General features: G+C 60.6%; 53 protein-coding genes. 34 read left to right on the top strand and 19 right to left on the bottom strand.

Annotated features, from left to right (window positions below; genetic code table 11):
• The first annotated feature begins 2,549 nt into the window (after positions 1-2,549).
• The 3 genes from M6D32_RS03760 (at position 2,550) to M6D32_RS03750 (ending at position 5,468) form a co-directional block, all read left to right on the top strand.
• Complete coding sequence (locus tag M6D32_RS03760) at positions 2,550-4,109, top strand: SUMF1/EgtB/PvdO family nonheme iron enzyme (protein WP_298253503.1); 1,560 nt, start codon at positions 2,550-2,552, stop codon at positions 4,107-4,109.
• A gap of 23 nt (positions 4,110-4,132) precedes the next feature.
• Positions 4,133-4,558, top strand: coding sequence for a DUF4399 domain-containing protein (locus tag M6D32_RS03755; protein WP_298253501.1), 426 nt, complete (start codon positions 4,133-4,135; stop codon positions 4,556-4,558).
• Between the two features lie 433 nt (positions 4,559-4,991).
• Entirely contained in the window at positions 4,992-5,468 is a 477-nt protein-coding gene (locus tag M6D32_RS03750; protein WP_298253499.1) for a hypothetical protein, read from the top strand.
• A gap of 375 nt (positions 5,469-5,843) precedes the next feature.
• On the opposite strand, the gene M6D32_RS03745 is transcribed toward M6D32_RS03750, so the two are convergent.
• The 3 genes from M6D32_RS03745 to M6D32_RS03735 all read right to left on the bottom strand — a co-directional run bounded on the left by M6D32_RS03745 (position 5,844) and on the right by M6D32_RS03735 (position 9,786).
• A complete protein-coding gene (locus M6D32_RS03745) occupies positions 5,844-6,965 on the bottom strand; it encodes a DUF2336 domain-containing protein (RefSeq protein WP_298253498.1) in 1,122 nt (373 codons plus the stop codon).
• 619 nt (positions 6,966-7,584) lie between these two features.
• Positions 7,585-7,848, bottom strand: a complete 264-nt coding sequence (locus M6D32_RS03740; RefSeq protein ID WP_298253496.1) for a hypothetical protein — start codon at positions 7,846-7,848, stop codon at positions 7,585-7,587.
• Positions 7,849-8,676: 828 nt separating this feature from the next.
• On the bottom strand, positions 8,677-9,786 hold the full coding sequence (locus M6D32_RS03735; RefSeq protein ID WP_298253494.1) for a DUF2336 domain-containing protein: 1,110 nt from the start codon (positions 9,784-9,786) through the stop codon (positions 8,677-8,679).
• Positions 9,787-10,195: 409 nt separating this feature from the next.
• On the opposite strand from M6D32_RS03735, the gene M6D32_RS03730 reads away from it, so the two are divergent.
• Entirely contained in the window at positions 10,196-10,672 is a 477-nt protein-coding gene (locus M6D32_RS03730; protein ID WP_298253492.1) for a hypothetical protein, read from the top strand.
• A 685-nt stretch (positions 10,673-11,357) separates the two neighbouring features.
• Here the strand turns inward: M6D32_RS03730 and M6D32_RS03725 are convergent.
• The gene (locus M6D32_RS03725; RefSeq protein ID WP_298253490.1) at positions 11,358-11,699 is read right to left on the bottom strand and encodes a hypothetical protein; all 342 of its coding nucleotides are present in this window, start codon (positions 11,697-11,699) and stop codon (positions 11,358-11,360) included.
• 171 nt (positions 11,700-11,870) lie between these two features.
• On the opposite strand from M6D32_RS03725, the gene M6D32_RS03720 reads away from it, so the two are divergent.
• On the top strand, positions 11,871-12,041 hold the full coding sequence (locus tag M6D32_RS03720; RefSeq protein ID WP_298253488.1) for a hypothetical protein: 171 nt from the start codon (positions 11,871-11,873) through the stop codon (positions 12,039-12,041).
• A 310-nt stretch (positions 12,042-12,351) separates the two neighbouring features.
• Here M6D32_RS03720 and M6D32_RS03715 read toward each other — a convergent pair whose 3' ends face one another.
• The 7 genes from M6D32_RS03715 to M6D32_RS03685 form a co-directional block, all read right to left on the bottom strand.
• Positions 12,352-12,531 carry a hypothetical protein gene (locus tag M6D32_RS03715; protein WP_298253486.1) on the bottom strand — a complete coding sequence of 60 codons (180 nt, stop codon included), beginning with the start codon at positions 12,529-12,531 and terminating at the stop codon, positions 12,352-12,354.
• A gap of 1,691 nt (positions 12,532-14,222) precedes the next feature.
• Positions 14,223-15,098, bottom strand: a complete 876-nt coding sequence (locus tag M6D32_RS03710) for an SMP-30/gluconolactonase/LRE family protein (protein WP_298253484.1) — start codon at positions 15,096-15,098, stop codon at positions 14,223-14,225.
• 16 nt (positions 15,099-15,114) lie between these two features.
• The gene (locus tag M6D32_RS03705; RefSeq protein ID WP_298253482.1) at positions 15,115-15,924 is read right to left on the bottom strand and encodes a VOC family protein; all 810 of its coding nucleotides are present in this window, start codon (positions 15,922-15,924) and stop codon (positions 15,115-15,117) included.
• Positions 15,921-16,823 carry an SMP-30/gluconolactonase/LRE family protein gene (locus tag M6D32_RS03700; protein ID WP_298253480.1) on the bottom strand — a complete coding sequence of 301 codons (903 nt, stop codon included), beginning with the start codon at positions 16,821-16,823 and terminating at the stop codon, positions 15,921-15,923. Before M6D32_RS03700 ends, M6D32_RS03705 begins: the two co-directional genes overlap by 4 nt.
• A gap of 6 nt (positions 16,824-16,829) precedes the next feature.
• Positions 16,830-17,276, bottom strand: coding sequence for a cupin domain-containing protein (locus M6D32_RS03695; RefSeq protein WP_298253478.1), 447 nt, complete (start codon positions 17,274-17,276; stop codon positions 16,830-16,832).
• Complete coding sequence (locus M6D32_RS03690) at positions 17,273-17,746, bottom strand: DoxX family membrane protein (RefSeq protein WP_298253476.1); 474 nt, start codon at positions 17,744-17,746, stop codon at positions 17,273-17,275. The genes M6D32_RS03695 and M6D32_RS03690 overlap by 4 nt, the downstream gene beginning before the upstream one ends.
• The gene (locus M6D32_RS03685) at positions 17,743-19,308 is read right to left on the bottom strand and encodes a GMC family oxidoreductase (RefSeq protein ID WP_298253474.1); all 1,566 of its coding nucleotides are present in this window, start codon (positions 19,306-19,308) and stop codon (positions 17,743-17,745) included. Before M6D32_RS03685 ends, M6D32_RS03690 begins: the two co-directional genes overlap by 4 nt.
• Before the next feature lie 483 nt (positions 19,309-19,791).
• Here M6D32_RS03685 and M6D32_RS03680 point away from each other — a divergent pair, with 483 nt between their 5' ends.
• The 3 genes from M6D32_RS03680 (at position 19,792) to M6D32_RS03670 (ending at position 23,987) form a co-directional block, all read left to right on the top strand.
• Positions 19,792-21,633, top strand: a complete 1,842-nt coding sequence (locus M6D32_RS03680; protein ID WP_298253472.1) for a glycoside hydrolase family 15 protein — start codon at positions 19,792-19,794, stop codon at positions 21,631-21,633.
• Entirely contained in the window at positions 21,626-22,498 is an 873-nt protein-coding gene (locus tag M6D32_RS03675) for a glucose 1-dehydrogenase (protein WP_298253470.1), read from the top strand. Before M6D32_RS03680 ends, M6D32_RS03675 begins: the two co-directional genes overlap by 8 nt.
• 217 nt (positions 22,499-22,715) lie before the next feature.
• On the top strand, positions 22,716-23,987 hold the full coding sequence (locus M6D32_RS03670) for an MFS transporter (RefSeq protein ID WP_298253468.1): 1,272 nt from the start codon (positions 22,716-22,718) through the stop codon (positions 23,985-23,987).
• A gap of 189 nt (positions 23,988-24,176) precedes the next feature.
• On the opposite strand, the gene M6D32_RS03665 is transcribed toward M6D32_RS03670, so the two are convergent.
• From M6D32_RS03665 to M6D32_RS03650, 4 genes are read right to left on the bottom strand one after another with little or no spacing between them, the layout of a single operon-like run.
• Positions 24,177-24,842, bottom strand: coding sequence for a trimeric intracellular cation channel family protein (locus tag M6D32_RS03665; protein WP_298253466.1), 666 nt, complete (start codon positions 24,840-24,842; stop codon positions 24,177-24,179).
• Positions 24,843-24,859: 17 nt separating this feature from the next.
• Entirely contained in the window at positions 24,860-26,128 is a 1,269-nt protein-coding gene (locus M6D32_RS03660; RefSeq protein ID WP_298253464.1) for a M20 family metallopeptidase, read from the bottom strand.
• A gap of 3 nt (positions 26,129-26,131) precedes the next feature.
• On the bottom strand, positions 26,132-26,281 hold the full coding sequence (locus M6D32_RS03655) for a hypothetical protein (protein ID WP_298253463.1): 150 nt from the start codon (positions 26,279-26,281) through the stop codon (positions 26,132-26,134).
• Between the two features lie 22 nt (positions 26,282-26,303).
• Positions 26,304-26,552 (bottom strand): CDGSH iron-sulfur domain-containing protein, encoded by a 249-nt coding sequence (locus tag M6D32_RS03650; RefSeq protein WP_298253461.1) that lies wholly within the window; start codon positions 26,550-26,552, stop codon positions 26,304-26,306.
• Between the two features lie 167 nt (positions 26,553-26,719).
• Between M6D32_RS03650 and M6D32_RS03645 the strand changes: the two genes are divergently transcribed.
• The 21 genes from M6D32_RS03645 to dusA all read left to right on the top strand — a co-directional run bounded on the left by M6D32_RS03645 (position 26,720) and on the right by dusA (position 50,260).
• Positions 26,720-27,970, top strand: coding sequence for an ABC transporter substrate-binding protein (locus M6D32_RS03645; protein WP_298253459.1), 1,251 nt, complete (start codon positions 26,720-26,722; stop codon positions 27,968-27,970).
• Positions 27,971-28,217: 247 nt separating this feature from the next.
• Positions 28,218-29,042 carry an AraC family transcriptional regulator gene (locus M6D32_RS03640; RefSeq protein WP_298253457.1) on the top strand — a complete coding sequence of 275 codons (825 nt, stop codon included), beginning with the start codon at positions 28,218-28,220 and terminating at the stop codon, positions 29,040-29,042.
• A 197-nt stretch (positions 29,043-29,239) separates the two neighbouring features.
• Entirely contained in the window at positions 29,240-30,250 is a 1,011-nt protein-coding gene (locus tag M6D32_RS03635; RefSeq protein ID WP_298253455.1) for a branched-chain amino acid ABC transporter permease, read from the top strand.
• 1 nt (position 30,251) lies between these two features.
• Positions 30,252-31,340, top strand: a complete 1,089-nt coding sequence (locus tag M6D32_RS03630; RefSeq protein ID WP_298253453.1) for a branched-chain amino acid ABC transporter permease — start codon at positions 30,252-30,254, stop codon at positions 31,338-31,340.
• Positions 31,333-32,115: an ABC transporter ATP-binding protein gene (locus M6D32_RS03625; protein ID WP_298253451.1), complete on the top strand. Its 783-nt coding sequence runs from the start codon at positions 31,333-31,335 to the stop codon at positions 32,113-32,115. Before M6D32_RS03630 ends, M6D32_RS03625 begins: the two co-directional genes overlap by 8 nt.
• Positions 32,108-34,324 carry an ABC transporter permease gene (locus tag M6D32_RS03620; protein WP_298253449.1) on the top strand — a complete coding sequence of 739 codons (2,217 nt, stop codon included), beginning with the start codon at positions 32,108-32,110 and terminating at the stop codon, positions 34,322-34,324. The genes M6D32_RS03625 and M6D32_RS03620 overlap by 8 nt, the downstream gene beginning before the upstream one ends.
• Before the next feature lie 3 nt (positions 34,325-34,327).
• The gene (locus M6D32_RS03615) at positions 34,328-35,161 is read left to right on the top strand and encodes a phosphoenolpyruvate hydrolase family protein (RefSeq protein WP_298253446.1); all 834 of its coding nucleotides are present in this window, start codon (positions 34,328-34,330) and stop codon (positions 35,159-35,161) included.
• A 25-nt stretch (positions 35,162-35,186) separates the two neighbouring features.
• Positions 35,187-38,087: a flotillin family protein gene (locus M6D32_RS03610; RefSeq protein ID WP_298253444.1), complete on the top strand. Its 2,901-nt coding sequence runs from the start codon at positions 35,187-35,189 to the stop codon at positions 38,085-38,087.
• 9 nt (positions 38,088-38,096) lie between these two features.
• On the top strand, positions 38,097-38,534 hold the full coding sequence (locus tag M6D32_RS03605) for an SRPBCC family protein (protein WP_298253442.1): 438 nt from the start codon (positions 38,097-38,099) through the stop codon (positions 38,532-38,534).
• Between the two features lie 3 nt (positions 38,535-38,537).
• The gene (locus tag M6D32_RS03600) at positions 38,538-38,981 is read left to right on the top strand and encodes an SRPBCC family protein (RefSeq protein ID WP_298253440.1); all 444 of its coding nucleotides are present in this window, start codon (positions 38,538-38,540) and stop codon (positions 38,979-38,981) included.
• Positions 38,982-38,997: 16 nt separating this feature from the next.
• The gene (locus tag M6D32_RS03595; RefSeq protein ID WP_298253438.1) at positions 38,998-39,816 is read left to right on the top strand and encodes an FAD binding domain-containing protein; all 819 of its coding nucleotides are present in this window, start codon (positions 38,998-39,000) and stop codon (positions 39,814-39,816) included.
• 7 nt (positions 39,817-39,823) lie between these two features.
• Positions 39,824-40,300 carry a (2Fe-2S)-binding protein gene (locus M6D32_RS03590; RefSeq protein ID WP_298253436.1) on the top strand — a complete coding sequence of 159 codons (477 nt, stop codon included), beginning with the start codon at positions 39,824-39,826 and terminating at the stop codon, positions 40,298-40,300.
• A gap of 11 nt (positions 40,301-40,311) precedes the next feature.
• Positions 40,312-41,895: a xanthine dehydrogenase family protein molybdopterin-binding subunit gene (locus M6D32_RS03585; RefSeq protein ID WP_298253434.1), complete on the top strand. Its 1,584-nt coding sequence runs from the start codon at positions 40,312-40,314 to the stop codon at positions 41,893-41,895.
• A gap of 2 nt (positions 41,896-41,897) precedes the next feature.
• Positions 41,898-42,920: a molybdopterin cofactor-binding domain-containing protein gene (locus M6D32_RS03580; RefSeq protein WP_298253432.1), complete on the top strand. Its 1,023-nt coding sequence runs from the start codon at positions 41,898-41,900 to the stop codon at positions 42,918-42,920.
• A gap of 10 nt (positions 42,921-42,930) precedes the next feature.
• Positions 42,931-43,812 carry a MoxR family ATPase gene (locus M6D32_RS03575; RefSeq protein ID WP_298253430.1) on the top strand — a complete coding sequence of 294 codons (882 nt, stop codon included), beginning with the start codon at positions 42,931-42,933 and terminating at the stop codon, positions 43,810-43,812.
• Complete coding sequence (locus M6D32_RS03570) at positions 43,809-44,924, top strand: VWA domain-containing protein (protein ID WP_298253428.1); 1,116 nt, start codon at positions 43,809-43,811, stop codon at positions 44,922-44,924. The genes M6D32_RS03575 and M6D32_RS03570 overlap by 4 nt, the downstream gene beginning before the upstream one ends.
• On the top strand, positions 44,921-45,811 hold the full coding sequence (locus tag M6D32_RS03565; protein ID WP_298253426.1) for an amidohydrolase family protein: 891 nt from the start codon (positions 44,921-44,923) through the stop codon (positions 45,809-45,811). The genes M6D32_RS03570 and M6D32_RS03565 overlap by 4 nt, the downstream gene beginning before the upstream one ends.
• 21 nt (positions 45,812-45,832) lie before the next feature.
• On the top strand, positions 45,833-46,681 hold the full coding sequence (locus tag M6D32_RS03560) for an MBL fold metallo-hydrolase (RefSeq protein WP_298253424.1): 849 nt from the start codon (positions 45,833-45,835) through the stop codon (positions 46,679-46,681).
• A gap of 17 nt (positions 46,682-46,698) precedes the next feature.
• On the top strand, positions 46,699-48,270 hold the full coding sequence (locus tag M6D32_RS03555) for an isochorismatase family protein (RefSeq protein ID WP_298253422.1): 1,572 nt from the start codon (positions 46,699-46,701) through the stop codon (positions 48,268-48,270).
• A gap of 15 nt (positions 48,271-48,285) precedes the next feature.
• A complete protein-coding gene (locus M6D32_RS03550) occupies positions 48,286-48,912 on the top strand; it encodes an NAD(P)H-dependent oxidoreductase (RefSeq protein ID WP_298253420.1) in 627 nt (208 codons plus the stop codon).
• 358 nt (positions 48,913-49,270) lie between these two features.
• Positions 49,271-50,260, top strand: a complete 990-nt coding sequence (gene dusA, locus M6D32_RS03545; protein WP_298253418.1) for a tRNA dihydrouridine(20/20a) synthase DusA — start codon at positions 49,271-49,273, stop codon at positions 50,258-50,260.
• Positions 50,261-50,322: 62 nt separating this feature from the next.
• Here dusA and M6D32_RS03540 read toward each other — a convergent pair whose 3' ends face one another.
• The 3 genes from M6D32_RS03540 to M6D32_RS03530 are packed head-to-tail and all read right to left on the bottom strand — an operon-like array spanning position 50,323 to position 52,720.
• Positions 50,323-50,844: a TIGR02281 family clan AA aspartic protease gene (locus M6D32_RS03540; protein WP_298253416.1), complete on the bottom strand. Its 522-nt coding sequence runs from the start codon at positions 50,842-50,844 to the stop codon at positions 50,323-50,325.
• Between the two features lie 19 nt (positions 50,845-50,863).
• The gene (locus tag M6D32_RS03535) at positions 50,864-51,073 is read right to left on the bottom strand and encodes a DUF1289 domain-containing protein (RefSeq protein ID WP_298253414.1); all 210 of its coding nucleotides are present in this window, start codon (positions 51,071-51,073) and stop codon (positions 50,864-50,866) included.
• Between the two features lie 42 nt (positions 51,074-51,115).
• Positions 51,116-52,720, bottom strand: coding sequence for a HAMP domain-containing sensor histidine kinase (locus M6D32_RS03530; protein ID WP_298253413.1), 1,605 nt, complete (start codon positions 52,718-52,720; stop codon positions 51,116-51,118).
• A gap of 315 nt (positions 52,721-53,035) precedes the next feature.
• Here M6D32_RS03530 and M6D32_RS03525 point away from each other — a divergent pair, with 315 nt between their 5' ends.
• Both M6D32_RS03525 and M6D32_RS03520 read left to right on the top strand, forming a co-directional pair.
• Positions 53,036-53,272 carry a hypothetical protein gene (locus M6D32_RS03525; protein WP_298253411.1) on the top strand — a complete coding sequence of 79 codons (237 nt, stop codon included), beginning with the start codon at positions 53,036-53,038 and terminating at the stop codon, positions 53,270-53,272.
• A gap of 48 nt (positions 53,273-53,320) precedes the next feature.
• Positions 53,321-53,560 (top strand): hypothetical protein, encoded by a 240-nt coding sequence (locus M6D32_RS03520; protein ID WP_298253409.1) that lies wholly within the window; start codon positions 53,321-53,323, stop codon positions 53,558-53,560.
• Between the two features lie 153 nt (positions 53,561-53,713).
• Here the strand turns inward: M6D32_RS03520 and M6D32_RS03515 are convergent, their stop codons facing one another.
• Positions 53,714-54,583, bottom strand: coding sequence for an NAD(P)-dependent oxidoreductase (locus M6D32_RS03515; protein WP_298253407.1), 870 nt, complete (start codon positions 54,581-54,583; stop codon positions 53,714-53,716).
• A 152-nt stretch (positions 54,584-54,735) separates the two neighbouring features.
• On the opposite strand from M6D32_RS03515, the gene M6D32_RS03510 reads away from it, so the two are divergent.
• The 3 genes from M6D32_RS03510 to dctP form a co-directional block, all read left to right on the top strand.
• A complete protein-coding gene (locus tag M6D32_RS03510) occupies positions 54,736-55,173 on the top strand; it encodes a VOC family protein (RefSeq protein ID WP_298253405.1) in 438 nt (145 codons plus the stop codon).
• Positions 55,174-55,228: 55 nt separating this feature from the next.
• Positions 55,229-56,359 (top strand): Mrp/NBP35 family ATP-binding protein, encoded by a 1,131-nt coding sequence (locus tag M6D32_RS03505; RefSeq protein WP_298253403.1) that lies wholly within the window; start codon positions 55,229-55,231, stop codon positions 56,357-56,359.
• A gap of 332 nt (positions 56,360-56,691) precedes the next feature.
• The coding region (dctP, locus tag M6D32_RS03500) for a TRAP transporter substrate-binding protein DctP (RefSeq protein WP_298253401.1) at positions 56,692-57,671 on the top strand (980 nt) is incomplete at its 3' end.

The raw sequence follows: 57,671 nt of genomic DNA, 5'->3' as shown, positions 1-57,671 counted from the left end.
ATCCCCTCTCAGCGGCCACTTTTGCGAATGTTAGAATCAAAGGACCACTAGCAAATATATGTTTCTAGTGGAGTTTGGGATTTGACATTCGCCCTGCGAATTCGCGGCCGATGGGTAGCGAATGTCAAATCCACTCCACTAGTCTAGGCTGCTTGCAAAACCCTCAGAGATCCTGGGACACATCGGTCGGATGGTTGATTCAGGCGCACAATGCGCAGTGCTGATAGGCTGCGTTGCATAGCCATTCGCATCTGCGAACCACAATCTTCCCATATTCGCCTTTGAAAGTCTGTCGACGACGCGAATCGGGGATTCTTTAAGTGGGGGGCGCACCAATGTTGGTGGCCATTGAAGTGAACGTTGCTCTATGGGGCATGATCTTTTGCGCGATGCGGGCTGTTCAGCAGCTCATTTAGCCCAAGACCCGGCGGGCTATTCCCTACCGGGTCGCCAACTGGGAGCCCGTGGCCTAGCTCACAATTGTGTTGGCCGGCGTCTATCGTTCGGTTCTGCTCGGTCGCTAGTCGGCGTGCCATACCGGTGGGCCGCAAGCTCGGCCTGCGCAACCTTTTCTCGTAGCGAAATCACCTCCGACATTTGCCGCTCCAGACGACTTTGCGGAGTGATTCTCGGTTTCGAGCTGCTACGTTTTTTCTGCTTTGATGTCATGTGACCACGCAAAATCTTTCTCACGGTTGCGCGACGATCTGCGCAGTAGTGCACCTCCGGTCAGCATGTTCCCTAACGTAGTATATCTACAGCTATAGCGAAAGGACACGGTCGGGTATGATGATGCCTTGGGGACGTTCCGGTTGCCATCGGCGCGGATTTCTACGCGATCAGCACGCGACGGTCTGTGATCTGGTTCACAGGTTGTGGTTCTTGAGCACGTCGACCATCTTCGGTGTTGCCGGTCAAAGGATCCTATCTACAAGATCTATGCCGACCGACGTGAGCAACCAGATCCATCCCAGCATGGCTGTCGCAATCGCAAGGACGTAGACGCTTTCGGCGATCGTTTTTCGTCGACGTCGCGAGATCGAGGCGACCGCACGTGGCGAGATGAAAAATCGCATCGCGAACCCATTATCGTCTGCGGGTGCTCATAGTTAAGAGAGCCGGGGAGAAACACGCTTGTTTCTCCAACAAGTGTTGGCCAGAGCAATAAGACCTTGGGAGTATCACAAGCTCGATATCGACAAAGAGAAGCCGCCCGGCTTGGAGCGAGCCACAAAATCGATCGTTGTGTCGTAGAGGCGCTTCAACGTTCCGTGAAGACATTGCTCGGTTCATCCTCATGCGTGCCGGGCGCAAAATCAACGCCGCCGCGGTGTTTGTCCGGGGGGCAGAAAACGCAGCGCCAAGAACTTAAGCCCGCCAACGACCCTCTCAAGAATTGGCGAATGCCGGGAGCTGATCGGCTAAGTGATCCAATGTGCTGACGTGCCGCGATTCGCGTCGCGCTTGTGGGGGTCTTCTTGCGTGAAACAATCCCCCATGACGGCAACGAACCCGCGGGCAACGTCAGGCGGAAGATCGACCGGTTTGCCAGAGCCCACGTTAACCTTAGTTCTTTCTTTCGATTGTCGGTCAAATTTTATCAGTTAGGCTGACCTCAATTGGTGAGCGCCTGAATCTATTCTTTTCCAACATCAAAGTTCACTCGCGATCTATCCGGTTGCAAGGCGTTTCAATTTGAAGAACGCTTGATGGTTATTGCGTACTGCCTAATTGCGGCCGGCGGATCGCTTTCGCTGCTCGGCTTCGTCGCGATCGCGCTTGACAGAAATGCCTTACGTGACGCGTCGATCTGATTGGCGCAAAAAGCAGAGTGCGAACTACGACCTTCACCATTCGTTGGATTCTCAAATCATGTCGAGGGATCCATGGTTGTTTTATGGCTCGATAGTCTGGGCGCTTGCGTTCGTTGGCGTCCTGACCATCATGATCGTCGCTCCCTAGCGGCCTGAACTGAGCGCTAAATATTGCGATGAGATCGCGCGTTGATCTGTTGATGGCACTGTCAACTGAGCCATCGGACTTGCGGTACGGTTCCAGCTGTTGCCCTTAGCCGGCATACGTCTGAGCGATCATGACGTTCGCTCACGTTGCGGAAACACTCGCTGATCTTTTGGCGTTATGAGATGGAGGCGGAATATGCGGCTGGCGTGTGCCTTGGCATACGGAAACGACCCTGACCCAGCGATAGATTGGGCATCTTATGTCCCATTGAGACATCCGGTCCTGGAGCTCCAATTCCGAAGTTCGCAAGCTATTGCGGCCCCTCCGATGCGAGCTTCGGAATCAAAGGAACTCTAGCTAGCAACCTATTGATTTGAGTAGCGGCTTTGAATTTGAAGTTCCTATAACGAACCCGCGGCGAAACTGATAGGAACCTCGAATTCGCCGCCCTAGTGACACCCCGGCAAAATGAGCGTAATTGATGTTCGAAAGCAGGCCGAAAAACGACGGCATGCTTAAGCATTCTCATGGATTTTAGTTGAGGTTCCGACGCGGCGTTCTGCAGTGCAAGGAGACCGGTGTAGGCCGTGGCTGACATTCGAAATATCAGATCGGGTACCCGTGGTGGTGAGCCGCCGCGGCGATTGATGCCGCGCCGTCTTGCCGCGATCGTCGCCGGCGATATCGCTGGCTACAGCCGTCTAATGGAAATCGATGAAGATGGAACGCACGGCCGTGTGAAAAGGATCGTACGCGACCTCATAGAGCCCAGCATCGTCGAGCACGATGGCAAGCTCGTCAAAACCACTGGAGATGGCTTTCTCGCGATTTTCGACAGCCCGGTCGAAGCCGTGCGATGCGGAATCGTGATCCAACAAAACATGGTTGGACGTAATGCGTCGCTGCCGAAAAATCATTGGATCGAATATCGGATCGGCGTCAATCTGGGTGACATCATCATTGAGGCAGACGACATATATGGTGACGGCGTCAATATTGCCACGCGCCTTGAGGGTATTGCAGAGCCTGGTGAGGTTTACATCTCCGGCGGCATCTATGAGCAAATAAAGCACAAGCTGGTTTGCGGATATGAGTCGCTAGGAGATCGCAAAGTCAAGAACATCACCGATCCCGTCAGAGTCTATCGCGTTCTCCCCGACGCGGCGGCCTATAACGGTGCGCGGAAGCGACGCGAGACTGCTCTGATCTTCTTGCTAAGCCTCACATTGATGATCATCGGGGGCGGCGCGCTTTGGTATTTGCTCTCGCAATTCTCGACCAGGGGGACGGATCGGGCATCGGGCGCGGCTTCGTCGCAAGCAACGAAAGCCTCACCGCAACCTCAGACCGCTCTCTCGGGCGCGCCTGCCACGCAGCAGGCTGCGTCCAATGTTCAACCCTTGGCGGCAGCGCCAACGGTTCCTCAGGTTTCTTCTACACCTTCTCCCATCACATCTGGTGCCGCTGCGATCCATGAGCCTGAAATGACGCCGTTGCTAGGCGGAACCTTCGCCATGGGGAGCAACGAGGATATTTCGGAGAAGCCCGTTCACCACGTCACGATCAAGCCTTTCGCCATCAGCAAGTATCCAATCACCGTTCGCGAATGGAATGAATGTGCCGGGGCGAAGGTATGCACGTTCGTGGCGACGGGTAAAGACGATGCTCCGATTACGAATGTAAGCTGGAGCGATGCCAAGCAGTTTGTTGCCTGGCTTGCGGGCGCGACGCAAAAATCTTACCGGCTTCCGAGCGAGGCTGAATGGGAATATGCGGCGCGCGGTGACACACAGACCAAATACTGGTGGGGTGACCAGTTGAAGCATGGTATGGCCAACTGCAAGGATTGCACTGACGCAGCCGGGGCCGAGCAACCGGTTAAAGTGGGAAGCTTCGACCCGAATCCCTTCGGTCTTTACGACATGGGCGGCGGTGTCGATCAGTGGGTAGAGGATTGCTGGCACAAAACGTATCAGGGTGCGCCATCGGATGGTTCGCCATGGAGCGCAGGAGATTGCAACTCCCACGTCATTCGATCCGGCTCATGGAGGAATGACGCGACGTATGTTCGCCCGGCGAACCGAGACAATTACGATACCAATGTTCGGTATCCGACCCATGGATTCCGTATCGCCTTGTCCCGGTAAACCGGTCGAAGAAGAGGACATTCATGAAGATCACGCGGCTCGTGATATTGTCCGGCATGCTGACAATGCTGTCCTTTGCCGTCCAAGGCCAGGACAAGCCTGCAGGCAAGAATGCCATGGTATATTTCGTCTGGCCGCAGAACGGCGCGACGATCAAAGGTGGGTTCTGGTGCCGTTTCGGCTTGCGCAACATGGGCGTGACCCATGCCGGTGACGATTACCCCAACAGCGGGCACCATCATTTGCTGATTGACGTCAAAGAACCTCTTAATTCCAGTGAGCCAATTCCGTCCGACAAATCTCATCTTCATTTTGGTGCAGGGCAGACCGAGGCACGGATTGAATTGCCACCGGGCAAGCATACGCTTCAACTTGTGTTGGGCGATGCCAAGCACTATCCGTTCAACCCTCCGATCGTTTCAGAGAAAATCACGATCAACGTCAAGTAGCGATTGGCGAACTGCCAGCGTTCGACGCATTTTTTGACCAGATTTTTGCATTGGCCTCTTCGCAAGCCCGGCAGCCATAACGACGGCCAAACGCCCATTCGCATGATCGAATTGATCTGGCCACTTCTGCTTCGGGGTAGCGAAGCCGACCGCGGGCAGGGCGGTCTTCGACGTCTGCTCATGATTCTGGCTGTATGAAAGCGCTGCGCGGTCGCTATGGTTCTCTCTGCCGATTCTAGGGGGAATTGATGAGGCGCTTCGTTGGGGGGCCAATCGCGGGCGATGCAAACGGCGATCCGCTCTCTGGCGCGTTTAGGATCGTGCAAATTGTCGGCAGGCGTTGAGTGATTTGCATCGAAACCGGCGTTGAAATTTGTTCTGAATTGGCTTCGCGGAGGTTAAATTAGGACTATCTGTTAGGTGGAGGTGCAGCATGAAGGCACTCAGTTTTGGAGTTTTGCTGGTTATGACCGCGTTATCGAGCGCCCACGCGCAGCGCTCTCCCGAAACGCTTCCTCTAGTGACGGTTGATTGCTACCAATCCTTTGCCGCAAAGACGCCTTTGCCGGAACTTCCGTCAAAGGAAATCGCCATCGACGGCGGCAATCTCGATACACCATTGATACGCTACAGGCTTCAGGTTGCCGACAAGCGAACTCTCAAAATAATCAAAGACCCTGATCGGGCCGCCTATCGAACAGAGTACGGCAGGAGTGTTTGGGAGATTAAGCGGGACTTTACGAGCCTGCACCAGATCGTGGGTTGGCGAGAGGAATTGCCGGGTGGAATAGTTAGGCTTTTTACATTTGACTTTGAGGATCTCTTGCTGAGCACAATTGACATCTCGCCGGCGCGTTCGATTGCCGCCGGGGTAGAACTTCACGTGATGAGGTGCAGTAAATCGATTTAGTTCTGGTGCCCACTTTCCGAAGTTCGTGCTCGATCGCAGCACCCACCTTCACGAAATTCGGAGATTCATGGGCTACTCACAAGCTTATTGATTCTAGTACCGCTTTATCGATCTGAAGTCCCTGGTCGAATTCGCCGCTTGTGGCGCAGGGACTTCAGATCGGCGGTACTAGGAGCTTCTCGACACGGGTCTTCACGCGACAGACGGCGATTCAATCTAATTGTATCGGATTAGGCGATGGTCGCTGGCACGCGCGCCGGCCATGCAGATGCCGCCTTCCGACCCCGAGCCGGGGGATACGCGGATGCTCGCGCGATCCGGTGATTGGTGGAACGCAGGCTTCAATCGGTATTGTTTAATCAAAATTCCGGAAGCTCATAATGAGTGAAGCTGCGGCAGGCGACGCTCGACCAGTTCGGCCGATGCGGCTTGCTTGCGCACTTGAAAGAAGGTGAGAATCTCCTGAGACGTCTCGATGTTAAGCTGAAAGAACTGCTCTTTCATATTATCAAGGTCGCTCGTCTTAATGCGATTGTGCTTGGCGCGCAGAAACAGCAGAGCCATAGCAGTGTCCCATTCAAACTCATTGGCTTTGGCCAAGATGAGCGTCATTTCTGTATCGGCAAGCGCCCGTTCAACGGCGGTAACAGGCAGCGAGCACAGCAAGGATAGCCCGACCGTCACCTCTTCGACCTTGCGAGCCCGCGCGTAGTTGAGAACGAGATTCTCGTTTAGCTGGCCAAGTTGATGCTGGGCTGTGACGACCTTCTTTGCCGCAAAGTAACTTTCGGTTGCCGGTCCAAATTTCGACTGCAGTGCGCCCGCGACGTCGATGACGGACGATTGAATTTCTTCGAGCAAGTCCGGACGCTCTTGCGATAGCCTTCGTTTGACGTCATCCGACGCCTTTGCAATGAGCTGCTGAAACATTGGCCTGGGAATGTCTTTGCGCACACCGAGGCTTTCCGCGAGAATGGAGTCGTCGGTTGATCGCTTTATTGCGTGCAGAAAGCCGAAATTCGAAAGCTGAGCGCCGTCATTCGTTGCGACCGATTTCAAAACGTCGCGATTGCCACGGGTCACCAACTCATCCGTCACGTCGGTAGGAATCGATTTGCGTTTTGAGATTGCCAGAAGGTGCGACTGACTTCTGGTTCTAATATTCTGGATTAGAGTTTTGACGTCCAGCCGGTCGCAGTGTTGAAGAATTGGCCCTGCAACGTCGATGCTGAAGTCGAAGGCGAGCTTGCTGACGACGCTAATCGGAGCCTGGGGCGCCTTGGCGAGACGTTTGGCTAGCCGCGCGCGCGCGGCGAGTTCGATCGCATCGGACAGCCGTCCGATGACTTCCCCAAAAGTCCAAATCTCGTCGTCGGTGTAGCTGCCGACCATGAGCATGTTGGTGGCGTACCACAGCGCCCTCTCGCGGCTGTCGGCAGATCCCCGCAGAACAGCTTCGTCCAAATCTTTGAGTAAGAACTTCGAGGAATCTCTCATGGGGTTTCCACGGCAATGTGGCAGTCCCGGCAGCCTAAAAATGCTCGGATAATATTCCGATAGCCTAATCGGTTTCTATTAATTCAGCTTTAAAGGCGTATCTCCTTGAGTTGCAAATGCAAATTGGACAACCTCGATCGGCTGGGCGTTCGCTGAGCAGGTTTGCCCGGCTGAAGGACTGGCCAGCCGTCGCTCCTCGCCGAGCGCTTCCTTGACCGTCCTCGTAGCCAAGCTCTCTTCTCTCTATGGATGGGCGCCATCTTTTGCCGTCATCTGTTCTTCCGTGATCCGACATTCTAATTCGTGACTTAATCTACGAACGTCGGCCCAACCCTTTTGAAGCAACCTTTCAATTATGATGGGCGATGCGGACAGCAAAATACCTTTCAACCGGGTCCACGCAGCTGCTGTATGAGCTGTCGCTCATTTATTGTTTTGAGTAGCGGCCTTGAATTTGAAGTTCCTATAACGAACTGACGGCGAAACTGATAGGAACTTCAAATTCGCCGCACCCGTACTGCTTGACATCGCAGTTCGCAGCGGTTTGCAATATTGAAATCTTGGAAGCAGACAGGCGTGACTGGTCGCAATACCGAACAGAGCCGCCGCTGATCTGATCTCAACCCAGCAGCGGCTTTTTCGTGGGGTTGTCGCCAAGCGACCAACCAGCTTTCAGCCCCCTGGCTGCAAATGGAAGCCTCAATCCGTGACCGACGAAGTAAGCTTCCACCGCATGTGCCAGAAATATGGCGGCGCTGGACAAGGCAATAATCGCAACAACGAAATGAAACATAGAACCGTCCTCATGCAATAAGCTGGCAGGTGCAATAATCTCCAGGCTATTAAGTCCTCCCTCTGTTTCAGAAGTATTTCGTGACTCCAACAAATGGTTTCGTTCAGCCTATTTCTGGGATCTGAACGGGTTTTCTGGGCAATTGTGACTGTTAAGATACAGGCACGCTAAGACGACGACCTGTCTCAAGCCGCTCTGATCGACGGGGACAGTCAGAAACCCGATCACTATCTCGGCAGCGCTTGGCGGCCTGCGCCCCGGACAAATGTCGATTACCCATGCCTCGGGCCTCAGATCGCTCTCAAGGGCTTCAGCGGCTCCAGTCGCGCGCGATGTGTTGGCAGGCACCAGTCACTGAGTGGCGGCTTGGGTCGCTTTTGAACCTTTTGCGCCCTGCGACGCCTAATGTCTGGGGTAGTGTAAAAGTGTGGAGTTATCAAATGGGCATTCATGAAGGGCACGTACCGGTCTCAACAGAGCCAATAGTCGATCTCGCTGCCCAAATGCAGGAACTGCTCCGGTTACGCGAGATGGTCAGGCAGGCACAGTTATCGGTCCGAAAATCTCAGCGCAAAGTTATTGTCAATGTGCAAGAAGCGCGGCCAGATCGATGAGACGATCGTGTACCACACGCGGCTTGCTTCAAAGGACATTCGATCGTGAGGTTACGATCGCTTTGAGAGATTTGATGAAGGCGTTACGGAACGAAAAAGCCTCGTTGCATCCAGGAGAAACGTAAGGCCGTAGTGAGCGGCCCTTTTTCATTGCAGCGCCGCAGCAGGGTTCGCCATCGTTTGCTTGTTCTTAGAGCCTGCGCTTGGATCTTGGATCTTGGATCAAGGCGGACCTGGGAAATCTATCCGACGCGTTAATTCGAATGCGCACCAACAAATTGTCATTCAGGCAAGGACCGTCCCTTTAGGAGGTCCGTACCTGCCAAAAGCGGAGCAACCGTTGCGCCGTTTCCCGATTCATGGCAGCGAACTGCTCTTGGGCTTTTGTCAGTTCTAGCGCGCTCGCTGAACCGCTCATGTATCGGCAGTTCAGGATCGTGGTAACTGTATCCCAGCCAAGCTCCGCCGCCTTGCAGGCAACGAGAATTCCATCGTGGCGCATGCTTTGCATCAGCGGACGGACGACCTCAACGCTCGACTTTGATAATCGCGCAAGTGCTACGATAGTGTCTTCATAACGTCGCTGTTTCGCAAAGCCCCGCAATGCGCCTTCGTTGAGTTCGCCCTTTTCCTCCAACAACGCTACGAAGCGCGCTGCGTTGCTAAAGTCGTAGGTCTTTGACATATCGCGGCCCACGCCGGCCGCGACAGCCTCGATTGCGTTCCTTATCTCTTCAAAGAGGTGAGGAGGTGCACTCGACAGAAGTCGTGCATGAACCGTCTCGGTAGCCTTGCGCAATAGTTGGTCACGGAGTTTCGGCGGAAGATCGACCCGAAGGCCTGTTTCTACCGCTAGCTCCGGATCAGCCTCTGCCTGCGCAACCAAAATTGCGAAGCCGGCTGCTGAGATCTTGGCGCCTGGATTATTGATAATCCGACGACTGACCGATGGAAAGTCGCGCGCTAACAACACATCGGTGACGACTTCCTTCAACCACCAACGCGACGCAATCGCAAGAAGGTGCCGCTCACTCTTAAGCCGAGCTATCTCGACGAGATCTTCCGCGGTCAAGCAAGCCGATTCCTTTAAGACAGGCTCAGCGATGCTGATGTCGTCGTTTCGAGCAAGCTGGCGTACCGCCGATGGCGGTGCCCGCGAAACATGCGCGAGTCGGGCGCTGAGTTCGGCAAGAGCAACTCGGGCGCTGATGTCCGCAATTGCACGAATCTCAATCGTCTTGACGAGGCGCTCAAGTACCTTGTCGAATATTTCCACCTGGTCGGCAGCGTATTGACCGGCCGATGACAGGTACAAATCCGCCACCCGTTCGAGTGTCTCGAGGGCCTTGATGTCCGACGAAGAACTTAACGCTGATTCAACTTCTTCGACGATGGATAGCGTTGAGACTGGCATCGCTCGTCCTGAGCGCAACTGTGGGGGCGCGCTATTCTAAGCAAGTGTCGACAATAGTTTGAATAATTGAAGGACCCGTAAAGTCTCGCCGTGCGTCAAAGCCATTCGCCTTGGCAAGGTCCCCTTCGGTCAGCCCGACTGATCGGCGCCGCTCTCGGACCACACGGTAGGCTGGCCAGCATTGATCCAACCATGAGGAAGACGAGCCCCAGCACGATAGGCACCGCTCGCGCCCGAGTTACCGTCAATTTCCATCCGGTCCTGGTTCGCGTGCGGGATAGAAGGCTGCACCGAGGCGCCAAGGAGGCAGTTGTGCCGCTGGCAAACGAAGCCTCCGCAGAAAATTAACGCGCCGTTCACCATAATTGTTCATCATAGCGCCATTTTATGAGCACCAAGGATTTTTGTGATGACGCAGCGCATCCGCAAAGCCACAGAGCGCCAGGAGAACGTCCTTAGCTTCGTTCGGTCATCGGAGCCGGATCTGGCAGCCAACGCACTTGGTCTGGTCTATCAGGCTGCCGAGGTTTTCAGCGACATGGAAGCTCGCGCACGCGAAATGGAAGCTCGCGCTCAGTCAATGTGCAAAGCTGCCACGGAAAGATTGCTTTCCGCTGAGCAGCGGAGCGAGGCCGCAGACCGCGCGAGGCGACAAATTATTGCCGAAGCCGAGTGTAAGCTTCAGGATGCCTCACGCGCTTTGAGGCAAGCCGAGTTGCGTATCACGGCGGCTGAAGATCGGGCAACGGCGGTTGAATTGCGTGCCCAGGTAGCCGAAGCGAACGCGCGAGAAGCAGTGGAGGCGCTTGCACTCGTGGAAGAAGCCATTCGCAAACGCTTTTGCGCCGAATCCCCGACCAGCAAAAATATGAGTACGGCAGCCTAGTGCGGTGAATTTGAAGTTCCTATCAGTTTCGCGGCAACCTCGTCGTAGGAACTTCAAATTCTAAACCGCACTGGAGCCACGTAATGGACTAGCGCTCCTCTGTTTCCGAAGTTCGCATCAGAGGCCGCCCCAATAGTTGGCGAACTTCGGAATCGGAGCACTAGACAGGCTCTGCGACGTCGACATCGCGATCGGGAAAGGCAAGCCAGGTCATGGCCAGACGACTAGCCATTGCGCTCGCGGCAGGATTATCGCTCGGCGGTTGCTGTCACGACAGATTCGGGTATCCGGTTTCGGATTCGAGCGCCTTGACGCGATTCCGCTCAATTCCGGTACCTCACCATGCAAAGCGGCCAAAGCCTCGAAGTACCAACGCCACCATCGTTACCTCCAAGGACATTCTTTCAAGCGAGGATGAGCTTTCCGAATCGGCCAACAATGAATTGAGCAAAAAGTTGATAATTTGCCGGGGCTGCGAAGATCCGGCGCCAACCGATCAGCCGGATTCAATTTGGCCCAACAGTTCAGCCAGTTTAACAGTCGATCAGCTTTCGACGTTATTTCCGCCGCGGTCGGCCTTGGGTGGCGAACCGCGATAAGGGGGTGCGATATCTCGAAAATGAAAGGCAGCCGCTGGATTGAAATCAGCGGCTGCAATGTTCTGGTATCGTGACCGGCCAAACGGTCACGTAGATGACGCCCTCAAGCCGTCAAATGAACCGTTTTCGAGGACCACCATCCATCGCGCAGTGACCGCAAGATAAAGAACGATCAAAAAGTCATCTCGTGATTGCGCGCCAAATAATTGGCTTCCTGCGCCTCCTGTGACAGCCGGGCCACGAAAGACCGAAAATTCCGGAAATTCCGGATTGTTGGCGATGTGAGCTGATTGGTAGGATCGTTCGCCTCTACCAATGAGCAGGTCGATCTTGGCCCCGTTAGCGGGACGAAAGTGGTCAACGGCGCGAGAGCTCGGAGTTCGGCCATCGTGGGTGGCTTCCGCGGTTGCCGCTCCCACCGTGGCCATCGAATTCGCCGCTTGTGGCGCAGGAACTTCAAATAGGCGGCACTAGCCTCCCATACAAAGTCCAATAGTGCACAGATAAAACCTGTTTCACGAAGCTGTGCTTCCAATAGGATCTTTGAACCGCGCCGCTTGTTGAGACGCCTAAATGGTACAGTGGCAGGAGGCTTGACCATGGACAGCGTCACGGGCGTGATGCCAGTGGGTTCGACGGTCGGCAAAGGGAAAATGCGAAGTAGACTATTTGTTGCGGGGTACCTGGCCGGAATTGCGGTCGCGACGATTGGCTGGGTATCTGCCCTCGGCTGGGTCGTCGTCAGAACCTTGGGGTGGCTCCTGACCTAACACAGACGGCCAACCAGATGCGGTAACTCTTCTATCCCGCAGCCAAACCGACGGCGAAGATGCGCGCCGCTTCCAGGGCAGCGCTACGGTCGGCCGTGCAGGTGGCGCGGGTCCTTGAACGCTCCAGGTCGTCATGATGGCTCCGACCCTTGCGATCTTGCTGCTCAGCGACCATTCAGGACGGGAGCGCTGCTTTTGGGGCGGTCGCGGTGCTCATCCTCCTGGTGGCGGTTATGGTGGTCTTGGCCGTCGCGGCCGTCCTGATCGGCATCCGGCGAATCCGCCGCTGAAGTGGCATCCGCAGGCGGCCTTATTCTCGCTTGGGATCACTGGCGATCGCGTGCTCTATTTCCATCGCGAGGGTCTTGTGGTGCTCGGCAAGTCTGGCGAATAGTTCGCGCTTCTTGGCATCGGTTGCCAAGTCGCGGATGATCTCACATTCGACGATCAGTTCCTGGATCTTCTCCAGGTGCTCCATCATGTCCTTCATGGCTACACCCGCATGTAGTGTTATGGGAAAAAGCGGCAGTCCACCACGCGGCAGGCCTTAACAAATGTTGGAGAGCGACCTGTGCTTTCGGACACTAGAGCTCCGCTACCGACGTTCGCAAGCCATTGCGGCCTCTTCCGATGCGAACTTCGGAATCAAAGGAGCTCTAGCAACCTATTGATTCGGGTAGCGGCTTTGAATTTGAAGTTCCTATGACGAACTTGCCGCATCCTGATAGGAACTTCAAATCCGCCGCACTGGACGACGTCACCGCGAGCGACGGGCAATCCGCGGGTTTTGTTTTGCGACATCGCGCCTGGGACCGATTAGTCCTTCGGTTCCGGCAACCGTCGCAGGTAGTGCAATACGGCAGCGCTGTATCCTAAGAGGACGATAGCGGAGATGGCGCACGCGAGGGTGATCATGGTCCGTGACCCCGGCTTTTGACTTTCCGTCATATTTGCACATCTCATCCTAATGTTGAGTTGAGACCATCAGTCAAAGGCGAAACGCAACTAAACATTAAGCATTGCAGTGACCGTCAAGCGTGTGATGGCACGGAAAGTTGGGAAGGGCTCGATACTTAAGCTTGCCACTTATGGATGACGGGCATTCAATGGAAGTACGGGTCCTTGGAGCGACCAGCGGTTCCACCCAAAATCTTCCGTTGCCTCGCGCCATCCACCGGTTCGCCCCGTCGGTTCCAGTCCCGACGAGGGTTTGCTTGGCAAGGCTCCGCACAAGCGAAGCCTTTTGTTCGCGCTGGTGTTGGCGACCTAAGGTTCCCTGGCCGCGTCCATTACAATGCGAGTAGAACCAGCGGCGCGATAGCAACTAGACAAAGCAAAGGGATCGCGATGAGAACTGCCGAAATGCCACGGCAAGGTTCGATGCAATCGATCTGAGATAGGAGACTCTCGGCCTCGTAATCCCGATCTAGAACTGTCAGCTTCGCATTATCGTTCACCGCGACAGGCGCTTCATTGAACCGTCGCTCGGGTATTTGAACTACCCGTCCTATCCGCGCTGAACTGTTGAGTTGGTTCATGTTGCCCGCTCCACCCGCGCGGGATAACGGCCGAAGGTTCGTTTGGTTTCAGACACATCGCTTCGGGATTGATCGCGCGGGTCCAGCCGCTGCCGATGCCGATGCCGATTTGACGCAACGGCCCCTCTCAGCCGAGGATGGTTAGGACCGTTAAGACGCACCTCGAAGGGCGCTCCTGCAAGTTAGTCGGGCTGCTAGAAATAAGGTTCGATCAGTTTTCGGATTGCTACGGTGCACAAGAGCGGCAGATGGGCACCCGTGGTTGAACCGGTGCCGGTCCTCGACCTACCAATTGCTTGCCAGGCAAGCTCGCCACACTCTTAAAGGGCAGGGCAGCATTTCGATTGTCTGGTACGGACCGCCAGCTATTTGAGCAATGCTGGCGGTCCACTTATTTCGGCGAGGGGCCTTTGCACGTCGTAGCGCCTGCCCTGAATGCCTTACCATTCCGATGAAAACAGCTCAGTTCAGGGCGCCACTATCTCTTTGATGGAATACCCGTAAACATAAGCGCGGCTTAACTGTCCAAACCCGCCGTCGCGAGTGTCCTACCGCTCCAAGCATGTCTGGTCTTGCGGCAAAAGAGTCCGCGTCATCGCCAAGCTGCGCAAGACTGGCGGTAAGGGTCAAGCGGGCAGCTAACTCAGCGGACGGTATGCGGCCGCGCTATTCCCTTTACGCTAACACCCAATCGAAACAAGGCTCCCGCGTGAGGCTCGGTGCACAACTGATCGGAATTCATGCCATCCGATGCGCTGGTCACATAGAGGCTATCCAGGTCGTTGCCAGCAAACGCACACATCGTCGGTTTGCTGACCGGAAGCGGGATTTCGCGGTCGAGTTGCCCGTCAGGTCGATAGCGGTGCAACCGGGCCCCACCATGCACTGCGCACCAATAGCAGCCCTCCGCGTCAATCGCCGCGCCGTCTGGTAGGCCAAGGCCTGCCGGTATGTGCGCGAATGTTGGGCCCAGCGTACCTGATGCCGGATCGAAGCGGAAAACATGAATCACGCCGGCGTTGCTATGCGAGAGGAACAAGCGTTGTTCATCCGCGCTCCACGCCATGCCGTTGTGGAGCTCGGCGTCATCATCTTGGCGGATGAAGCCGTGCTGGAGGGTGAAGCTATGCAAGGACGCGCGCTGCGGAGGAGGCGAACCTGCGATGGGATCGAACATCACGCCTACCCAAAACCGTCCGGTCCTGTCGCAAATGCCCTCGTTGAAGCGAAACAGCGTGGGGTCGAATGGAGGCGGCGCGAGCAGATCGAGCGCTCCGGTGGCCAGGTCGAGGCGATGGATACCGTAACGCAGCGCGACCAGCGCAGCATTTTCCTCCATCAGCGCAAACGCGCCAAGGTCGCTCGTGACCGTCCAATGCCGGCAAGCGCCGCTTTCGGGATCGTAACGATGCAGCGCTGGCTCCTTGACGTCAATCCAATAGAGGACCCGTTCGACCGGGGACCATGTCGGAGACTCTCCGATAATCGCATGCGCATCGAGCACGAGTTCGATATCCATATGAGGGTCCTATGCTCTAAGCCGCCGTCAACCGTTCAAGTAGGTGAAGATGACCGTCTGGATCGCGGACAAGAGCGCGCCTATCCGCCGCCCAGACAATCCGTGTCGCCGCAACGTCGTTGGCTCTCAACTGTCCGGACGGGCGGCCAGTGGGCGTCTGATAGGCGAGCAGTTCAAGGTGTGGCCCGTCGGCGCGCGGCATCATCGGTACGACGCCGACTTCGACATCGGGCAGGCCGTCCAAAGCTACCTGCGTCGAACCGCTATTGAGCGTGGGATGCTGCACCGAAAGACCGAGCTTCTCATAGAAGCGGCAACTCGCGCCAATGTCTGAGACGCTGATCGCAGAATGATCAATGCCGAGAATGCCGGTGCCGCGCCAGCGGTTGCCTGGCGGAAACTGCAGCAACTCGAGCGGATGTCCCTCCGGGTCGCGAAACTTGACGGCGGTGACGCCCCCCGCAGAGGCGGGAAGCGTCACCGGCCCACGCGTGGAAATAGGCGCCGCGCCGGCCGTCGTTGCCCGTGCCCAAGCCGCATGCGCATCGTCGCTGACGAGCGCCAGATGTTGGAAACAGAGATCGGCGCTTGTGACACCGCTCGGATACGGCTTCCCCCGTGTCTCGAAGCTGTCAAGATCGACCCGCTGGGCACCGAGACGAAGCGAAAGCCGTGCGCCAGTGCCGTCAAGGCCCAGCACTGCGATTTCCTCGTCTGGAATACCTTGGTGCTGCTCCGCCGTGAATCCAAGCTCGCAATAGAAACGCGCGAGCCGATCCGGATCAGCGGTGGTAAGCCGAAAGGCTATGACAGCCGCGATACTCACGGGCGCACGCAGCCGCGCACGTTTGTGAAGATAGCCATCAATCGCTGCGAGGCGCAGAGAAAGAGCCGACACCGGTTGCGACCGCCAAAAGCGAGGTTGGAGATGACCGACGGCGTCAGAATTTTGCCGAGCAATTTGCCGTCGGGGGCGATGCAATGAACACCGTCCGCGGCGCTCGACCAGATGTTTCCTTTCTCATCGACGCGGATGCCGTCGGCAAAGCCGGGCTCGATCTTGTGGAAACGCGTGCCGCCCGACAGCCGACCGTCTTCGTCGACCTGGAAGCGGCGGATATATTGGCGCGGCTCGACATCAAACTGACGGCCGGTCTCGGCCACGTACAGGATGCGCTCGTCGGGCGAGAAGGCGAGCCCGTTGGGTCCTTCGAAATCGTCTGCCGCAATGGTCAGTTCGCCCGTGGCAGGATCCAGCCGATAGAGCGTGGGCGGCAACTCGGGCATCTGCTTGCCACCTTCGTAATCGGTATTGATGCCGTAGGGCGGATCGCTGAACCAGATCGACCCGTCGGACCTGCACACGATGTCGTTGGGTGAATTAAGCCGTTTGCCGCGGTAGTGGCTGGCGAGTTTCGTCACGGTACCGTCAAGCTCGGTGCGCAGGACGCAGCGATTGTGATGCGAACAGCCGATCAGACGGCCCTGCATGTCGCGAGCGTGGCCGTTAGCGAAGCCGGAGGGGTGGCGGAACACCGATGCGCCGCCACCCTCGCTCCAACGGAGGATGCGGTCGTTGGGTAGATCGCTGACATAGAGACAGTTATGGTCGGCGAACCATACCGGGCCCTCAAGCCAGCGAAAGCCATCGGCCAAGGTCTCTAATGGAGCGTTGGGCAGCACCATCGCGCGAAAACGATCGCCGCAGATATCGAAGCCGTTCATACCGGTCTATCCAATGTGGCAAGGTTCGCGAGACGGGTCGATGTGCAATTGAACCGTCATCAACACCGCGGGCTCGTTACCGATCGTGCCTGATCGGTGGCCCTTTCTTCCGTTCGTTTCCGAGCAGCCCTGGTCTTCGCCGAAAGAGAACGCGCCGGGGCCCTGCTCGATGCGGGTGCCGTCCATGCTTTCGATCCACCAGCGGCCCGATAGCACGATGATCCATTGCGGGGCGGGGTTTTCGTGCCAGTCTCCCACCCAACCCACCGGTTGCACCGTAAAGACGACGGTCGAGAGGTGCCTGCCCTGCTTGTTGTTCCACTGCGGATCCGCCGGTCCGACGCTCTGCAAATGGTAGTCAGCGAGATGGCACTCCTGCTGATGGCTGACGCCCTTCGCGTCGACCCAGAGATGCCAGTAGGGGATGGATGGCTTCGGTCCAGGCTCGCTCATGGATGCTCCGGCGAAGTGGCATAAGGCTGGCTTGAGGCGAATGGATGCGCCAGGAACGGCCGCAGGCCCGACCCGTTGGTGCCGATCACGATCAGGAGGAAGCCGGCTCCCAGTGAGAAATTCTTGAGAAAATCCCAGAACAACGCGCGCCCCTGGCTATCGCCGGCCGCCCAGAAGTCGCCCCGTGTCCAAAACCGCTTGTAGAGAACCGCAGTCGCGGCGCAATAGGTCGCCATGATTAGCGCAGCCAGTCGGTCGGCAAAGCCGGTGACGACGCCCAGAGACATGATCACCTCAATTCCAAGTCCGCAAATGAGCACCAAAGCGGCAAGCATGCGTGGCTTGAACACCTCCTGTGCTTGCTGCACTGCGCTCTTAAATCCCAGGATCTTGTCGAGCGCACTGAACGGCAGGAACAACATCACGAGCCCGTAGCGGACGATGAGTGCGGCGATCGCAGCAGTGCTCATTTCAGCCGCTCCGCAATGCGATCGGCAACGCGGAGGGCGTTGGCAATAATGGTGAGTGTCGGGTTGACCGCTCCGATTGCGGGAAAGAAGCTCGCGTCCGCAACATAAAGATTATCGAGCTCATGCGCCTTGCAATCGAGATTGAGCACCGACGTCGCGGGGTCAACGCCGAAGCGGGCGGTTCCCGCCTGATGTGCGGTCCCGCCGAGCGGAATGCGCTTACCTAAGTAGAGCGAGCGCTCGCGGAAAATTGCGTTATGGCCCGCGCGGTTGAGTGCTTGCTTGAGCTTGCGCTTGAGATGGGCGAGCCCCTGTGGATTGGTTTCGACCAGATCGAGATGAACCTTGCCGTCCTTGTAATAGATCCGATTGTCGGGATGCGGCAAATCTTCGGCCTGAAGCCAGAAATCCATGGAATGACGCGCCATGCTCTTGAACGGCGTCTCCGGCAGCCATTCGAGCCATTCCGGCAGCGCCTCGCCCCGGATCTGGTCGGAATGACTGGTCGCGCACATCTGGACAAGACCAAGCGGATGATTCCAGTCGTCGGCGCCGAAATAGAAATCGCTGAACGCCAAGGTCTTTTGAAAGACGGTGTCGTTGATCTCGGGCATGAGGGCCATCAGCACGCTCATGTTGTGGCGCATGTAGTTGCGTCCGAGCTGACCCGATCCGTTGGCGAGCCCATCAGGATGAGCATCATTGGTCGAGCGCAAGAGCAGCAGCGTGGAGGACAACGCCCCGCACGCGACCACGACGATATCGGCGGAATAGCGTTCGTCCCGGCCTTCGCGCGTGACATGGACGGCGTTGACCGTCCGGCCGTGGGAATCCGTGTCCAGCTTCGACACATAGGCTCTCGTCAATAAAGTGACGTTCGGATATTTCGCCAGCATGGGGTCGATGCAGATGACTTGCGCGTCGGCCTTGCCGTTGAGCAAGCACGGAAAGCCGTCGAAGAAACTGCAGCGCATGCAGATGCTGGTTGGCGTAGGTTTACCTTCCTTCTCATCCAGCAGGATTCCGAGCGGAAGATGAAACGGATGAAGTCCGATGCCGCGCAGATTATCCGCGAGCGCGGCGATTTTCGGTTCGTGGCTTACCGGCGGATGCGGATAAGGCGCGCTCGTCCATGGCTCCAGCGGATCCTCGCCACGCTTGCCATGGACGTGGTAGAGCCGCTCGGCCTCGGTGTAATAGGGCTCGAACGCATCGTAGCCAAGCGGCCACGCCGGCGAAATTCCGCCCGCATGCATCACTTCGCCGAAGTCGCGCTCGCGTAACCGGAATAACGCGGCCCCGTAGACCTTTGAATTGCCGCCTACGTAATAGTGCAGAGCAGGGCTGAAGCTGTCGCCCGAAGAATTCGTCCAGGTCTCGTCGGTCCGATAGGCGCCATCGACGAAGACAGCCTGCGAATTCCAGTTCTGTTGGCTGCGCGGCAGATAGTCTCCGCGTTCGAGGATGAGAATGCGCTTGCCGGCCGGCGCCAGACGATGGGCCAGAGAAGCGCCCCCCGGACCGCTGCCGATCACGATGAGATCATAATGGTCCGAGGCCAACGCGGCACCTCGTGAACTGCAATTCGGTACGCTGCGGCACCTCGACCGGGAGATGCCCGGATAGGTCGTCACCGGCCGCGTCAATTGCAGGCAATATGCGGAAGGTGGTATTTCGGGACGCGCAGATCACGCTGCGCCGATAGACGCTGTCGTCGCCGTTATGCCTGCAAACTTGGATTGACATTGACCTGTCGAAAACAGCGGGAAACATGAGGCGTGCCCCCACTGTTCCGCGCGACCAAATGGGGCGATGGGACTACGTCACCAGTAAAGCCCAGCCGAGCCCTCTTTGTTCCCAGGAATGCGATTGAAACTCGGAGAACTGGCGGCGGCTTCGGCCGATTGCGCGATGTCTGAACGGGCATCGCATTCTCCGGCGGTCCGACGCCGCGCCGGACATTGCTCTTCAACCTAAGTCTAGGCGGCCAGAGTATGCGGCGCTGGAACCAAACATGGCCAATCCGATTGGATAAGCGGTTCTTCATGGCTCGAATCGAAGAGTATGCGCTGATCGGCGACTGCGAGACTGCAGCATTGGTGGGGTCCGACGGCTCCATCGATTGGCTTTGCCTGCCAAGGTTTGACTCCGATAGCTGCTTCGCGAAATTGCTTGGATCCGAAAACAACGGCTGTTGGCGCGTTGCGCCCGTGGCGTCGCACTCGGTCGAGCGTCGATATCTGCCGGGCACACTGATCCTGGAAACCACCTTCAGAACTGATCAAGGTAGCGTCCGTGTCACGGACTTCATGCCACCCAAATCCGACAATTCCCAGATCGTGAGGATCGTCGAAGGGCTCGACGGGCAGGTCGCGATGCGCAGCGAACTGGCGGCACGCTTCGATTACGGAGTCTCCGTGCCGTGGGTGAGCCGGCTCGATGAAGGCGGCCTGTCCTTGGTGGCCGGACCTTCCATGTTGGTGCTGCGCAGCGACGCCCCGCTGCAGGGGCAGAAGATGAGGACTGTCGGCTCGTTCGTCGTTTCGGCGGCCGAACGTAGAACCTTCGTGCTCAGTCATCAGATGTCCTATCGAGATGTAGTGCCTGCCATGGAGATCTCCCAGCTCCTGGAGCGCACTCAACGGTTTTGGCGGGATTGGTCGGAGAGATGCAAAGCCGCAGGTCCGTATTCGGACGAGGTTCTCCGTTCTCTCATCACGCTGAAGGCCCTCACATTCCGGCCGAGCGGCGGCATTGTCGCGGCCGCGACGACATCGCTGCCCGAGCAGCTCGGCGGATCCCGGAACTGGGACTACCGCTTCTGCTGGGTGCGCGATGCCACGCTCACTCTGCTGGCGCTGATGGGCGCTGGGTACTACGAGGAGGCTCGTGCGTGGCGCGATTGGCTCGTTCGCGCCGTCGCGGGGAGCCCCGATCAGTTGCAGATCATGTACGCGGTCACCGGCGAACGCAGGCTCACTGAATGGGAAGTGCCATGGCTTTCCGGTTACGAGAATTCGAAACCCGTCCGCATCGGAAATGCCGCCCACCAGCAGCTACAACTCGACGTCTATGGCGAGCTGATGGACGCGCTGTACCAGTCCCGTCGCGGTGGGCTCGGCGAGAATAAGCGGGCATGGGCTGTCCAATGCGCGCTGCTCGATCATCTGAAATCCATTTGGACCGAACCTGACGAAGGTATCTGGGAAGTCCGCGGCGGCCCCAAACAGTTCACATACTCGAAGATCATGGCCTGGGTGGCGTTCGATCGGGCCATCAGGTCGGCCACCGAATTCGGGATGGAAGGTCCGATCGACGACTGGAGCGCGGTCCGGGATTTGATCCACGCGGATGTCTGTCAGCGCGGATACGACGAGAACCGGAAGTGCTTCGTTCAGGTCTATGGCGAACCTCAGCTCGATGCGAGTTTGTTGCTGATTCCGGCGGTGGGCTTCCTCCCGCCGGAAGATCCGCGTGTGATCTCGACGGTGAATGCCATCGAGCGAGAGCTGGTCGCAGACGGCTTCGTCCGACGCTACGACACGAGCGCAACCAACGACGGCTTGCCGCCGGGCGAGGGGATGTTCCTGGCCTGCAGCTTTTGGCTCGCCGATGCCTATCAGCTCATCGGTCGGGATGCAGATGCCAAGGCCTTGTTCGAGCGGCTTCTCGCCTTGCGTAACGACGTCGGCTTGCTGTCCGAAGAATACGACGTCGCAAAACGCAGGCTGGTCGGTAACTTTCCGCAGGCGTTCTCGCATATCGCACTTGTGAACACTGCCCACAACCTTACCCACGACGACAAACCATCGGAGATTCGCGGGGGGAAGAAAGCGCTGACGAGCGAGGGACAGAGAGCACCACGTGGAGGAGCCAAATATGTCTGAAGTGACGAGAGATCCAGCCGGACCTGCCGCACCAGGCGCGAGGCAGCGGCCGGCCGTTCGTTTCCCCGTTGTCCTCGAGGGACAGCCCGCGTTGGTTACCGGCGCAAATTCCGGGATCGGCAAGGCTGTCGCGCTTGGTCTTGCAGCTTCAGGCGCGGACGTCGTCGTAAATTATGTGGTCGACCCGGCAACCGCCGAGGAGGTCGCGCACCAAATCGAAACGGGAGGCCGCCGGGCCATCGCAATCAAGGCGGACGTCAGCAACGAGGACGATGTCAAGTCGATGTTTGCCCAAGCGGTCGATCATTTCGGCACCTTGCACATCGCGGTGAGCAATGCCGGTTTGCAGCGCGATGCTTCCTTTCAAGAGATGACGCTCGCGCAATGGAACAAGGTGATCGGCGTGAACCTCACGGGACAGTTTCTGTGCGCGCGCGAGGCCGCTCGGGAGTTCATGAAACGCGGTGTGGTCAGTCAAATCTCCGCTGCGGCAGGCAAGCTCGTCTTCATGAGCTCCGTTCACCAGGAGATACCCTGGGCCGGCCATGTCAACTATGCTTCGTCGAAAGGCGGCGTGATGCAGTTGATGCGTAGCATCGCCCAGGAAGTGGCTCCGTTTGCCATTCGCGCCAACGGAGTCGCGCCCGGGGCCGTTCGGACTCCCATCAACCGGCCAGCGTGGGAGAGTCCGGACGCCTACAAACGCCTCATGACCCTGGTGCCGTACAAGCGCATAGGGGAGCCGGACGACATTGCGCAGGCGGTGGCCTGGCTCGCTTCGGATATGGCAGATTACATCACCGGCGCCACCCTGTTTGTCGATGGAGGGATGAGCCTTTATCCGGGATTCGCGACCGGTGGCTGATCGACGCCGCACTGTCCGCCGGGTGCGCGGCGATTCAATTTGATGCGATGTGCATGACAACTGTCTGGGAGGAATCCCTGCCGTATCTCCATCGCGGCGAGGTTTTGGGGCGCTCCCTTGGGCCTCCATCTTGCGATGATCCTGCTAGCGCGGTCGCCGGTGCGGCGCCCAATAGTCGCGAGCATCGCGTTCGTTTTGCGATTCTGGAGAGACCGAAATGAGTGCGGCCTCCGAGACAGAGCATGGATTGAAGCCGCTGCTTGCCCTGAATTTCTTCATGGCGGACATGCAGGCCGGTATCGGACCATTCCTTGGCGTGTTCCTGCTCGCGCACGGATGGCAGAACGGCTGGATCGGGACCGTCATGACCGCCGGCGGCATTGCCGGCATGCTGGTGACGACGCCCGCCGGCGCGCTGATCGACGCCACGCGCCGCAAGAAGCTGTTCGTCATCGTTCCCGGTATTTGCACGGTTATTGGATCTGGCGCGGTGCTGCTGTCGCAGGATTTCTGGCTGGTGGCGACCTCGCAGGTCGCGACCGCAATCGCCGGCGCGGCAATCGGGCCGGCCGTCGCAGGCGTCACGCTAGGTCTCGTCCACCAGGCTGGGTTCAACCGGCAGATCGGCCGCAATCAGGCCTTCAACCATGCCGGCAACATGGTCGGCGCCGGTCTTTCAGGTCTGCTCGGCTGGCAGTTTGGCTTTGCTGCCGTGTTCTGGCTCGCAGCGGCATTCGGCGTTCTCTCCATCGCCTCGGTGCTGCTGATCCCGAGTGAAGCGATCGACGACGATGCCGCGCGCGGATTTTATCCCGCGGACGAAAGACGGGAGGAGATCAGCGGCTTCAACGTCCTGCTAAGAACAAGGCCGTTGCTTGTGCTCGCGGCGGCGTTGGCGCTGTTTCACCTTGGCAATGCCGCCATGCTGCCCCTCTACGGCATGGTCGTAGTCGCGAACAAGCAGGGCAACCCTGCCGGGTTCGTCGCAATGACCATCGTGATCGCTCAGGGCACGATGATCTTCGCGGCGATCGCGGCGATGCGCACGGTTGAAAAGCAAGGCTACTGGCTCGTCCTGCTGATTTCCTTTGCCGCGCTTCCAATTCGAGCCGTGCTTGCCGCCTATCTGCTTAACCACTGGGGGGTCTATCCGGTCCAGTTTCTTGACGGCGTCGGCGCCGGCCTGCAGAGCGTGGCGGTCCCCGGCCTGGTTGCTCGCATCCTCGACGGCACCGGCCGCGTCAACGTCGGACAGGGCACCGTCATGACAGCGCAGGGTATCGGCGCCTCTCTCAGTCCTGCCATCGGCGGCTGGATCGTGCAGGAGATCGGATACGCTTCCGCATTCCTCGTCCTGGGCGGCTTTGCCGTGGGCTCCGTCGCGCTGTGGTTTGCTTTTGCGCCGCTACTGAAGCGCGCCTGCGGGCCCCGGTCCGCCGAAGGCGGCGCATGCCCTTCAGCGCGGGCCGCGGTGGGAGCGGCGCAATGATCGACGACCGCCGCAACCTGGGGCATTGCCGGGCTTGCGGCACCTTGCGTCGTCGTTCGCCCCAGAAATCTGCCCGAATATATCCGGGCCGTGACGGGCGGTCGCGCTCCTGGTCGCGCTCGACCTGCGCTCTTGCTTCTTCTGTGTCGCAAACCTTCGACGAATCCTGCATCACGCGGCCGCATGGCGTTAGGATTTCTCGGGACCCTTCGAGACGGCTTTTGTGCCCCTCGGATCGTGTTGACCCCTTATTTTAGCAACCGGAAGCCGCCAGCCGCGCCTCATCGCCATGACGCGGAGCGAGAAGCATGAAATGAGCGCTACCGCCGTCACCGGAGCGACGGGAAACTGCAGCACGTGTCCGACTACCACGATGGCAGCGGCTACCAGTGCCGCGACGGCATATAGTTCTGCACGAAGCACCGTCGGAATCTCCGCCAGCAGCACGTCACGGACCATGCCGCCGCCGATCCCCGTCACCATGCCAAGCACTATCGCCATGACCGGATTCAGTCCGTGGGCCAGCGCTTTCGATGCACCGGCGACGGCAAAAAAGGCGAGTCCTGCCGCATCGAAAAGAAGAACCGAGTTCGACATCCGAACGATAAGGGACGAAAAGTAGAAGGTGACGAGGCCGGCAAAAAGCGACACGCCGAGATAGCGCCAGTCGTCGACCGCGCCGGGAGGAACGACGCCGATCAGAAGGTCGCGCGTGATGCCTCCGGAATTCGCCGCCGCGAATGACAGCACCAGTACGCCGAACAGGTCCAGTTCTCGCTTGACCCCCGCCAATGCTCCGCTAAGCGCGAAGACGAAGGTGCCAGTCAGATCAAGTACGAGCGGAAGCTTTTCCATGTTACCGCTTTCCGGCGTTATGCCGGCAACCATGCACGGGTCGCGACGACCAGCGTTTCAACCCCGGTTTGCAACGTGGGGTGAAGAACGGGCGCGAATTTCGGGCTGTGGTTCACCGGAAGTTCATTGAGCTTGTTTGCTGCTCTCGCCTTTGCGTAAAGTTCGGGATCGGTGCCGCCGACGAACCAGAAGACCGAGGGTACGTGCCATTCGGTCCCGAACGATCCGAAGTCCTCGCTGGCAGGGGCCGGCCCCGTTTCCCGTACGCGCTCGATGCCGAAATGCCCCCGGAATGCGTCCACCACGCGTTTGGTGGCCTCCCGGTCGTTTACATTGAGAGGATAATGATCCAGCGTCGTGATCTCCGGTTTGCGAGGGGCGCCGGAGGCTGCCGCCTCGGCATTGACGATCCTCTCGATGGCATTCAATACGCGCGTCCTTACGCCAGCGTCAAAAGTCCGCACGTTCAGTTTGATGATGGCCTCGTCCGGAATGACGTTTTCCTTCGTCCCCGCCTGCAGCACGCCGATGGTTACGACCGCCGCCTCTGCCGCAGCTAACTCGCGCGAAACAATGGTTTGCAGCCGCAGCACCGTCGCGGCCGCCATCACCACCGGATCGATGCTCGCCTGAGGCATAGAGCCGTGGGCGCCACGACCAAACAGGCGGATCTGCAAGCTGTCCGCCGCAGAGGTGATCGCACCTGCACGTCCGGCGACCGTGCCCGACGGCCCCACCATGACATGCTGACCAAGGACCACGTCCGGCTTCGGGAAGCGCTTGAACAACCCGTCGTCGATCATGGCCTGCGCGCCTTCCGCCGTCTCCTCGCCGGGCTGAAAGACCGCCATGATGGTCCCGCGCCACGTCGTCCTGGCCTCGGCGAGCAGCTTCGTAGCGCCGACGAGCCAGGCCACGTGCATATCGTGGCCGCACATGTGCGACACCGGGACCGTATTGCCGTCCCGGTCAGTGGCCGTCACGTTGCTCGCGTAGGGAAGGCCGGTCGCTTCCTCGACAGGTAGCGCGTCCATATCCGCGCGCAGCATGACCGTTGGTCCATCGCCATTGTGGAGCAGGCCGACGACGCCGGTCTTGCCGAGACCGGCCGTGACTTCGAAACCTGCTGCGCGAAGATGATCCGCCGCGAGAGCCGACGTGCGGGTCTCCTGCATCGACAACTCCGGATGCGAGTGCACATCCTTGTAAAGGGCTTCCAGTTCCGGGAGGAGCTTTTTGAGATTGCCCAATGCCGGATCGGATGAGCCTGTCTGATTCAGTGCCATGAGTCACTCCATCATGATCGCGAAAGCTGGCGCAAGGCGGATCGGCGGCGCATTGGACAGACGGCCGCAAACGACGATGTGATGGACCGCCTTGTCCTTGGTCGCCGCAATCAGCTTATCGACTGTGGTGACGGCTTTTTCCTGGCTGTTCATGTTGTCGTCCTCCCTTGTATTACTATGTCGCCTGAAATTTTATCGACGCATGTGTGCCGTCACAAAACGGCTTGTTCTTCGACGCTCCGCATCGGCACAGCGTAACGCGGTTGCGTACCTCGTATTCAAAGCCATCCGCCGAAATGACGGCAATTCCGCCGCGCAACCAGAGCGGTCCGCTGCAGCCATCCAGGGGGTCCTCGACGAGACCTATCGAAACGGGCAGTCCAGTGCGGTCGTCCGGCACCATATTGTTGCGCGCTACTGGCATGGTCCGACCCAGCTCTTCGCGCTGCAACATAGAAAAATGAGACTACCCGTCAAGCAGCAAGCGCCTCGGCGGGGCGCGCGCGCTCCGTCTTCGGATAGCCTTGTCCGGCGATGCCTGGTCGCAGCGGCTGCGGCCACCACGAAGTGGCACGACAAGGGAGGAGTCTGATGTTGAAAGGTTGTGTGGGACTGGTCGCGTTGACGAGCCTGTTGCTCTCGAGCGCGGCCTTCGCTCAGGAAAAGATCAAGGTTGGCATTACGGCGACACTCGAAGGGACTTATACCGTACTTGGCGAAGATGGCATTCGCGGCTTCCAAACCGCGATCAACACCTTCGGAAAAAAGATCGGCGACAAGGAGCTCGAGTTCGTCGTCGCCTCGACCGACGCGACGCCGGATTCAGCTGTCCGCGCCGTGCGCAAGCTGATCGACCAGGACAAAGTACAGATCCTCCTCTCGCCGCTTTCAGGTGACGAAGGCATCGCGGTCAAGAATTTCGCAAAGACCCATCCCGAGCTGACTTTCGTCAACGCCGCTTCCGGTGCGCAGGAAACCACCTATGTCGATCCGGCGCCGAACTTCTTCCGCTACAACATGGATGGCGCACAGTGGCAGGTCGGCCTCGGCAAATACGCCTATGAAAACAAGGGTTACAAGAAGATCGCAACCGTGGGCGAAGACTATTCCTTCGTCTACACGCAGGTATTCGGGCTCGTGCTGGAGTACTGCGCGGCTGGCGGTCAGATTACCAGCAGGCAATGGGTGCCACTCGGCACCAAGGATTTCGCATCGGTCATCGCGGCGCTGCCGGACGATGTGGATGCGATCTATCTCGGCCTCGGAGGCGCTGACGCGGTCAATTTCCTCAATCAGTACCAGCAGGCCGGCGGCAAGGCCCATCTGATGGGCGGCTCGATCATGGTCGACCAGACCATTCTGTCGGCGAAGGGCAACGCCAAGAACGCACTGATTGGCACGATCGCGGCGAGTGGTCAGGCCGATACCTGGGACGATCCGGGTTGGCAGAAATTCGTCAAGGCCTATCAGGACGCGTTCCCACCGGCGAAGCGATTCCCGAGTCCGTCGTTGCTCGCCACCAACTATTACGATGCGACCATGGCGCTGATCCTTGCACTCCGTCAGGTCAACGGCGATCTCAGCAACAATCAGGCCAAGCTCAAGGATGCACTTGCCAAGATCGAGATCGACGCTCCGAACGGCAAGATCAAGCTCGACTCCAACCGCCAGGCAATCGGCACGAACTTCGTCACGGAAGTGGTGGACGACGGCAAGGGCGCACTCTTCAGCAAGGTCGTGAAGGTCATTCCGAACGTGAACCAGACACTCGGCTACGACCCGGCCGTCTTCGCCAAAATCGGCCTGCCGAGTCGAACCGTTCCGGAGTGCAAGAAGTACTAACCTCTCCCGCTTCTACGAGCTTGAGGAGCGGCTGCTGCGACAATATTGGTCGCGGCAACCCTTCTCGGCTCTTGCTTTCCATCCCCGGATGATCGACGCTTATTGAAAAACCAGACAGTACCTCTGCACACAGGTTTTGACTCTTTGAACTGGCCGGTATGCTGGCGGACAGGGTGCTTCGGACCCAAATTCAACCGGTCAAAACCACTGTGACGAGGTACTAGGTCATCCTGCGGGAGGGGAGGGCATGAGCCGAGCGCTTGCCGTCTTCCACGGCCGGTTCGGTCGCGCGACGGTCTATCAGTTGAACCGCCCGTTCAACATGCATGCGCATCGCGAGGGGCATCTGATTTTTCATGTCGGTGGAACGCCGGCGCGCATCGATGTCTGCGAGGACCGATGGCTCCTGACCGAGAGCTCCATCGTTGCCATCAATCCATGGGAGCCGCATAATTTCGTGCCCACCGATATGGATAGTGGCGCGATCTTCTTCGTTCTTTATGTCAACCCCGAATGGTTTGCCCCCGACGCTATGCGTGCGCAGGGCCTGCGTTTCGGCAGAACCTGTTTCCAGCGCACTGCCGCGCTCGACCGGCATATTCGCCGCACTGCAGCGTTGGTTTGTGGCGCGCCGTCACTCTCCGGTCTCGATTGTGAACTGCGGCAGCTGATCGACGGCTGCTACGACGAAAGCTGGCAAGCTGACGAACCGGCGCAGGAGGCGCGTGCGGCGTCGGTCACCGACTTCCGGGTGCGTAAATCCATCAAGCTGATGTCAGAAGGCCTCGGTGCCGAGCTTGAGCTCGACTTGATCGCGAAGGAATCCGGACTTTCCCGTCCGCATTTCTATCGCCTGTTTCGCACACAGACCGGCGTTACACCCCATCTCTATCTTAATACCTTGATGATGGAACAGGCGCTCGATTCACTGGTCGCGACCGAAGCGCCGATCGCAGATATCGGCTTCGACCTCGGCTTCTCCTCGCAAAGCGGATTTACCCGTTTCTTCGCCGCCAATGTGGGCATGGCGCCGACGGAATACCGTCGCGCCGCCAAGGTGTTGCGGCCCTAGGCCCACCTTACGAAAAGATACTGACGATCAAGTCCCCCTCTTGTGGCGTCGCTAGGATGCCAAACGATGCGCAGAACCGACGGCCGATCGAAATGGCCGGGGCGCTGGGAGGATATGATGGTGACGGCGCGAGTGGCCGCCAGCTCCAAAGCCCGCGATCTTCGTCCGGGAGTCACCGGGACGAGCGGGTGGCAGGCGTGAGTCGTTTCATCGAACGCCATCCGGCTTGGGCGCTGATCGCGCTGATCGCGGCCGTGGTGCTGCTCTGGCTGATTTTCGCGGTCTGGCCGCCGGGCCTTGAGGAGGCGATCGGCCGGAAGAAGGTCTTTCTCAACGCCGTCTTCAACGGCATCACGCTTGGCGGCCTCTACTTCCTGGTGGCAAGCGGCTTCACGCTGATCTTCGGCCTGATGCGCAACGTCAATCTGGCGCACGGGTCGCTCTACCTGTTCGGCGGATACGTCGGTTACGCAGTCAGCTCATGGACTGGATCTTGGGTCCTCAGCTTCATCGCCGCCTTCATTCTCGTCGCGCTGGTTGGCATCATCCTGCAGCTCGTCGTGTTCCGCCGCATGGAGGGCGAGGACCTGCGCCAGACCATGGTGACGATCGGTCTTTCGATCGTTTTCGCTGATCTCATGTTGTGGGCGTTCGGCGGCGACTTTTATCAGATCCAGACCCCGCAATGGCTGATCGGCCCGGTCGAACTGCCGCTCGTGACCGCGGTCAAGTCTTCAGGCGAAGCCGTCTATCTGCGATACCCGTTGGTGCGGCTTGTAATCCTCGCCGCATCGGTCGTGATCGGCGTCGTCATGTGGCTCGCGCTCAACCGTACCCGCATCGGCATGATGGTGCGCGCGGGCGTCGACGATCGCGATATCCTCGCCGCCACCGGTGTCCGAATCCAGATCGTATTCGTCATCATCTTCGCCCTGGGCGCCGGTCTCGCGGGCATTGCCGGCGTCGTCGGCGGAACATTCCAGTCGATTTCACCGGGCGAAGACATCCGCTTTCTCCTTGCATCGCTTGTCGTCGTCATCGTCGGCGGGATGGGATCGATCCCGGGCGCGGCGCTCGGTGCGCTGATCATCGGCCTCGCCGAGCAACTCGGCTCGGTCTACATCCCGACCTACGCCATCGTGGTGACCTTCCTGATCATGGTGCTCGTGCTGGCCATTCGGCCGCAGGGTCTGTTGGCGAGGCGCTGACATGTCATTGATCCAGGAAGCCCGCTTGCATGCCAAACCGCCGGCAACCGCCGCCCAACGTCGGGCGGCGATCGCGTGGATGGAATTCGACAGCCCGGCGCCGCCGCTCGTCGCGGTACTTCTCCTCATCATGCCCCTTATCGCCAATAGCTTCTTCCTGATCGAGATCTTCGGCACGACGCTGATCCTCGGGACGATCGCGCTCAGCCTGATGTTACTCGCCGGTTATGGCGGCATGGTCAGCTTGATGCAGCTTACCGTCGCCGGTTTCGCCGGCTACATGGTTGCGGTGTTCGGCGTCAGCGGCAGCGCCAACATCAGCCTGGGCTGGCCGTGGTGGTTGGCGGTACCGATGGCGCTTGCGCTCGCCACCGCCTTCGGCACCTTCGGCGGCGCGCTCGCGGTGCGCACCGAGGGCATCTACACCATCATGATCACGCTGGCGATTGGCGCGGCCTTCTACTACTTCACCAACCAGAACTGGGCGATCTTCAACGGCCATACCGGTATCAATACCATCGCGACCCCGCATTTCTGGGGCGTCGACTGGCGTTCCGATATTGCCTTTTACTACGTCATTCTTGCCACCGCGGCGCTGTGTTATTTCGCGGTGCTCTATATCTCCCGCGCGCCATTCGGCCTCGCCTTGCAGGGCGTCCGTGACAATCCGCGGCGCATGGCGGCGCTCGGCTTCAATGTCAACGCGCATCGCGTTGCGGCCTACGCCATCGCCTCCTTTATCGCAGCGCTCGCTGGGGTGCTCCAGGTCTGGAATTACCGCCAGATCTCGCCCGGCTCGATCGGGGTCGAACGCTGCATCGATATCCTGATTATCGCGGTGGTCGGCGGCATTAGCCGGCCGGTCGGCCCCTTTGTCGGCGCCTTCATCTTCGTCATCCTGCGCACGTTTGCGCTCGACTTTCTGGTCAAGGTCGGCCTCGACGGAAACCGGTTCCGTCTTCTGATCGGCATCGGCTTCCTCGTCATCGTGTTCTGGTCGTCTGACGGCGTGATCGGCCTCTGGGAGCGCTGGCGTCGCCGCGCCGTCAGGACTGAAAGCCGTGCGCGCGGAGGCAGCGGCCATGGATAGCGTCGCCCGGCGCATTTCCGCGGTCGGTGCAGGGGCGGCGCTGGAGTTGCGCGGCGTGACCAGGATGTTCGGCGCGCTCGCGGCACTGACCGATGTCACCATCACCGTGCGGCCGGGCGAGCGTCGCGCGGTGCTCGGCTCCAACGGCGCTGGCAAGACCACGCTGTTCAACTGCGTCACCGGCGATTTTCTGCCGTCCTCGGGCACCATCCGTTTCTTCGGCGAGGACATCACCCATTTCCCGCCTTACGAGCGCATTCGTCGTGGCCTGCGCCGCACCTACCAGATCTCGGCACTGTTTCCCGGTCTGACCGTGCAGGACAACGTCTATCTCGCCTGCTGCGGCGTTTCGCGCGGACGCTTCTCGCTCCTGCGCGCGCGTCCCGATGATGCGCTGATGCATTCAACCGATCTGTTGATCGGGGCGGTGCATCTGACGGCTGTCAAGGCACGGCGCGTGTCCGAGCTCGCCCATGGACAACAACGGCAGCTCGAGATCGCGCTGGCGCTTGCGGGCGCGCCGCGCTTCATCCTGTTTGACGAGCCGGCGGCAGGTCTGTCGCCGGCCGAACGGCGCGAATTGATCGAGATCCTGACGTCGCTGCCTTCGCATATCGGCTACATCATTATCGAGCACGACATGGATGTGGCGCTGCGTGTGGTCGAGAGTGTCACCATGATGCACAACGGCCGGGTCTTCAAAGAAGGCCTGCCGCAGGAGATAGAATCCGATCCGGAAGTGCAGGAGCTTTATCTAGGGGGCGGGCATGACTGACGTCCGTCGCTCCGCGCCAGCTCTCGAAGTCCGTGGCCTCGATGTGTTTTATGGCCATTCGCATGCTTTGCAAGGCATCGACCTCACGCTCGAGTCCGGCGTGTTCGCGGTGGTTGGACGCAACGGCATGGGCAAGACCACGCTGTGCAAGACCATCATGGGCCTGTTGCGGGCGAGCGGCGGCTCGATCCGCGTTCGTGGCGAAGACATTACGTCGATGCCGCCGGCCAGCATCGCGCGTCTCGGCGTCGGCTATGTACCGCAGGGAAGGCGGCTCTGGCGATCGCTCAGCGTCGACGAGCATCTGCGTCTTGCCGCCGGCATCCGGCGCGGCCCATGGAGCGTCGAGCGTATCTACGAAACATTCCCGCGCCTGGCCGAACGCAAGGACCACGGCGGCGGGCAGCTTTCGGGCGGCGAACAGCAGATGCTCGCGATCTCGCGCGCGCTTTTGACCAATCCGCATCTCCTCGTGATGGACGAGCCAACCGAGGGGCTTGCTCCGGTGATAGTCGGGCAAGTCGAGGATATGCTGGTGCGCTTGGGCGACGAAGGCGACATCTCGGTGTTGGTCATCGAGCAGAACATCGGCGTGGCGACGGCGGTCTCAAGGAACGTCGCGATCATGGTCAATGGCAGGATTAACCGCATCATCGAATCCGCGCGCCTGTCGGCCGATCGTGACCTGCAGCAGCATCTGCTCGGCGTCGGCGTTCATGCCGAAGAAGGTGATCTTGAAATTGCGGCGCCCGTCAAGCCGGAGGCCGAGGCCGCACCACGGCGCGCGCCAGGCACGGCGCCGATCCGGATCTATGTCTCGAATCCCACGTCGCCGACCCGCTGGTCGCAGCCCGCGCCGATCGCGCGGATCGAAGCAGCGGCGCGCACACTCTCGACCGGAGTGACGCGGTTGGAGGACCGCACGCGGCAGCGGCAGCAACCGACCGCCCAACAGCCATCGGGGCCTCCGGTGGTGCTGATCGCCGGCACGCTCGACACCAAGGGCACGGAGCTTCGGTTCATCCGTAACATCATCGCCGAAAGCGGCCTGCGTACACGTCTGGTCGACGTTTCCACCAGCGGGAAGCTCTCCACCTGCGATGTCTCGGCGCAGGAGATCGCGCTCAATCATGGCCGCGGCGGCTCAGGCGTGTTCGGCGCCGACCGCGGCGCCTCAGTCACGGCGATGGCCGATGCGTTTGCCAGATGGCTAGGCCGGCAGGGTAATGTCGCGGGCATCATCTCTGCCGGCGGGTCCGGTGGAACGTCGCTGGTCGCCCCCGCGATGCGGACGTTACCGGTCGGCGTGCCGAAGCTGATCATCTCCTCGGTCGCCTCGGGGGACGTGGGGTCCTATGTCGGGCCGTCCGACATCACCATGATGTATTCGGTCACAGATGTGCAGGGCCTCAACTCGATCTCGCGCGCGGTGCTTGCCAATGGCGCCAATGCGTTGATCGGAATGGTGAGGGCACGCCTCGATGGGCGCCCCCCCACTCGAAGCGAAGTGAGCGGGGCGCTGCCTTCCGTCGGCATCACCATGTTCGGTGTGACGACACCCGCGGTGCAGAAAATCTCGGCCGAGCTCAAGGATGCCTTCGAGTGCCTGGTCTTCCACGCTACGGGTGTCGGCGGCCGCTCGATGGAAAAGCTGGTGGATTCCGGCCAGCTCGCAGGCGTGATCGATCTGACCACGACCGAAGTCTGCGATCTTCTGATGGGGGGCGTATTCCCCGCTACTGCGGATCGCTTCGGCGCTATTATTCGCAGCCGCGTGCCCTATGTCGGTTCGGTCGGAGCGCTGGACATGGTGAACTTCGGCGCGCCCGACAGCATCCCCGAGCGATATCGACATCGCAAATTCCACGTTCACAATCCGCAGGTCACGCTGATGCGGACGACACCGGAAGAGAACGACCGCATGGGCCGTTGGGTCGGCGAGCGGCTGAACCAGATGGACGGACCTGTTCGCCTCTTCCTGCCCGAAGGGGGCGTTTCCGCGCTGGATGCAGCCGGGCAGCCGTTCTGGGATCCGGAGGCGGACGCCGCCCTGTTTAGGGCGCTCGAAATCAGCGTGCGCCAGACCGGCAATCGCCGGATCGTGCGGGTCAAACGCAACATCAACGATCCGGAATTTGCTTCTGCTATCGTCGGCGCGTTCCGTTCCCTGCTCGGACGTGCGGGCGGACGGCGTAGAGTGGCGAGGTGACCGATGCAAAGGTTTGAACGCAAGGCGTTGCTGAAAAAATTCAAAGACATGGTGGCCCGGGGCGAGCCGATCGTCGGCGGCGGCGCCGGAACCGGTCTTTCAGCCAAATGCGAGGAAGCCGGCGGCGTCGACCTGATCGTGATCTACAATTCGGGCCGTTATCGCATGGCCGGGCGCGGCTCGCTCGCTGGCCTCATGCCTTACGGCGACGCCAATGCGATCGTCGTGGAAATGGCGGGCGAGGTGTTGCCGATCGTCACCAAGACGCCGGTGCTTGCCGGCGTCAACGGCACCGATCCTTTCCGCGACATGGACATCTTCCTCGACCAGTTGAAAACGCTGGGATTCGCGGGCGTGCAGAATTTTCCAACCGTCGGACTGATCGACGGCGTTTTCCGGGCCAATCTGGAAGAGACGGGCATATCTTACGCACTGGAAATCGAGATGATCTCAAAGGCCCATGAAATGGATATGCTGACGACGCCTTATGTTTTCAGCGAGAAAGAAGCGGCGGCGATGGCGATCGCCGGTGCGGACATCATCGTGTGCCATCTTGGCCTGACCACGGGTGGCGCTATCGGCGCGCAGACGGCCTTGAAGCTTGAGGATTGTCCGATGCGCATCGACGCGTGGGGGGCGGCCGCGCTTAGCGTCAATCCGGACATTCTCGTGCTCGCGCATGGCGGTCCGATCGCGGACCCGGCCGATGCAGATTTCATCATGAAGAATACTCGCAAATGCCACGGCTTCTACGGTGCCTCCTCCATGGAGCGCCTTCCCGTGGAGCGGGCGCTGACGGATCAGGTACGCAAATTCAAGGCGATCGGCGCGCGTTAGGGCCGCTGACCGAAGGGAGGAGAAGATGTCTGGGTTTCTGGTTGGTCAATTGATCCTCTGGTTGATTGTCGCGATTATCGCGATCGCCATCGTCGTTTATATCGTCAACTGGCTCTATCATCGCTCGTCGAAGGAAGTATCCTTCGTCCGCACCGGTTTTCTTGGCGAACGTGTCGTGATCAATGGCGGCGGCTTCGTGCTGCCCTTTATCCACGATTACACGCCGGTTAACATGAACGTGCTGCCGATGGGCATCACGCGCGCGAGACAGGACGCTGTCATCACCCGCGACAGGATGCGCGTGGACGTCGAGGCGGATTTCTATGTGCGCGTCCAGCCCACGCGAGAAGCCGTTGCGATTGCCGCCGCGACGCTCGGCCGGCGTACGCTGGAACCGGAGCAATTGCATGCCTTGCTCTCCGGCAAGTTCATCTCTGCCATCCGCTCGGTCGCCGCCGAAATGACCATGGAGCAGATGCACGAGCAGCGCGGCGAATATGTTGCGCGCGTCAAGGCGGCCGCCGCCGAAGCGCTGGCGCAGAACGGCCTTGAGCTGGAGTCGGTTGCAATCACCGATCTCGATCAGACCGATCTGGAGTTTTTCAACCCGTCGAACCGCTTCGACGCCGAAGGGTTGACCCGGCTGATGGAGGACATCGAGGCCAAGCGCAAGCTGCGCAACGACATCGAACAAGACTCGATGATCAAGATCCGCGCCCGTAATCTCGATGCCGAGCGACAAGCGTTGGAGATCGAGCGCGAAAGCGAGACCGCACGTCTCGAGCAGGAGCGCGACATCGAGATGCGGCGTGCCTTGCAGCGCACGGAAGTTGCCCGTGAACGGGCCCTTCGTGAGACCGAAGCCGAACAGGCGCAGTTCACGGCGCGCGAGGCCATCGAAAAGGCCCGCATCGCCAACGAGCTTGCCATCGCGGAAGCGCGGATCGCCTCGGAGCGAGAGACCCGGCAACGTGAGATCGAGCGCACCCGCGCCGTCGAGGAAAAGGAACTGCTCGCCCGGGAAGAAATCGAGAAGACCAGGATCGCTAACCAGCGCGCTATCGACAGTGCGCGGATTGCCTCCGAGAAGGAGATCCGCCAGCGCGACATCGAGCGCACGCGTACCGTGGAGGAAGCCGAAATCTCCGCGCGCGAAGCTGTCGAGAAAGCGCGTATCCAGCAAGATCGCGCCGTGACCGACGCGCGCATTGCCAATGAGGAAGAAACCCGCCGGCGGGAGATCGAGCGTGCCAGGGCGGTCGAGGAAGCCGAAATCGCAGCGCGGGAGGCGACCGAAAAGGCCCGCATCGCCCAGACCATGACCGTAAATCTCGAGCGCATCACCTCGGATGAGCGCACCCGTTCGATGGAAATCCAGCAGGTCCGCAGCGTGCAGGAGGCGGAGATCGAGGCGCAGAAGGCGGTGGAAGCCGCCCGCATCGCACGGGAGCGCAATCTCGCCGCTGAACGTATCGCTGCCGAGCAAGCCACCCGTCAACTCGAGATCAATCGCAACAAGCTGCTGGATGTCGCCGGCATTGCGGCACGTGAAGCGACCGAAGCCTCCCGCATCGGGCAGGAAGAGCGGGTGCGCGCGCTTGAGATCGCCCGCAATCGCGCGGTCGAGGAAGCCGACATTGCGTCCCGAGAGGCGATCGAAGCCGCACGGATCTTGCAGGAGAAGGTCGTGGCCGCCGAGCGCATCCGCGCCGAGCGTGAGACCCGAAGTCTCGAGATCGCGCGAAGCGAAGCGATCGAGGCCGCCGAGCTCAAACGGCGCGACGCCATTGAGCGACAGCGCATCGATGTCGAACTGGCACTCGAGACCGAGCGCATCAATTCGTCGAAGACCCGGGAGGTCCTCAATATCGACCAGAAGAAGGCGGTCGAGATCGCGGACGAGGAGCGGGTGATCGCGCTTGCGGCGAAACGCTCGGAGCGGGCGGATGCCGATCGCCAGGTTCGGCAGGCGGAAATCATTGCACGCAAGGAAGTCGAGACCACCGACGTCTCGCGTGAGCAGGCGCTGGAAGCAGCACGGATCGAGCGCAGGCGCGCCATCGAGCAGCTCGAGATTGCCCGCACGCAGTCCTTGCAGGAAGCCGAGATCGCATCCCGCGAGGAGGTCGAGCGCGCCCGTATCGCGTCCGACCGTGGCCTGGATGAGGCCCGGGTCGGCCGAGAGCGAGATCTGCGTAGGCTGGAGGTTGGTCGCGAGAAAGACGTCGAAACAGCGATGCTCGAGAAATCGATCGCCATCCATCAGAAGTCGCTGGAGGAGTTGGCCGCGCGCGCCGCAGCCGAAGACGCCAGGGCTCACGCAACCGAGGCTGCCGAGCGGGTCGTCACCGCGCGGGAGAGCGAGATTGCCAAGCGGCGCAAGACCATCGAGGTCATGCTGGCCGAGAAACAAGCCGAGGAGACACGGATTGCCGCCGAAGCCGAGCGGGTCCGCGCCGCCGTCGAAGCCGAGGCCCAACGGATGCTCAACGAGGCCGAAAACGTGCTCACCGACCAAGCTCGCTATTCGCTGTTCCGCCGCAAGCTGCTCGATCGCATCGAGGGCATCGTGCGCGAAAGCGTCAAGCCTATGGAGAAGATCGAGGGCATCCGCATTCTCCAGGTAGACGGCCTCAACGGCAATGGCGGCGGCAGTGGCGGCCGCAGCGCGACCGACGAGGTGATCGACTCGGCGTTGCGCTACCGTGTGCAGGCGCCGCTGATCGACTCGCTCCTGTCGGACATCGGGGTCGAGGGTGGGAGCCTCGCCAAGATGCCGGGGCTTATCCGCGAAGCCCGTGACATGCAGGGCATACGGGAATCGTCCCGCAAGAAAGGCGGCGAGGGCAGGCCGGCGTCGCCCCCCGCGGGCGACACTGGTGCCGCCGAGACGCCCATCGAGCGCGGCCCGCGCAAGAAAGGATAAGAGCTCGCCATGGCCCGGGTCTATGTGTCCACTGTCGTCAATGCCCGCAACGAGCGCGTCTGGGCGCGCGTGCGCGATTTCAACGGCCTGCCGAACTGGCATCCCGCAATCGCAGAGAGCCGGATCGAAGGCGGTGAGGCTGCCGACAAGATCGGCTGCGTGCGCGACTTCCGCCTGCGTAACGGCGATCGCATCCGCGAGAAGCTGCTGGGCCTGTCGGACTACGACATGTTCTGCACTTACTCGATCCTGGAATCGCCGATGGCGGTCGAGAACTATGTCGCCACGCTGCGGCTCACGCCGGTCACCGACGGCGATCAGACGTTCCTGGAATGGACCGCCGAGTTCGATTGCGCGCCGGAACGCGAGGCAGAGCTCGTCGGCAACATCGGCGGCGGCGTGTTTCAGGGCGGCTTTGACGCGCTGAAGCGGGCGTTTGGAGGCTGAGCGGTGCCGCATATCGTCAAAAGCACGATCCTGAACGCGCCGACTGATGCAGCGTGGGCCGTGCTGCGCGACTTCAACGGGCATGATCGCTGGCATCCCGCGGTTGCGACCAGCACGATCGAGCGGGCACAGCCGTCCGACAAGATCGGCTGTGTGCGCCGGTTCAAGCTGCAGGACGGCGCCGAGTTGCGCGAACAATTGCTGGCGCTTTCCGATCTCGAACAGACGTTCACCTATTGCCTGCTCGATACGCCGCTTCCGATGTTCAACTATGTGGCGCACGTTCGCCTGCTGCCGGTTACCGATGGCGATCGCACCTTCTGGCATTGGGAGTCGCGGTTCATCACACGGCCCGAGGACGACAAACGTCTTACCGAAATGGTCTCGGAGCAGATCTATCAGGCTGGATTTGACGCCATCCGCCGCCATCTTGGCGGGGCCAGTTGAGCGTGGAGAAGAATGGATGCCTGTCACGGTGAAAACATTTTCAAATGTCGGTGAAGCGGCCGCAGCGTTGTCGTCCGACCGCGGCGCGCGCTATTTCGGTGGCGGTACGCTCGTCATGCGCGCGCTCAACGAAGGCGACCTCTCGATCTCGAGCATTGTGCGCGCCCAAGACCAGGCGTTGCTGCGCATAGACGCGTCCGGACCGCGCGTGACGATCGGCGCCGGCGTCACCTTCGCGCGCATCTTGGCCGAGCGCGACTTTGCTTTCCTCCACGCACCAGCCCGCTCGATCGGTGGTCCGGCCGTGCGGAATATGGGGACGGTTGGCGGCAATCTCTTCGCGCCAAATCCTTATGGTGACTTCGCGGTCGCGCTGCTGGCGCTCGACGCCGTGGTTTCCGTGCAAGGCGGCTTTGGCGCGCGCGACATCCCGATCGAGGAGTTCCTGCAATCGCGTGAGCGGCAGGCGGGCGCACTGGTTTTGTCGGTATCGTGCCAGAAGCCGCTTGCCGCTGAAGCCTTCCACTATCGAAAGGTCGCCCGGATCAAGCCGAAGGGCGGATCGGTCATCACGCTCGCCGCGCATCTGCCGGTCAGCAGTGGGCGCGTGCTGGGCGCAAGGATTGCACTTGGTTCGATGGCGCAGACGCAAGTCCGAGCCAAGGCCGCTGAGCGCGCGCTGGAAGGACGCCCGCTCGATGCTTCAAGCATTACGGCCGCAGCGTCAGCTGCGGTCGAAGGCACGTCACCCGCGGACAATGCACTGGCGAGCGGCTGGTATCGGCGCGAGATCGTCGGCGTTCATCTGCGGCGCCTGTTGTCCGGTCAGAAATAGGATCAAGATGGCCAAGACCGCCCTGCAATTTCGTCACAACGGCCGCGACGTCGCAATCTTTGTCGACGGCGGCACGAACCTTCTCGTCGCCTTGCGCGAATTGATCGGCGACATGACGCCGAAATTTGGCTGCGGCCAGGGCGGCTGCGGCGCCTGCAGCGTGCTGATCGACGGCGAACTGCATCTCTCATGCCTCACACTCGCCGAATCGGTGGCCGGACGTTCTGTGCAGACGCTCGACGGCATCAAGGACGGCCCCAACCTGCATCCGCTGCAGCGCGCCTTTGCCGACAACTTTGCCGCCCAATGCGGCTACTGTACGCCCGGCATGCTGATGGCCGCCAAAGCGCTGCTGGACCGCAATCCGCAGCCGAGCCGTGAGGAGGTCGTCGAGGCGATCTCCGGAAATATCTGCCGTTGCACCGGTTACGAGCCGATCATCAATGCTGTGCTCGCCGCCGCCAGCGGCCGTGCACGAGCCTGAAGGAAATCGCGATGCTGGAACTGCGCAAAGACATCTTCGCCGACGAGCGTGACGATAATCTCAAGGAAATCGGAAAGGGCACGCAGCGGCAGGACATGCTCGGGCATGTCACGGGCACTTCGACCTATTTCGACGATCACAAGCTGCAAGGCATGCTGCACCTGAAAGTCGTTCGCAGCACCCATTCGCATGCCCGCCTGCGCCGCATCGATACCACGGAAGCCGAGCGTTCGGCCGGTGTGCGTCGGATCATCCGCGCCGCCGACATACCGCGCAATCTCAATACGCTTCTGAGCCTGATCAACTTTGGCAAGGATGATGAGCCGTCGCTCGCGGTGGACAAGGTACGCTACAAGGGCGAGCCGATCGTTGCCGTCGTCGCGGACAGCCCGCGGGAAGCGTATGAGGCGATGGAGAAGGTGCGCGTCGATTACGAGCCGTTACCGGCGGTGTTCGATGTCGAGGAGGCGCTGAAATCCGGTGCGCCCGTGGTCAACGAAACCTATCCCAAAAATACGTTCACTTATTACGACGTCTACGACCATCAGAAACTGCGGTTTGGCGATGTGGAACGCGGGCTTGCCGGGGCCGATCACGTCCTTGAACAGCGCTACCAGATGTCGCCAATCGAGCATGCACCGACCGAAACCAACGGCTCGATTGCAGCGCCCGACACCAATGGCCGCTATGTTGTCTATACCTCGACGCAGGCGTTGTTCTTCTCCGTCGACACTTGCGCCAAGATTCTGGACGTTCCTTCCAACACCTTCCATTTCATAGGCGGCACGGTAGGGGGCGGCTTCGGCGGCAAGGTCGACACGATCACCGAGCCGCTCTGCATTCTGGGTGCGATGCTGACCGGTCGGCCGGTGCGTTACGTGCTTGGGCGCGAGGAAGAGATGCAATACGGGCCGCCACGAGGCGCCGAACGAATCTACATCAAGGACGGCGTAATGCGCGATGGCCGGATCGTGGCACGCAAGGTTCGCGCCTATTTCGACAGCGGCGCCTATACGAGACTCTCCAGTTATGCTGCGGTCAAATGCGCGGCGCATCTGCCTGGCCCCTACACGATTCCGAACGTGTATGGCGATGTCTATTGCGTGTTCACGAACCGTACGCCGGCCACCGCCATGCGCGGTTTTGGCGTCACCGCGATGGACTTTGCGATCGAATGCCAGATGGACAAGCTGGCTCATCTGGTCGGCATGGACCCGATGGAGTTCCGTATCCTCAATGCTTATCGCGACGGTGACATGAAGGCACATCGGCGCGAGGCCAAGAACACGGCGCTCATCGAATGCGTCCAGGTCGCAGCAGAAAAGGCCAAGTGGCCGCTGCGCGAGGAATTCCGGCGCGCTTCGTCGCGCCAGGGTGGCGGCGGCGAGCGGGCGGCCGTGTCGCCAACGCCGCGCGACGCCCGTCCGCAACCCGCAATGGCGTCGCAGCAGCGGACCAGCTACGACCGCGCGCCAGTCGCGACGCGCGAACCGCAACCGCCTCCACCACCACCATCTTCTCCACCTCGGGCCCCTGCGGCGCCGTCCCATGGGGCGACCCGTTTCTCTTCCGTCTTCGGCACCAGGAGGCGCTGACCATGGCCCGGCATCGCGGACGCGGGATCGCGTCGATCAATTATCCCATCGGTATGAATCTCGGCGGCGATCCCAGCCAGGCGCTGGTGCATTCCAATCCAAGCGGGAAGTTCACCGTTGCCCTGTCGTCGATCGATCTCGGGCAGGGCATGAAATCTGTGACGCGTCAGATCTGTGCGGAGACGCTCGGTGTTCCCGTGGAGGACGTCTATGTCGACACCGCCGATTCCGACACCGGGCCGCACTGCATGGGCTCGTTCGCCTCGCGCGGCACGCATCGCGTTGGCAATGCGGTGATGGCCGCGGCCAAGGAGGCGCGCGGCGTGATGATGGAAGCTGCCGCCGAGGAACTGGAAGTCAATGCCGCCGATCTCGAAACCGACGGGCGCGGCAACATTCACGTCAAGGGCGCGCCGCATCGCTCCATCTCGACCAAGGATGTAGCGATCGCCGCGCAGTTCAAGCAGGGCAAGACCATCTCGGGGCGAGGCATCTTCCTGGTGCCGCTATCCGACGTCGACCCGGAAACCGGCGAAATGTCGCCCGCGACTTGTTACGCCCATGCCTGTCTGGTCGCCGAGGTCGAGGTCGACGACGAGACCGGTGAAATCGCGATGGTACGCATGGACAGTGCTTATGAACTGGGCCGCGCGCTCAATCCCCGGTTGGTCGAGCAGCAACTCGTCGGCGGCGCGTGGATGGGGATCAGTCACACGCTTTATGAGACGCCGGAGCCCTATTATCCAGATCCCGCGCACGGCCCGCGCGACTTCGTCGAATACCTGATGCCGGGCCCCGGCGACATTTGCCCGCATGATATCGCGGTGCTCGAACGCCCCGCCGCCGACGGTCCGTTCGGCGCCAAGGGTCCCGGCGAAATGTGCGCCAATCCGGTGCTGCCGGCGGTTGCGAACGCGATCTTCAACGCAGTTGGCGTTCGCATCGACGATCTGCCCATCACGCCGGAAAAGGTGCTGCGTGCGATCAAGGCCCAGGGCGGCTCGCGTCCGCAGCAGCGTCGCTGAGGGCCTTGCTATGGCGGTCCGCGGCAGCATCGTCGGCATCGACAGTCCCGAGACGCTGGAGAAGGCGTTGCGGGCGGCCTACTATCTGGCGGATGAGGGGCTGGCGACCGCGGCCTATCTCTCGCTCGCGTTGGGCAAGCCCTTGCTCCTGGAGGGCGCGCCGGGTGTCGGCAAGACCGAAGCTGCCAAAGCAATTGCCGCAGTGCTCGGCCGACGGCTGATACGTCTGCAATGCTATGAAGGCATCGACGCATCTGCGGCGCTCTACGAATGGAACTATCCGCGGCAGATGCTGGCGATCCGACAGGCCGGCGAGCAGAGCATCGACATCTATGGCGAAAGCTTCCTGATCGAACGCCCGATGCTGGCGGCGCTGCGTGCCCCGGATTCGGCCGTGCTGCTGATTGACGAAATCGATCGCGCCGATCAGGAATTCGAGGCCTTCTTGCTCGAGTTCCTGTCCGACTTCCAGATTTCGATACCCGAGCGCGGCACCATGCGCGCGGCGGAGCGCCCGGTGGTGGTGCTGACCTCGAACCGGACCCGCGACTTGCATGAGGCGCTGCGGCGCCGCTGTGTCTATCACTGGATCGACTATCCCACAGCCGAGCGGGAAGCGCGCATCGTGATGATGCGGGCATCCAGCGTCGCCGAGCACACCGCGCGTGCGGTCGTCGCTGCCGTCGAAAAACTGCGGCGTGAGCCGCTCAGCAAGGCGCCCGGCATCGCCGAGGCGGTGGACTGGGCGGAAGCCGCCACGCTCCTCCATAAGAGCGGCGCGCGCTGGCCAGATGCATTCAAACGCTCGATCGGCGTCGCTCTCAAGGACGAAGAGGACCTTCATTTCATTGCGCCGCGGCTTGACTCGCTGATTGCGGAGGCTGCCGCGTGAGCGAGGAACGCCAGTTACCGCGCGCGGCCCGAATCTTCATCTCCTTTGTCGCGCTGTTGCGCGCCAACGGGTTTTCGGTCGCGCCCGAGCAGACCACCTCTTTTTTGGCGGCGATCGAGCTCTTGGGGCCGCGCAGCCTCGAACACATCCGCCAGGCCGGCCAGGCCACGCTGGCGCCGCCGCCGGAGCGGCGCGCGACCTACGACCGGCTGTTTGACATCCATTTCCGCGGCAGCGAGGCGATCGAGCGCGCCGAAGGCGAGGACGAAGAAACGGTCCGGCTGCAGGAGGACGGCCGCGGCGACAATGAGCCGCCGCTATCGGATGAGGCCAATGAATCGGGCCTTGCCGCAGCGCGCGCGGAAGCGCTGGTGGAGCGGCGTTTTGCCCAGCCGTCGGTCAGCGATGCGCTACGCCGTCTCTCGCGCGAAGCATCGGCACGGCTGCCGCGGCGTCGCGGCCATCGTCGCATGCGCGCCCGTCGCGGCCCGTTTGCCGATTTGCGTCGTACCCTGCGGGAGACGGTGCGCAATGACGGCGAGGTGCTGCGGCTTGGACAACTGCGGCGGCGGCTTCGGCCCCGCAAGCTGCTATTGTTGATCGACGTATCCGGATCGATGAAGGCGCGGACGGAAGAGAACATGAAGCTGGCGCATGCGCTGCTTCAGGCTGTTCATACCGCTGAAGTCTTCACCTTCGGCACCCGGCTCAGCCGTGTGACCCGCGCGCTGAGGCTCAAGCGCCGGGAGCAGGCGTTGAATGCGGCGGCGCACCTGGTCAGCGATTGGGATGGCGGCACCCGCATCGGCGATGCCTTGCAGGCGTTCCTGGCAGTGCCACGCTTCGGCGGCTATGCGCGCGGCGCTGCCGTTGTCATCGTATCCGACGGGCTCGAGCGCGGCGATATCTCCGCGTTACGCGATGCCGTCGCCAAGCTCTCGCGCCGCGCGTGGCGGGTTAGCTGGTTGACACCGCTCGGGAGCGGACCGGGCTTCCGGCCGCAAACCGAAGCGCTGATCGCGATTCAGCGCTTCGTCGATGATCTCGTTGACGGCAGCTCGAGCGCTGCCGTCGTTTCGTATGTGTTGTCTCTTGGAAGGAAAGCCGCGTGAGTGAATTCGTTGACGCACATCATCACGTCTGGCGTCAAGCGGATCTGCCCTGGCTGGTCGGTCCTATGCAGCCGCGCATTTTCGGTCCCTATGAGTCGATCCGGCGTGACTATCCGATAAAAGAATATCTTGCCGATCTTGCCGGCACCGGGGTGAATAGATCGGTCTATGTGCAGACCAACTGGGCCAAGGATCGCTTCGAAGATGAAACCGCCTGGGTTCAACAGACGGCGAATAAACATGGCTGGCCGCATGCCATGGTGTCCTTTGCCGATTTCGGCGTCGAGGACGTCCGGCCCCAGCTCGATCGTCTCGCCAGCTATCCGCTGGTGCGTGGCGTGCGGATGCAGTTGCATTGGCACGAAAACCAGCTTTATCGCTTCGCCGCGCGGCCTGATCTTTGCGCCGATCCGAGGATCCGGCGCAACATTGCCCGGCTTGCCGATTATCGCTGGAGCTTCGACCTGCAGGTGTTCGCGCCGCAGATGGCCGACGCCGCCGGTCTTGCGGAGGCCTGCCCGAACGTGACGTTTGTCCTGCAGCATGCGGGCATGTTGGAAGATCTCTCGTCGCAGGGCCGGGAAAGCTGGCGCTCAGGTATGGCGAAACTCGCCGGATGCCCCAACGTCGTCTCGAAGCTTTCGGGACTTGGCACTTTCATTCATCGCAACGATGAAGCGCATATCGCCGGCATTCTCAATGACACGATTGCGCTGTTTGGTGCCGAACGCTGTTTGTTCGGTTCGAATTTTCCGGTCGAAAAGCTCTGGACGACCTACAGCGACCTCGTGGACGCCTATCGCGCGGCGGCAGCCTCGCTTGGCGCCGAACAGCGCGCTGCGCTTTTTGGGGGAACGGCCACGCGCGTCTATCGCCTCAAATCATAAAAATCGAGTTGGGAGGAATTCATGCCGCTGGAAATCAAGATCTTGGACTATGGCGATATTGAGCTGGAATCGAGTTTCCTGGTGCTCGGCCACAACTGCGGCCGCACTCGCCGTGTCCTGACGCTGGGCTTTCTGATCCTCGGCGGGCAATACCCGGTCGTGGTCGACACGGGTTATCGTTCCAACCAGATCATGGAGACGCTTGGCATGCGCGGCCTCCAGTTCCATGAAAACATGATCGAGAATCAGCTGATGCGTTACGGCGTGCGCATGGGTGACGTGCGCTTCGTTTGTCATACCCATCTGCACATCGATCACGCCGGCAAGGACGATCTGTTTCCCATGAACACGACCGTGGTTTTGAACCGCAAGGAGCTGGAATATTCCGTCTCCGGGCTGATGCATCCGCAATATCCGGCGCCCGATATCAAGCACCTCATCGACCGCCTGCACACCAAGAGCGCGTTGCGCTTTCTGGACCTTGAGATCACGGGGCCGATCGAGTTGATGCCAGGCATTTATTGCGATGCCGCCAATGCCCACACGGAAGGCTCGATGAACATTCACGTTCATACCGCGGACGGCATCGCCACGATCTGCGGCGACGTGATCTACGATTTCAACGATCAGATCGTCACGCCTTACAACGAAATCCACGACGGGGAGCCACGGACAACCGGTAATCACGGCACCAGCAAGCGTGCCGAAAAGGCCGCGATCAAGAAGTTGCTCTCCAGCTCGCACTATTTGCTGCCAGTGCACGATCGGCCGGCCAAGATCGAAGGCGGCAACGTGGTCGGCCGGCTCCATGACCAGGTTCCCGGTCCAGTGGTGCAGTCATTGCCTCAACGCAACTGGTTCCCGGCCTGACAGGGAAGGGCGCCGCCATGACACATGTAACGTTACGAAGCGAGTTTGAAAACCTGATCGACGCTTATGCGCCGGTCGGCCAGGTTGGCACCGGCTTCGACTTCACGGAGGGACCAATCTGGCATCCGGCCTTGCACTATCTCTTGTTCTCGGACATGCCGGGCGACGTACGCCGGCGCTGGGATACGCGGCACGGCGTGGCGGAGGTCAAGCGCCCGTCCAATAAATGCAACGGCATGACCTATGACGCGGAGCTCAATCTGATCGTCTGCGAGCATGCCACCTCATCGCTGATCCGCGAGCGACCGGACGGCAGGCGCGAGGTCATCGCTTCGCATTTCGAGAACCAGGAGCTGAACAGCCCCAACGATGTCTGCGTTCATTCGAGCGGTGCAATCTATTTTTCCGACCCATGGTACGGTCGTATGCCGGTCTTCGGCGTCGAGCGTCCGCGCCAACTCGGCTTCCAGGGTGTCTATCGCGTCCCACCCGGCGGCGGCGCGCCGAAGCTGCTGGTCGATCGCTATCTCTTCGAGCAGCCGAACGGGCTCTGCTTCTCACCGGATGAGCGGGTGCTCTACGTCAATGACACGGTACAGACGCTGATCCGCGCTTTCGATGTCGACTCCGATGGCTCGCTCTCCAACTCGCGCGTGTTCGCGAGCGGAATTCGCTCCGAACTCGAACCTGGCGTGCCCGACGGCATGAAATGCGACCATCGCGGCAATGTCTGGGTGACCGGACCGGGAGGTGTCTGGGTCTATTCTCCTGCCGGCGAGTTACTCGGCAAGGTGCGCGTGCCAGAGCTCGTCGCCAATCTTGCATGGGGTGGTCCGGATTTCCGTACGCTCTATATGACGGCGACCCATTCGGTTTATGCGATCCAGACCAAGGTTGGTCCGCGCCTGGAGCCCTATATGATTGCGCGGACCTCGAGTAACTCGGCTACGGCGCCTGCCGCGGCGCCGATCCTCTCCGGCCAGGATATGCAGCTCGATCCGCGCCGCTGCGCGATGATCATCCAGGATTTGCAGAACGACGTGATCATGGATGGCGGCGCCTTTGCCGAATCCGGTGCGCCGGCGCATGCCAGGCAGCAGCGGGTGATCGAAAATGTAAGACGTGTGGCCGCTGCGGCCCGCTCGCGCGGGGTCGCCGTCATCCATGTCTGGTTCATCGTCGAGCCCGGTGCACCCGGCGTTACGCTGAATGCGCCGCTGTTCGAAGGTCTCGTCGACAGCAAGGCCATGGTGCGCGGCAGCTGGGGGGCAGCTGCCGTGCCGGGCCTTGAACCGCAGCCCGGCGACTTCATTGTCGAGAAGATGCGAATGAGCGCCTGGGAGGGCACGCGGCTCGAAACCATCCTGAAGGCGACCGGACGCGACATGATCATCAATACCGGCGCGTGGACCAACATGTCGGTCGAGCACACGGCGCGCACTGGCGCGGACAAGGGCTATTTCATGATTGTGCCCGAAGACTGCTGCTCGACCATGAACGCCGACTGGCACAATGCATCGATCAATTTCGCGCTTCAAAATGTTTCGGTCGTGACCAACGCAGACGCCATCGTGAAGGCGCTGGGCTGACGGGGCCTCTCAGTTATGCCCAAGGTCTTCCATCTGGAGTGCTCGCCACGCGCCGAGTCTGAATCTGCGGCTGGCGCCCGCGCTTTCCTCGAAGGTTTTCACAAGATGCGGCCCGAGTGGGACATCGACGTCATGAATCCCTGGCGCGATCATCTGCCGGAATTCGAAGGTTATGTACTGGAGGCGAAATATGCCCGGATGAACGGGCGGGCCTTCACTGACTCGCAACGCGACGCCTTCGCGGCCGCCGAGCGTATCGCGGTTCGCCTCGCGCTTGCCGACCGCGTGCTGATCTCGACACCCATGTGGAACTTCAGCATTCCCTACAAGCTGAAGCAGTGGTTCGATGTCATCGTTCAACCCGACCTTACGTTTCGCTTCGATCCGTCGGCGGGCTACCAGCCGCTGCTCAAGGACCGGCCGACAATTGTGATCGTTGCAAGCGGCGGCGACTTCGTCACCGGCATGAGTCGTGGCCGAACGGATATGGCCACGCCTTACCTGCGCGAGGCGCTGCGCTTCATCGGCATCAGCGATGTTCGATTCGTGCCGATCGGGCCGACAACGGGGCCGGGCGAACCGATCAAGGCAGCGCGCGACATCGCGCACGGCCGTCTGGCCGAGTTGGCCAAGCGATTTTAGTGTCGGCCGCCTGACTTTGGCCTGAACCGAGAATTTTTACCTGATGCACTCGCTTCCTCGACCAGACGCGGCATAGCGGATCGGTCAGGCGTCTGTATCACGACAGTGCCATTCCCATTTTAAATTCGACGATCTGTCGAAGTTGGCATCGGCAGAACACTTTGTCGACGGGCGGTACTGCGCGCGGATTTTGGTACTGCCGTGCAGTACCGGGCAGGGCTGAAATAAGCGAAAATAACCGAGTCCTCTGATCAAGCCATTGAAAAGAAAGGAAAATGCTTTACGTCTATGACTCCGATCAGTTGTCGGCCCAGAAATCCTTGGACCGACTCGCGCTGCAAAAATAAATGAAAACAGTATGTTAGCTCATCGCTTCTCCGTCGCCCCCATGATGGATTGGACCGACCGGCATTGCCGGATGTTCCATCGCCTGATGACGCGGCGCGGCCGGCTCTACACGGAGATGCTGACGTCAGGCGCCATCCTGCACGGCGATCGGCGGCGGCTGCTCGCGTTCGATGCAGGCGAGCATCCAGTCGCGCTTCAGCTCGGTGGCTCCAATCCCCGCGATCTCGCGGCCTCGGCGAAAATCGGCGAGGACCTTGGCTACGACGAGATCAATCTCAATGTCGGTTGTCCGTCGGATCGGGTGAAGGAGGGACGTTTCGGCGCCTGCCTGATGGCGGAGCCCGATCTGGTCGCGTCCTGCGTGGCGGCGATGAAGGCAGCGGTCGCGATACCGGTCACGGTCAAATGCCGGATCGGCATCGACGACCAGGATCCGGAAACAGCGCTCGATACGCTCGCGCGCGCCGTCGTGGCGGCAGGCGCCGATGTGCTGATCGTTCATGCACGCAAGGCCTGGCTCAGCGGATTGTCGCCGAAGGAAAATCGCGAGATCCCGCCGCTCGACTACGACAGCGTTTACCGCCTGAAGGCGGCGATGCCGCATGTGCCTGTCATCATCAATGGCGGGGTCCGCAGCCTCGATGAGGCGAAGCAGCATCTTCTCCATGTCGATGGCGTGATGCTAGGGCGCGCCGCCTATCAGGAGCCGTGGCGGCTGCTCGGCGTCGATCGCGAATTGTTCGGCGAGCCGTCGCCGCACGCCACGATGAAGGACGTGTTCGAAGCGATGATGCCTTATATTGCGCGCGAGCTTGCCGCCGCCACGCGGCTGCACGCGATTACCAGGCATTTCGTCGGCGCGTTCCATGGCGTGCCCGGCGCACGCGCCTTCCGCCGCCATCTCGCCGAGCACGGGGTAAAGGCCGGCGCCGGTGTCGATGTATTGCGCGATGCGATCGCCTTGGTCGGTGATCGCGCGCCAGCGGCAATCGCGGCGTAGAGACTCTTGTTGCGCATGATCTCCGCGCAAACGCATGCGCGTTGGTCGCGAGCGATCGTGCGCTACGGATAGCCGCGCAGCATCAGGCTGTCGGGGCGCACTTCCCAGCTTTCCAGCCGATCCAGAAAACTCATCCCCAACAGATTGGTTTTCATCTGCCCGTGCGGTACCACCAGCGCCGGCACCGAACGTTCGACGAGCTTGCCGATGGAGAGGCGGTCGAGCGTCAGCCGTGCCGCTTTGGTGTGACCGCTCGCGGTTTCGAGGTCGACGTCATATTCGAGGATTTCGAGCGGAAGCCCGGCCGCCTTCGCGGTCTCGTAGGTGAGCACCACCGATGTGGCGCCGGTATCGATCACCATCGGCGCATTGACGCCGTTGATCTTCGCCTGCAGCGCGAATTCGCCGCCCTGGCCGCGCGAAATCTGCACGCTGCGGACCGAGGACATGTATGGACGCAGCAGGTCCGAGACCGTGCTGGACACGGTGCTTTTGGCTCGCGCAATCTGGTGAGGGTCGCCATAGGCGACGACGGCGCCCACCGTCGCGATCAATACGGCAAGGACCAGGAGCATGCGGCTCATCGCGCACCCCGCACGTCTTTCAGCCGGCCTTCGAGCGCCTGGCCGGTTCGATCCGCTTCAAACCTGCATCGCTCATGCGCGCCGGCAGTTCCGCCATCAGCGAAAGACGCTCCGCACTCTCCATGCGATGCCAGCGCGCGATTTCGCCAAGCGTCCGCCCGCAACCGAAGCAAAGGTTCGTTCTGGGATCGATCATGCAGACTGCGATACACGGTGTCTCTATGCTCATCGTTTGATTGTGAAGCCAAATCCGTTGCTTGCCAAGCGTGCCTCACAATCCGGTTCCGGCGCTCAGGATTGCCTTGTTGCGGCTCACCGTTGGTGTTTCGCCCGCCCTCGCCCCCGCATGGTCCGGCTGCAGGGGCGGCGCGTCCTCCGACATCGGGCCGAGCGCCGACATCACGCGTTCGGGCGGGAAGGTGACGATCACCTCGGTGCCGATCCGGATCTTCGATCTCAGCGTGAAGGTGCCGCCATGCATGTCGATCAGGCTTTTGGCGATCGGCAATCCGAGGCCCGCGCCCTGTTCCGCCGACTTGATGGAGTTGGAGCCTTGTCCGAACGAGGCCAGCACGATCGGGATTTCTTCCTCCGCGATGCCGGACCCGGTATCCTTGACGGTGAGGTATTGCCCGCCGGATGCGGTCCAGCCGACCTTGAGCCAGATCTCGCCGCCTTGCGGTGTGAACTTGATCGAGTTCGACAACAGGTTCAGCACGATCTGGCGCACCGCGCGTTCGTCGCCCCAGATGCGCGGCATGGCATGTTCGAAGACTTCGTGAATGGTGATGCCGCGGTTGGAGGCGCGCAGCTTCAAGAGATGGTGGCAGTCGCTGACGACATGCACCAGCGAGACCGCTTCTTCGTTGAGTTCGTAGCGGCCGGCTTCGATGCGCGACAGGTCCAGGATCTCATTGATGAGGTTGAGCAGGTGAACGCCGGAATTGTGAATGTCAGCGGAATATTCGCGATAGACGGGAACGGCATGCGCGCCAAAGATCTCGCTCTTCATCACCTCGGAGAAGCCGAGAATGGCGTTCAGCGGTGTCCGCAGTTCGTGACTCATTTGCGCAAGAAAGCGCGATTTGGCGACGTTCGCGGCTTCGGCGCGGTGCCGCGCTTCGTCCGAGATCGCCTTGGCCTGCTCGAGTTCGCCGATCAGCGCGTCCTTTTCGGCGCGCGCTTCCAGTGTCGCCAGGGTCGCCGTATGGAGGCGGTGTGCCAACAGGGCGAAATAACCTTCCGCTGCGATCGCAAGCAGCGCCAGCACGTAGTTGTCGAAAGTGCCGCTGAGCGCGAAATTGACCGCGATCGCCGCCGTCACGGGTGCAGTGGCTGCGAGCGCTGCGATCGGCAGGCTTGCCGCGAGCATGCTAGATACCGCGACCACCAGCAGCATCAGGAACATGATCAGCGTATTGGAAACCGGATCGAAGCCGGACGGGTGAATCAGTAGCGCGGTCCAGCCGAGGCCATAGAGCAGATCGAGAACGATGAAGCGGGTGCGCCACCTGCGGATTTCGATCAGCTTCGGCTGGGCCGAAATGAACTGGCCGCAACTGCGGATGATCGCGGTGTGAACGCAGAGCAGGCCGCAGGTCCATGCCGCGGCCGAAACCGGCGGCATCCAGAAACCGAACAGGACGCCGGTTGCCACGATCAGCAGCATGACGACGTAGGATGCCGACAGGCGGGTCTGCGCGTATTGCCGGAGCAGTTCGCTGTCGAAAGCCGGGCGGGTTCCGCTTGAGGACGTTAACCGATCGCGTGCCTCCCGCACCCGCTGCGCCGCAGCGCGCCGGCTGGCGACAGGCGCCACGGCGGGCGGGTCAGCCGGAAGCTGTACGACTTCTGGCTTTTCAGCGGAATTACTCATCAAACAACACAAATCCTGCCCGCGAAGAGGCGAGCTTTTGCATTATCTATCTGTGCCGCCAAATTCTTAAGAGGTGCCTTAAGAAGCCGAAAATTCTCCTTAACGAGAGGTTAAGTTAACTTCTCTCGATCGGCGCGATGACGTCGTCGCGAGGCGCAAGCCGAAGGCCCGCCGTCGCTCGCGGTGCGAGCTGCGGCGCGCGTTCGCTCGTCTGCTTGCTTGTCATGACGGCGATCATATTTGGTTCCTCGGGAATATCGGCTTTCGAGCGGTGTGTCGCCTGTCATTGGGGCTGTTGCCTGACAGGAGAGAAGGATGGCGAAAATCGCGGTTCGGCTTTTGATACTCTCGATGTTCGCGACGTCGCTGCTGGTGGCGCCGATGGTCACCGGGGCGAGCGCGGCGACCACCACCGCCGCCAAGCACATGAAGAAGAAAAAGGTGCGGGTAACGCACCAGAAACCTAGAGCTGCCGACCCCTATGCCAGCCCGTACAGCAACAACAGGTACGAAGATGATCCTGATCGGAAAGCCGCCGGCGGCGGCTATTGAAGTTCACCGGTCGAGTGCCATTGGGGTAGCGCATACGAGGAGGGACTTATGAGGAAACTTGCGGTTCGGATTTTGATGCTCTCGATGTTCACGACGTCGCTGCTCGTCGTACCTCTTGTCGCCGAGGTCAGCGCGGCGACCACCACCACCAAGCACATGAAGAAGAAAAATGTGCGGGTGACGCACCAGCGCCCTAAGGCTGCCGATCCCTATGCCAGCCCGTACAGCAACTACAGGTACGACGATGATCCGGACCGCAGGGCTGGCGGCGGCGGAGGCGGCTACTGAAGTTCGCCGCATAGTCTCGGACAGTGCCGATAGGTTCATCGTAGCCGGGCGTGCGAGCGGCGTTGTTTCCGCTCGTCCATACCCGGCCATTGACGTCTCAACTCAGCCGCGTTGGTTCCTAAGAAAGCCGCTTTCGAGAAAGCGGCTCGGAGTTCACTTCTCCAGCCGCGCCAGCAGGCTGCAAGTATCCCAGCGCTTGCCGCCCATCTTCTCGACTTCGGAGTAGAACTGATCGACCAGCGCCGTCACCGGCAAATGCGCGCCGTTGCGGCGGGCTTCCGAGATGCAGATCGACAGGTCCTTGCGCATCCATTCCACCGCAAAACCGAAATCGTATTTGCCCTCGTTCATCGCCTTGTAGCGGTTCTCCATCTGCCACGACTGCGCCGCTCCCTTGGAGATGGTTTCGATCACCGACGCAATATCGAGGCCCGACTTCTTCGCAAAATGGATGCCTTCCGAAAGGCCCTGCACGAGGCCGGCGATGCAGATCTGGTTGACCATCTTGGTGAGCTGACCGGCGCCTGCGGGGCCGAGCAGTTTGCACATGCGGGCATAGGCTGCGATGACCGGCTCGGCGCCGGCAAAGGCATCTTCCTTGCCGCCGCACATCACCGTGAGCACACCGTTCTCGGCGCCAGCCTGTCCGCCTGACACCGGCGCGTCCACGAACTTGAAGCCCCCCTTGCTGGCGGCTGCGTCGAGCTCGCGCGCGACTTCGGCGGACGCCGTGGTGTGGTCGACGAAAGTGGCGCCTTTCTTCATGCCGGCAAACGCCCCGTCAGCGCCGATCGTGATCGCGCGAAGGTCGTGGTCGTTGCCGACGCAGGCCATCACGAAATCCTGACCTTCGGCGGCGGCTTTGGGAGTGGCCGCAGTCTTGCCCTTGAATTTCTCGGCCCATGCTTTGGCCTTGGCCGGCGTCCGGTTGTACACCGTCACCTCGTGGCCGCCCTTGACGACGAGGTGTCCTGCCATGGGGAATCCCATGACGCCGAGACCGAGAAAAGCGACTTTAGCCATTTGTGCAATCCTGGGGTTCTGCCGGCGCAACCCTGGGCCGGGCAATGACCGTGTGAGCGGGGTCGGTAACGCTGCCATTTGGCGGGCGCGCTGGGTTTTATGCTAGCATGGCCGGATAGTCGAGTTTCAAAACAAAATGGGAGAGAAACCATATGGGCATGAGTGTAGGCGTGCTTGATCACTTCAATATCCGGACCCGCAAGCTCGCCGATACCGTTCGGTTCTATGAGGACGTCCTGGGCCTTGAAAACGGGGATCGGCCGAATTTCGCCTTTCCCGGCGCCTGGATGTACAGCGAGGGCAAGGCGGTGGTCCATCTGGTCGATATTTCGGTGACCGAAGAGGCACAAAAGCCGGATTCCGGCGTAGTCCATCATGTCGCGTTCGTGAGCCGCGGTTTTGACGCCATGAAAACGCGGCTCAAGTCGAAGGACATGCCATTCGATGCGCGGCAGGTTCCGGGCGGCGACCTCTGGCAGATCTTCGTCAACGACCCCAACGGCGTGATGATCGAGCTGAACTACGAGGCCGCCAAGGAGCAGGGCGGATCGGCGCCCACGATGCGCACCGACGACCCCGGCAAGCGCTAGCTTTTAGGGCTGAACCGCTCTAACGGTCGCATCCGAAAATTATAGGAGATGCCCCGTGGGCGTGACGCAACAACAGGTTCAGGACGCTCTTGCCAAGGTGGCCACGCCGCGCGGCGTGGGCCTCACCAATGCAGGTGTGCTGTCGCCGATCTCGGCCGGTGACGGCAAGGTGTTCTTTTCCATCAACGTCGAGGCGAGCGAAGCGCGCGCCTGGGAAGGCGTGCGTGCGGCGGCCGAGTCCGCCGTGCGCGCCATTCCCGGCGTCGAGGTTGCGATGGTTGCTCTGACCGCCGAACGCAAGGCAGGAGCGGCTGCTCCGCCGGCGCCACATCGTCATGCTCCCGGTGTGCAGAACGTCGCAAGCCATCGGCCGCCACAAGGCGGGCCTTCGCCAATGTCGCGGCAGGCGGAAATTCCGGGCGTTGCTGCCATCATTGCGGTGGCTTCCGGAAAGGGCGGCGTTGGAAAGTCCACCACCGCGCTCAACCTGGCGCTCGGCTTGCGCGATCTCGGCCTGCGCGTCGGCCTGCTCGATGCCGACATTTACGGGCCGTCGGTGCCGCGCTTGACCGGTATTCGCGAGAAGCCGCAGCTCAACGTCGACCGCAAGATGATTCCGCTTCAGCGTTTCGGCCTTTCGATCATGTCGATCGGCTTTCTCGTGGAAGAGGAGACCGCGATGATCTGGCGCGGGCCGATGGTGATGTCGGCGGTCACGCAGATGCTGCGCGACGTCGCTTGGGGCACGCTCGACGTTCTCGTGGTCGACATGCCGCCTGGCACCGGGGACGCGCAGCTCACGCTCGCACAGACGGTGCCGCTCAAGGGCGCCGTCATCATCTCGACGCCGCAGGATCTGTCGCTGATCGATGCGCGACGGGGACTGGCGATGTTCACTAAGGTCAACGTACCCGTGCTCGGCATCATCGAGAACATGAGCTATTTCCGGTGCCCGCATTGCGGTACCCAGTCCGATATTTTCGGCCATGGCGGTGCGAGGCACGAGGCCGAGCGTCTTGGGGTGCCGTTTCTCGGCGAAATCCCGCTGCACATGTCGATCCGCACTACCTCCGATGCCGGAACCCCGGTGGTCGAGAGCGAGCCGAAAGGGCTGCATGCTGCGATCTATCGCGAGATCGGAGCCAAGGTCCGCGATCAACTCAAGGACGCCATCGCCGCGGCGTGAACCGGCGCAATCGTATTCGACAGCGTCGCTCTTATCCCTCCCCCGCGGAACGCGCGGGGAGGGTGGCCGTCGCGAAGCGGCGGTCGGGTGGGGGTGCTTGTGTCGTCCGGAAGTGTTCAATGGAGCAATTTTTTTGAAACCCCCACCCCGGCTCGCTCGCGCTCGCCGACCCTCCCCGCAAGGGGGAGGGAAAAGAATTGGCGTTATCAGACTTTCGTTTAATCAGCGGTTTGCCGGGGTTGCCTGGTTTTGGCCCAACCGGCATCCATGTTAAAGCCGCCTCAGAAGAGCTTTGTTGAATCGGGACCTGCTCGTCCAAGGAGATACATTAGATGAAGCGCCGTGATTTTTTGAAGGTTTCGGCGGTGGGAGCTGCGGCGAGCGCCGTGGCCGCGCCGGCAATTGCGCAATCCTCGCCGGAAATCAAATGGCGTATGACGTCGAGTTTCCCGAAATCGCTTGATACGATTTTCAACGGCGCGACGGAGTTTTCCAAATACGTCGCGGAGATGACCGACAACAAATTCCAGATCCAGGTTTTTGCCGCCGGTGAAATCGTTCCGGGCCTGCAGGCACTCGATGCCACCGCGAACGGCACGGTCGAGCTGAGCCATACGGTCTCTTATTATTATGTCGGCAAGGACCCGACCTTTGCGATCTACGCGTCGGTGCCGTTCGGCCTGAACGCGCGCATGCAGAATTCCTGGTGGTATCAGGCCGGAGGCCGGGAGCTCGGCAACGATTTCTTCAAGAAATTCGGCGTGATCGGATTCGCCTGCGGCAACACAGGCACGCAGATGGGCGGCTGGTTCCGCAAGGAGATCAAGACGGTTGCCGATCTTTCCGGCCTGAAATTCCGCATCGGCGGCATTGCGGGGCAGGTGCTGCAGAAGGTTGGCGTGGTGCCGCAGCAACTGGCAGGCGGGGACATCTATCCGGCGCTCGAAAAAGGCACGATCGACGCGGCCGAATGGGTCGGCCCCTATGATGACGAGAAACTCGGCTTCCAGAAGGTCGCGAAATACTACTACTATCCCGGCTTCTGGGAGGGTGGCCCGACCGTCCACGCCTATTGCAATCTTGAGAAGTGGAATTCGCTGCCGAAGAACTATCAGGCGATCATCACTAACGCGGCTGCCAACGCCAATACCTGGATGGCCGCCCGCTATGACATGCAGAACCCGTCAGCGTTGAAGCGGCTGGTCGCCGGCGGCACTCAGCTTCGGCCCTTCACCAATGAAGTGCTGGAAGCCTGCCTGAAGGCGACGAACGAATTGTGGGCGGAGATTTCTGCCAAGAACGCCGACTTCAA

Origin of the sequence: Bradyrhizobium sp. (genome assembly GCF_027307225.1) — a bacterium.
GTDB lineage: Bacteria > Pseudomonadota > Alphaproteobacteria > Rhizobiales > Xanthobacteraceae > Bradyrhizobium.
The sequence above is the reverse complement of the archived record's forward strand: the minus strand, read 5'-3'. Positions and strand labels throughout refer to the sequence as shown.

Bases quoted from the DNA above. Each gene is read 5' to 3' on its own strand.
- M6D32_RS03735 (WP_298253494.1), bottom strand. From the start codon at position 9,786: ATGCCAGTCTCAACGCTATCCATCGTCGAAGAAGTTGAATCAGCGTTA.
- M6D32_RS03610 (WP_298253444.1), top strand. From the start codon at position 35,187: ATGTCTGGGTTTCTGGTTGGTCAATTGATCCTCTGGTTGATTGTCGCG.
- M6D32_RS03655 (WP_298253463.1), bottom strand. From the start codon at position 26,281: ATGAACAGCCAGGAAAAAGCCGTCACCACAGTCGATAAGCTGATTGCG.
- M6D32_RS03525 (WP_298253411.1), top strand. From the start codon at position 53,036: ATGGCGAAAATCGCGGTTCGGCTTTTGATACTCTCGATGTTCGCGACG.
- M6D32_RS03665 (WP_298253466.1), bottom strand. From the start codon at position 24,842: ATGGAAAAGCTTCCGCTCGTACTTGATCTGACTGGCACCTTCGTCTTC.
- M6D32_RS03590 (WP_298253436.1), top strand. From the start codon at position 39,824: ATGGCCAAGACCGCCCTGCAATTTCGTCACAACGGCCGCGACGTCGCA.
- M6D32_RS03660 (WP_298253464.1), bottom strand. From the start codon at position 26,128: ATGGCACTGAATCAGACAGGCTCATCCGATCCGGCATTGGGCAATCTC.
- M6D32_RS03535 (WP_298253414.1), bottom strand. From the start codon at position 51,073: ATGAGCATAGAGACACCGTGTATCGCAGTCTGCATGATCGATCCCAGA.
- M6D32_RS03695 (WP_298253478.1), bottom strand. From the start codon at position 17,276: ATGAGCGAGCCTGGACCGAAGCCATCCATCCCCTACTGGCATCTCTGG.
- M6D32_RS03585 (WP_298253434.1), top strand. From the start codon at position 40,312: ATGCTGGAACTGCGCAAAGACATCTTCGCCGACGAGCGTGACGATAAT.
- M6D32_RS03630 (WP_298253453.1), top strand. From the start codon at position 30,252: ATGTCATTGATCCAGGAAGCCCGCTTGCATGCCAAACCGCCGGCAACC.
- M6D32_RS03620 (WP_298253449.1), top strand. From the start codon at position 32,108: ATGACTGACGTCCGTCGCTCCGCGCCAGCTCTCGAAGTCCGTGGCCTC.
- M6D32_RS03560 (WP_298253424.1), top strand. From the start codon at position 45,833: ATGCCGCTGGAAATCAAGATCTTGGACTATGGCGATATTGAGCTGGAA.
- M6D32_RS03755 (WP_298253501.1), top strand. From the start codon at position 4,133: ATGAAGATCACGCGGCTCGTGATATTGTCCGGCATGCTGACAATGCTG.
- M6D32_RS03645 (WP_298253459.1), top strand. From the start codon at position 26,720: ATGTTGAAAGGTTGTGTGGGACTGGTCGCGTTGACGAGCCTGTTGCTC.
- M6D32_RS03515 (WP_298253407.1), bottom strand. From the start codon at position 54,583: ATGGCTAAAGTCGCTTTTCTCGGTCTCGGCGTCATGGGATTCCCCATG.
- M6D32_RS03640 (WP_298253457.1), top strand. From the start codon at position 28,218: ATGAGCCGAGCGCTTGCCGTCTTCCACGGCCGGTTCGGTCGCGCGACG.
- M6D32_RS03720 (WP_298253488.1), top strand. From the start codon at position 11,871: ATGGACAGCGTCACGGGCGTGATGCCAGTGGGTTCGACGGTCGGCAAA.
- M6D32_RS03670 (WP_298253468.1), top strand. From the start codon at position 22,716: ATGAGTGCGGCCTCCGAGACAGAGCATGGATTGAAGCCGCTGCTTGCC.
- M6D32_RS03540 (WP_298253416.1), bottom strand. From the start codon at position 50,844: ATGAGCCGCATGCTCCTGGTCCTTGCCGTATTGATCGCGACGGTGGGC.
- M6D32_RS03690 (WP_298253476.1), bottom strand. From the start codon at position 17,746: ATGAGCACTGCTGCGATCGCCGCACTCATCGTCCGCTACGGGCTCGTG.
- M6D32_RS03680 (WP_298253472.1), top strand. From the start codon at position 19,792: ATGGCTCGAATCGAAGAGTATGCGCTGATCGGCGACTGCGAGACTGCA.
- M6D32_RS03710 (WP_298253484.1), bottom strand. From the start codon at position 15,098: ATGGATATCGAACTCGTGCTCGATGCGCATGCGATTATCGGAGAGTCT.
- M6D32_RS03700 (WP_298253480.1), bottom strand. From the start codon at position 16,823: ATGAACGGCTTCGATATCTGCGGCGATCGTTTTCGCGCGATGGTGCTG.
- M6D32_RS03550 (WP_298253420.1), top strand. From the start codon at position 48,286: ATGCCCAAGGTCTTCCATCTGGAGTGCTCGCCACGCGCCGAGTCTGAA.
- M6D32_RS03715 (WP_298253486.1), bottom strand. From the start codon at position 12,531: ATGAAGGACATGATGGAGCACCTGGAGAAGATCCAGGAACTGATCGTC.
- M6D32_RS03650 (WP_298253461.1), bottom strand. From the start codon at position 26,552: ATGCCAGTAGCGCGCAACAATATGGTGCCGGACGACCGCACTGGACTG.
- M6D32_RS03750 (WP_298253499.1), top strand. From the start codon at position 4,992: ATGAAGGCACTCAGTTTTGGAGTTTTGCTGGTTATGACCGCGTTATCG.
- M6D32_RS03580 (WP_298253432.1), top strand. From the start codon at position 41,898: ATGGCCCGGCATCGCGGACGCGGGATCGCGTCGATCAATTATCCCATC.
- dusA (WP_298253418.1), top strand. From the start codon at position 49,271: ATGTTAGCTCATCGCTTCTCCGTCGCCCCCATGATGGATTGGACCGAC.
- M6D32_RS03530 (WP_298253413.1), bottom strand. From the start codon at position 52,720: ATGAGTAATTCCGCTGAAAAGCCAGAAGTCGTACAGCTTCCGGCTGAC.
- M6D32_RS03625 (WP_298253451.1), top strand. From the start codon at position 31,333: ATGGATAGCGTCGCCCGGCGCATTTCCGCGGTCGGTGCAGGGGCGGCG.
- M6D32_RS03745 (WP_298253498.1), bottom strand. From the start codon at position 6,965: ATGAGAGATTCCTCGAAGTTCTTACTCAAAGATTTGGACGAAGCTGTT.
- M6D32_RS03725 (WP_298253490.1), bottom strand. From the start codon at position 11,699: ATGGCCACGGTGGGAGCGGCAACCGCGGAAGCCACCCACGATGGCCGA.
- M6D32_RS03510 (WP_298253405.1), top strand. From the start codon at position 54,736: ATGGGCATGAGTGTAGGCGTGCTTGATCACTTCAATATCCGGACCCGC.
- M6D32_RS03595 (WP_298253438.1), top strand. From the start codon at position 38,998: ATGCCTGTCACGGTGAAAACATTTTCAAATGTCGGTGAAGCGGCCGCA.
- M6D32_RS03730 (WP_298253492.1), top strand. From the start codon at position 10,196: ATGACGCAGCGCATCCGCAAAGCCACAGAGCGCCAGGAGAACGTCCTT.
- M6D32_RS03520 (WP_298253409.1), top strand. From the start codon at position 53,321: ATGAGGAAACTTGCGGTTCGGATTTTGATGCTCTCGATGTTCACGACG.
- M6D32_RS03555 (WP_298253422.1), top strand. From the start codon at position 46,699: ATGACACATGTAACGTTACGAAGCGAGTTTGAAAACCTGATCGACGCT.
- M6D32_RS03675 (WP_298253470.1), top strand. From the start codon at position 21,626: ATGTCTGAAGTGACGAGAGATCCAGCCGGACCTGCCGCACCAGGCGCG.
- M6D32_RS03605 (WP_298253442.1), top strand. From the start codon at position 38,097: ATGGCCCGGGTCTATGTGTCCACTGTCGTCAATGCCCGCAACGAGCGC.
- M6D32_RS03615 (WP_298253446.1), top strand. From the start codon at position 34,328: ATGCAAAGGTTTGAACGCAAGGCGTTGCTGAAAAAATTCAAAGACATG.
- M6D32_RS03575 (WP_298253430.1), top strand. From the start codon at position 42,931: ATGGCGGTCCGCGGCAGCATCGTCGGCATCGACAGTCCCGAGACGCTG.